Source organism: Pedobacter jejuensis, from assembly GCF_003725795.1.
Lineage (GTDB): Bacteria > Bacteroidota > Bacteroidia > Sphingobacteriales > Sphingobacteriaceae > Pedobacter > Pedobacter jejuensis.
Genome location: NZ_RBEE01000045.1, coordinates 115,343 through 173,013 on the forward strand (window position 1 = coordinate 115,343; position 57,671 = coordinate 173,013).

At 35.2% G+C, this 57,671-nt stretch carries 58 protein-coding genes (2 of these 58 running past the window's edge); 31 read left to right on the forward strand and 27 right to left on the reverse strand.

Annotated features, from left to right (window positions below; genetic code table 11):
- Window positions 1–829 carry the 3' portion of a voltage-gated chloride channel family protein gene (locus D7004_RS19720; protein ID WP_123207544.1) on the forward strand. The gene continues 461 nt to the left of window position 1, outside the view, so the window shows 829 of its 1,290 coding nt (coding positions 462–1,290); the start codon falls outside the window, past its left edge; its stop codon occupies window positions 827–829.
- Between the two features lie 299 nt (window positions 830–1,128).
- On the opposite strand, the gene D7004_RS19725 is transcribed toward D7004_RS19720, so the two are convergent.
- From D7004_RS19725 to D7004_RS19735, 3 genes are all read right to left on the reverse strand, one after another.
- Complete coding sequence (locus D7004_RS19725) at window positions 1,129–1,743, reverse strand: hypothetical protein (RefSeq protein WP_123207545.1); 615 nt, start codon at window positions 1,741–1,743, stop codon at window positions 1,129–1,131.
- A gap of 101 nt (window positions 1,744–1,844) precedes the next feature.
- Window positions 1,845–3,146 carry an HAD-IB family phosphatase gene (locus D7004_RS19730; protein ID WP_123207546.1) on the reverse strand — a complete coding sequence of 434 codons (1,302 nt, stop codon included), beginning with the start codon at window positions 3,144–3,146 and terminating at the stop codon, window positions 1,845–1,847.
- The gene (locus D7004_RS19735) at window positions 3,146–4,108 is read right to left on the reverse strand and encodes an NAD-dependent epimerase/dehydratase family protein (protein ID WP_123207547.1); all 963 of its coding nucleotides are present in this window, start codon (window positions 4,106–4,108) and stop codon (window positions 3,146–3,148) included. The genes D7004_RS19730 and D7004_RS19735 overlap by 1 nt, the downstream gene beginning before the upstream one ends.
- 70 nt (window positions 4,109–4,178) lie before the next feature.
- Between D7004_RS19735 and D7004_RS19740 the strand changes: the two genes are divergently transcribed.
- Both D7004_RS19740 and D7004_RS19745 read left to right on the forward strand, forming a co-directional pair.
- Complete coding sequence (locus D7004_RS19740; protein WP_123207548.1) at window positions 4,179–5,360, forward strand: formimidoylglutamase; 1,182 nt, start codon at window positions 4,179–4,181, stop codon at window positions 5,358–5,360.
- A gap of 66 nt (window positions 5,361–5,426) precedes the next feature.
- The gene (locus tag D7004_RS19745) at window positions 5,427–6,569 is read left to right on the forward strand and encodes a TlpA disulfide reductase family protein (RefSeq protein ID WP_123207549.1); all 1,143 of its coding nucleotides are present in this window, start codon (window positions 5,427–5,429) and stop codon (window positions 6,567–6,569) included.
- A gap of 411 nt (window positions 6,570–6,980) precedes the next feature.
- On the opposite strand, the gene D7004_RS19750 is transcribed toward D7004_RS19745, so the two are convergent.
- The 6 genes from D7004_RS19750 to dcd form a co-directional block, all read right to left on the reverse strand.
- Window positions 6,981–7,490: an SMI1/KNR4 family protein gene (locus tag D7004_RS19750; protein ID WP_123207550.1), complete on the reverse strand. Its 510-nt coding sequence runs from the start codon at window positions 7,488–7,490 to the stop codon at window positions 6,981–6,983.
- A 17-nt stretch (window positions 7,491–7,507) separates the two neighbouring features.
- Window positions 7,508–8,779, reverse strand: coding sequence for a phosphoribosylamine--glycine ligase (purD, locus tag D7004_RS19755; protein WP_123207551.1), 1,272 nt, complete (start codon window positions 8,777–8,779; stop codon window positions 7,508–7,510).
- A 127-nt stretch (window positions 8,780–8,906) separates the two neighbouring features.
- On the reverse strand, window positions 8,907–9,782 hold the full coding sequence (locus D7004_RS19760; protein ID WP_123207552.1) for an SDR family oxidoreductase: 876 nt from the start codon (window positions 9,780–9,782) through the stop codon (window positions 8,907–8,909).
- 96 nt (window positions 9,783–9,878) lie between these two features.
- Window positions 9,879–10,640, reverse strand: a complete 762-nt coding sequence (locus tag D7004_RS19765; protein ID WP_123207553.1) for an enoyl-CoA hydratase/isomerase family protein — start codon at window positions 10,638–10,640, stop codon at window positions 9,879–9,881.
- A gap of 91 nt (window positions 10,641–10,731) precedes the next feature.
- Entirely contained in the window at window positions 10,732–13,422 is a 2,691-nt protein-coding gene (locus tag D7004_RS19770) for a carboxypeptidase-like regulatory domain-containing protein (protein WP_244214391.1), read from the reverse strand.
- An 81-nt stretch (window positions 13,423–13,503) separates the two neighbouring features.
- Window positions 13,504–14,040 (reverse strand): dCTP deaminase, encoded by a 537-nt coding sequence (dcd, locus tag D7004_RS19775; RefSeq protein ID WP_123207554.1) that lies wholly within the window; start codon window positions 14,038–14,040, stop codon window positions 13,504–13,506.
- Window positions 14,041–14,112: 72 nt separating this feature from the next.
- Between dcd and D7004_RS19780 the strand changes: the two genes are divergently transcribed.
- Genes D7004_RS19780 through D7004_RS19795 form a run of 4 tightly spaced genes read left to right on the forward strand, consistent with a single transcriptional unit; the run spans window position 14,113 to window position 17,381 of the window.
- Window positions 14,113–14,775 carry a 4'-phosphopantetheinyl transferase family protein gene (locus D7004_RS19780; RefSeq protein ID WP_123207555.1) on the forward strand — a complete coding sequence of 221 codons (663 nt, stop codon included), beginning with the start codon at window positions 14,113–14,115 and terminating at the stop codon, window positions 14,773–14,775.
- A 42-nt stretch (window positions 14,776–14,817) separates the two neighbouring features.
- Window positions 14,818–15,567, forward strand: coding sequence for a lipoyl(octanoyl) transferase LipB (lipB, locus tag D7004_RS19785; RefSeq protein WP_244214392.1), 750 nt, complete (start codon window positions 14,818–14,820; stop codon window positions 15,565–15,567).
- Complete coding sequence (locus tag D7004_RS19790; RefSeq protein WP_123207556.1) at window positions 15,564–16,622, forward strand: serine hydrolase; 1,059 nt, start codon at window positions 15,564–15,566, stop codon at window positions 16,620–16,622. Before lipB ends, D7004_RS19790 begins: the two co-directional genes overlap by 4 nt.
- 33 nt (window positions 16,623–16,655) lie before the next feature.
- Window positions 16,656–17,381 carry an SGNH/GDSL hydrolase family protein gene (locus D7004_RS19795; RefSeq protein ID WP_123207557.1) on the forward strand — a complete coding sequence of 242 codons (726 nt, stop codon included), beginning with the start codon at window positions 16,656–16,658 and terminating at the stop codon, window positions 17,379–17,381.
- A gap of 89 nt (window positions 17,382–17,470) precedes the next feature.
- On the opposite strand, the gene D7004_RS21180 is transcribed toward D7004_RS19795, so the two are convergent.
- Window positions 17,471–17,602 carry a hypothetical protein gene (locus D7004_RS21180; protein WP_279634793.1) on the reverse strand — a complete coding sequence of 44 codons (132 nt, stop codon included), beginning with the start codon at window positions 17,600–17,602 and terminating at the stop codon, window positions 17,471–17,473.
- A gap of 41 nt (window positions 17,603–17,643) precedes the next feature.
- On the opposite strand from D7004_RS21180, the gene D7004_RS21340 reads away from it, so the two are divergent.
- Together D7004_RS21340 and D7004_RS19805 are read left to right on the forward strand one after the other, a co-directional pair.
- A complete protein-coding gene (locus tag D7004_RS21340; protein WP_407946552.1) occupies window positions 17,644–17,841 on the forward strand; it encodes a DUF2752 domain-containing protein in 198 nt (65 codons plus the stop codon).
- Window positions 17,838–18,092 (forward strand): hypothetical protein, encoded by a 255-nt coding sequence (locus D7004_RS19805; RefSeq protein ID WP_123207559.1) that lies wholly within the window; start codon window positions 17,838–17,840, stop codon window positions 18,090–18,092. Before D7004_RS21340 ends, D7004_RS19805 begins: the two co-directional genes overlap by 4 nt.
- 91 nt (window positions 18,093–18,183) lie before the next feature.
- Here the strand turns inward: D7004_RS19805 and D7004_RS19810 are convergent, their stop codons facing one another.
- Window positions 18,184–18,921 carry an RDD family protein gene (locus D7004_RS19810; protein ID WP_123207560.1) on the reverse strand — a complete coding sequence of 246 codons (738 nt, stop codon included), beginning with the start codon at window positions 18,919–18,921 and terminating at the stop codon, window positions 18,184–18,186.
- A gap of 141 nt (window positions 18,922–19,062) precedes the next feature.
- Between D7004_RS19810 and D7004_RS19815 the strand changes: the two genes are divergently transcribed.
- The 6 genes from D7004_RS19815 to D7004_RS19840 are packed head-to-tail and all read left to right on the forward strand — an operon-like array spanning window position 19,063 to window position 25,170.
- Entirely contained in the window at window positions 19,063–20,010 is a 948-nt protein-coding gene (locus D7004_RS19815) for a stage II sporulation protein M (protein ID WP_123207561.1), read from the forward strand.
- A gap of 6 nt (window positions 20,011–20,016) precedes the next feature.
- The gene (locus D7004_RS19820; RefSeq protein WP_123207562.1) at window positions 20,017–20,901 is read left to right on the forward strand and encodes a hypothetical protein; all 885 of its coding nucleotides are present in this window, start codon (window positions 20,017–20,019) and stop codon (window positions 20,899–20,901) included.
- A gap of 1 nt (window position 20,902) precedes the next feature.
- Window positions 20,903–21,628, forward strand: a complete 726-nt coding sequence (locus D7004_RS19825) for a DUF4129 domain-containing protein (RefSeq protein ID WP_123207563.1) — start codon at window positions 20,903–20,905, stop codon at window positions 21,626–21,628.
- Window positions 21,625–22,824, forward strand: coding sequence for a DUF4350 domain-containing protein (locus tag D7004_RS19830; RefSeq protein WP_123207564.1), 1,200 nt, complete (start codon window positions 21,625–21,627; stop codon window positions 22,822–22,824). The genes D7004_RS19825 and D7004_RS19830 overlap by 4 nt, the downstream gene beginning before the upstream one ends.
- Window positions 22,799–23,782, forward strand: a complete 984-nt coding sequence (locus D7004_RS19835) for an AAA family ATPase (protein WP_123207565.1) — start codon at window positions 22,799–22,801, stop codon at window positions 23,780–23,782. The genes D7004_RS19830 and D7004_RS19835 overlap by 26 nt, the downstream gene beginning before the upstream one ends.
- 41 nt (window positions 23,783–23,823) lie before the next feature.
- Window positions 23,824–25,170 (forward strand): DUF58 domain-containing protein, encoded by a 1,347-nt coding sequence (locus D7004_RS19840; protein ID WP_123207566.1) that lies wholly within the window; start codon window positions 23,824–23,826, stop codon window positions 25,168–25,170.
- A gap of 20 nt (window positions 25,171–25,190) precedes the next feature.
- On the opposite strand, the gene D7004_RS19845 is transcribed toward D7004_RS19840, so the two are convergent.
- Both D7004_RS19845 and D7004_RS19850 read right to left on the reverse strand, forming a co-directional pair.
- Window positions 25,191–26,249, reverse strand: coding sequence for a nucleoid-associated protein (locus D7004_RS19845; protein ID WP_123207567.1), 1,059 nt, complete (start codon window positions 26,247–26,249; stop codon window positions 25,191–25,193).
- A 65-nt stretch (window positions 26,250–26,314) separates the two neighbouring features.
- Window positions 26,315–26,887, reverse strand: coding sequence for a TlpA family protein disulfide reductase (locus D7004_RS19850; RefSeq protein WP_123207568.1), 573 nt, complete (start codon window positions 26,885–26,887; stop codon window positions 26,315–26,317).
- Between the two features lie 96 nt (window positions 26,888–26,983).
- Here D7004_RS19850 and D7004_RS19855 point away from each other — a divergent pair, with 96 nt between their 5' ends.
- Window positions 26,984–27,316, forward strand: a complete 333-nt coding sequence (locus D7004_RS19855; protein WP_123207569.1) for a hypothetical protein — start codon at window positions 26,984–26,986, stop codon at window positions 27,314–27,316.
- Window positions 27,317–27,435: 119 nt separating this feature from the next.
- Window positions 27,436–29,751: a TonB-dependent receptor gene (locus D7004_RS19860; protein WP_123207570.1), complete on the forward strand. Its 2,316-nt coding sequence runs from the start codon at window positions 27,436–27,438 to the stop codon at window positions 29,749–29,751.
- Window positions 29,752–29,856: 105 nt separating this feature from the next.
- Here D7004_RS19860 and namA read toward each other — a convergent pair whose 3' ends face one another.
- The 3 genes from namA to D7004_RS19875 form a co-directional block, all read right to left on the reverse strand.
- Window positions 29,857–30,936 (reverse strand): NADPH dehydrogenase NamA, encoded by a 1,080-nt coding sequence (namA, locus tag D7004_RS19865; protein ID WP_123207571.1) that lies wholly within the window; start codon window positions 30,934–30,936, stop codon window positions 29,857–29,859.
- Window positions 30,937–31,043: 107 nt separating this feature from the next.
- Entirely contained in the window at window positions 31,044–32,033 is a 990-nt protein-coding gene (locus D7004_RS19870) for an aldo/keto reductase (RefSeq protein ID WP_123207572.1), read from the reverse strand.
- Between the two features lie 2 nt (window positions 32,034–32,035).
- A complete protein-coding gene (locus tag D7004_RS19875; protein ID WP_123207573.1) occupies window positions 32,036–32,431 on the reverse strand; it encodes a DoxX family protein in 396 nt (131 codons plus the stop codon).
- A gap of 183 nt (window positions 32,432–32,614) precedes the next feature.
- On the opposite strand from D7004_RS19875, the gene D7004_RS19880 reads away from it, so the two are divergent.
- The 5 genes from D7004_RS19880 (at window position 32,615) to D7004_RS19900 (ending at window position 36,725) form a co-directional block, all read left to right on the forward strand.
- Window positions 32,615–33,442: an ABC transporter ATP-binding protein gene (locus D7004_RS19880; RefSeq protein ID WP_123207690.1), complete on the forward strand. Its 828-nt coding sequence runs from the start codon at window positions 32,615–32,617 to the stop codon at window positions 33,440–33,442.
- Window positions 33,443–33,445: 3 nt separating this feature from the next.
- A complete protein-coding gene (locus tag D7004_RS19885) occupies window positions 33,446–34,258 on the forward strand; it encodes a hypothetical protein (RefSeq protein WP_123207574.1) in 813 nt (270 codons plus the stop codon).
- Between the two features lie 19 nt (window positions 34,259–34,277).
- Entirely contained in the window at window positions 34,278–34,652 is a 375-nt protein-coding gene (locus D7004_RS19890) for a GntR family transcriptional regulator (RefSeq protein ID WP_123207575.1), read from the forward strand.
- Window positions 34,653–34,749: 97 nt separating this feature from the next.
- Window positions 34,750–35,508, forward strand: a complete 759-nt coding sequence (locus tag D7004_RS19895; protein WP_148042842.1) for a hypothetical protein — start codon at window positions 34,750–34,752, stop codon at window positions 35,506–35,508.
- 230 nt (window positions 35,509–35,738) lie between these two features.
- Window positions 35,739–36,725, forward strand: a complete 987-nt coding sequence (locus tag D7004_RS19900) for an alpha/beta fold hydrolase (protein ID WP_123207577.1) — start codon at window positions 35,739–35,741, stop codon at window positions 36,723–36,725.
- Here the strand turns inward: D7004_RS19900 and D7004_RS19905 are convergent, their stop codons facing one another.
- The 3 genes from D7004_RS19905 to D7004_RS19915 are packed head-to-tail and all read right to left on the reverse strand — an operon-like array spanning window position 36,726 to window position 39,476.
- Complete coding sequence (locus D7004_RS19905; RefSeq protein ID WP_123207578.1) at window positions 36,726–37,625, reverse strand: DUF6263 family protein; 900 nt, start codon at window positions 37,623–37,625, stop codon at window positions 36,726–36,728. It lies immediately after the preceding gene.
- A 13-nt stretch (window positions 37,626–37,638) separates the two neighbouring features.
- Window positions 37,639–38,412 (reverse strand): M90 family metallopeptidase, encoded by a 774-nt coding sequence (locus D7004_RS19910; protein ID WP_123207579.1) that lies wholly within the window; start codon window positions 38,410–38,412, stop codon window positions 37,639–37,641.
- Between the two features lie 35 nt (window positions 38,413–38,447).
- Window positions 38,448–39,476, reverse strand: a complete 1,029-nt coding sequence (locus D7004_RS19915) for a Gfo/Idh/MocA family oxidoreductase (RefSeq protein WP_123207580.1) — start codon at window positions 39,474–39,476, stop codon at window positions 38,448–38,450.
- A 105-nt stretch (window positions 39,477–39,581) separates the two neighbouring features.
- Here D7004_RS19915 and D7004_RS19920 point away from each other — a divergent pair, with 105 nt between their 5' ends.
- Window positions 39,582–39,926, forward strand: coding sequence for a hypothetical protein (locus D7004_RS19920; RefSeq protein WP_123207581.1), 345 nt, complete (start codon window positions 39,582–39,584; stop codon window positions 39,924–39,926).
- Window positions 39,927–40,040: 114 nt separating this feature from the next.
- Here D7004_RS19920 and D7004_RS19925 read toward each other — a convergent pair whose 3' ends face one another.
- The 5 genes from D7004_RS19925 to D7004_RS19945 all read right to left on the reverse strand — a co-directional run bounded on the left by D7004_RS19925 (window position 40,041) and on the right by D7004_RS19945 (window position 46,012).
- On the reverse strand, window positions 40,041–40,718 hold the full coding sequence (locus D7004_RS19925; RefSeq protein ID WP_123207582.1) for an OmpA family protein: 678 nt from the start codon (window positions 40,716–40,718) through the stop codon (window positions 40,041–40,043).
- A 175-nt stretch (window positions 40,719–40,893) separates the two neighbouring features.
- Window positions 40,894–41,586 (reverse strand): ABC transporter ATP-binding protein, encoded by a 693-nt coding sequence (locus tag D7004_RS19930; protein ID WP_123207583.1) that lies wholly within the window; start codon window positions 41,584–41,586, stop codon window positions 40,894–40,896.
- A 2-nt stretch (window positions 41,587–41,588) separates the two neighbouring features.
- A complete protein-coding gene (locus tag D7004_RS19935) occupies window positions 41,589–43,061 on the reverse strand; it encodes a DUF5687 family protein (protein ID WP_123207584.1) in 1,473 nt (490 codons plus the stop codon).
- 55 nt (window positions 43,062–43,116) lie between these two features.
- Window positions 43,117–44,397 carry a replication-associated recombination protein A gene (locus tag D7004_RS19940; RefSeq protein ID WP_123207585.1) on the reverse strand — a complete coding sequence of 427 codons (1,281 nt, stop codon included), beginning with the start codon at window positions 44,395–44,397 and terminating at the stop codon, window positions 43,117–43,119.
- 310 nt (window positions 44,398–44,707) lie between these two features.
- Window positions 44,708–46,012, reverse strand: coding sequence for an MFS transporter (locus D7004_RS19945; RefSeq protein ID WP_123207586.1), 1,305 nt, complete (start codon window positions 46,010–46,012; stop codon window positions 44,708–44,710).
- Window positions 46,013–46,146: 134 nt separating this feature from the next.
- Between D7004_RS19945 and D7004_RS19950 the strand changes: the two genes are divergently transcribed.
- A complete protein-coding gene (locus D7004_RS19950) occupies window positions 46,147–46,878 on the forward strand; it encodes a class I SAM-dependent methyltransferase (RefSeq protein ID WP_123207587.1) in 732 nt (243 codons plus the stop codon).
- A gap of 547 nt (window positions 46,879–47,425) precedes the next feature.
- Here D7004_RS19950 and hisS read toward each other — a convergent pair.
- The gene (gene hisS / locus D7004_RS19955) at window positions 47,426–48,904 is read right to left on the reverse strand and encodes a histidine--tRNA ligase (RefSeq protein WP_123207588.1); all 1,479 of its coding nucleotides are present in this window, start codon (window positions 48,902–48,904) and stop codon (window positions 47,426–47,428) included.
- A gap of 501 nt (window positions 48,905–49,405) precedes the next feature.
- Between hisS and fumC the strand changes: the two genes are divergently transcribed.
- From fumC to D7004_RS19985, 6 genes are all read left to right on the forward strand, one after another.
- Window positions 49,406–50,803 carry a class II fumarate hydratase gene (gene fumC, locus D7004_RS19960; RefSeq protein ID WP_123207589.1) on the forward strand — a complete coding sequence of 466 codons (1,398 nt, stop codon included), beginning with the start codon at window positions 49,406–49,408 and terminating at the stop codon, window positions 50,801–50,803.
- A 282-nt stretch (window positions 50,804–51,085) separates the two neighbouring features.
- Window positions 51,086–51,637 carry a fumarate hydratase gene (locus tag D7004_RS19965; RefSeq protein ID WP_123207590.1) on the forward strand — a complete coding sequence of 184 codons (552 nt, stop codon included), beginning with the start codon at window positions 51,086–51,088 and terminating at the stop codon, window positions 51,635–51,637.
- Window position 51,638: 1 nt separating this feature from the next.
- Complete coding sequence (locus D7004_RS19970; RefSeq protein WP_123207591.1) at window positions 51,639–52,445, forward strand: S1/P1 nuclease; 807 nt, start codon at window positions 51,639–51,641, stop codon at window positions 52,443–52,445.
- Window positions 52,446–52,504: 59 nt separating this feature from the next.
- A complete protein-coding gene (locus D7004_RS19975; RefSeq protein WP_123207592.1) occupies window positions 52,505–52,936 on the forward strand; it encodes a hypothetical protein in 432 nt (143 codons plus the stop codon).
- Window positions 52,937–52,938: 2 nt separating this feature from the next.
- Window positions 52,939–53,373: a low molecular weight protein-tyrosine-phosphatase gene (locus tag D7004_RS19980; protein ID WP_123207593.1), complete on the forward strand. Its 435-nt coding sequence runs from the start codon at window positions 52,939–52,941 to the stop codon at window positions 53,371–53,373.
- Window positions 53,374–53,416: 43 nt separating this feature from the next.
- Window positions 53,417–54,145 carry a ThuA domain-containing protein gene (locus D7004_RS19985; RefSeq protein ID WP_123207594.1) on the forward strand — a complete coding sequence of 243 codons (729 nt, stop codon included), beginning with the start codon at window positions 53,417–53,419 and terminating at the stop codon, window positions 54,143–54,145.
- 176 nt (window positions 54,146–54,321) lie between these two features.
- Here the strand turns inward: D7004_RS19985 and D7004_RS19990 are convergent, their stop codons facing one another.
- Entirely contained in the window at window positions 54,322–54,990 is a 669-nt protein-coding gene (locus D7004_RS19990; protein WP_123207595.1) for a hypothetical protein, read from the reverse strand.
- A 276-nt stretch (window positions 54,991–55,266) separates the two neighbouring features.
- On the opposite strand from D7004_RS19990, the gene D7004_RS19995 reads away from it, so the two are divergent.
- Complete coding sequence (locus D7004_RS19995) at window positions 55,267–55,722, forward strand: ferritin-like domain-containing protein (RefSeq protein WP_123207596.1); 456 nt, start codon at window positions 55,267–55,269, stop codon at window positions 55,720–55,722.
- 249 nt (window positions 55,723–55,971) lie between these two features.
- On the opposite strand, the gene cphA is transcribed toward D7004_RS19995, so the two are convergent.
- On the reverse strand, window positions 55,972–57,671 hold the 3' portion of the coding sequence (cphA, locus tag D7004_RS20000) for a cyanophycin synthetase (protein WP_123207597.1). The gene runs 916 nt beyond the window's last position; 1,700 of the gene's 2,616 nt are visible here — the last part of the coding sequence; its start codon lies off the right edge, out of view — the gene reads right to left on this strand; the stop codon is at window positions 55,972–55,974.

Genomic DNA, 57,671 nt, shown 5'->3' on the forward strand with positions numbered 1-57,671 from the left:
CCGCGACCGAAAAATCATTTTAATTTGTGGTATTAGCGCTGGATTTGCATCCGTTTTCGGAACACCATTAGCGGGCGCAGTTTTCGGAATAGAAGTTTTTGTTATTGGAAGCCTATTGTACACAGCTATTTTACCATCATTTGTTACAGCAGTAATTGCCGATTACGTTTGTAAAGCATGGGGAGTTGGGCATACTCATTATTCTATTCCAACCGTGCCACAAATGGATATGATTAATCTGCTATTATCGCTAGGCACTGGTATAATTTTCGGATTAGCCGCAAGAAGTTTTTCTACATTAAATCATGGTTTATCTCAAGTTTTTGCGAAAATTAAATATCCACCTTTACGACCTTTAGTTGGTGGCTTTATTTTGATAGGAATAATTTATTTACTCGGCACAACACGTTATATTGGTTTAGGAATACCTGTTATTTCCGAATCATTTACACAACAAGAACCTTATTATACATTTGCTATAAAGCTATTTTTAACTGCTTTAACTTTAAGTGCTGGTTTTAAAGGTGGCGAGGTAACACCATTGTTTTTTATTGGAGCTACTTTAGGTAGCTTTCTTAGTATTTTTGTTCCTTTACCTGTTGGCCTGCTGGCGGGTATGGGTTTTGTAGCAGTTTTCTCCGGCGCAGCCAATACACCGCTTGCCTGTATTTTTATGGGTGTAGAATTATTTGGAGCAGAATGTGGTGTATATATCGGACTTGCTTGCGTTATGGCCTACTTATTTTCTGGACACACGGGTATTTATCGTTCACAAACTATTGGCAGTCCTAAACATTTGTTGCTAAAAAGACATCAGTTTTTAAGTTAGGAATGTTTGTGGAATGAGGTATTGCGCAGTTTAGGTTTTACTATAATGTGCATTTAGCTTTGACAAATTTAAAAAGTTGTCAAAGCTGCTGTGTAAAGAAATATATTTTGCAAACATTCATTTGACCTAAAAATTATTAGCAAACTAAACATTCATCAGTTTAGCAGCAATACTATGCGAACGAGATATTGTGTTGTTTAGCTTTGACAACTTTTAAAAAGTTGTCAAAGCTGATGTGTATCGACATATATTTTGCAAACAGTCATTTGATTTGGAAATTGCTGCGGCATAAGGTTTATTTAAAAGCTATTCTTCTCCCTTATCTGATTATGAATTTCAGAATGAAATCTCAAAAATTCTATTTCACCACCAAACCACTCTAAAACTTCTTGTCTTTTTAAATTACTAGGTTTCTTTGAAATTATACTATTATAAGAACTCCATTTCCAATTTCTAAAATCGCTTACTAAAGTATGTTTCTGAGGATTTGCATGGATGTAAAATATAATTTGAGTTAAATAGCTTTCATCATTAATCAGCACTCTTTTGAATGGGGTTTGAAATAAAGTTCCACTTCTATTCTGTTGTACGTTATAAGCCATAGCGTAAGATTGAAAAAAGTTTTTAAACAGTTTGCTTACAACATCATGAGTTGAGGTTTCAATATTGATGTTTTTGGACGTCCTAAAACCTGACAAATCATCTTTTATTCTAATTAATAAATGGAAATGATTACCTAATAAGCAGTATGCATATAATCCTAATACATCATTTAAATATTTATTCAATTTGACCAGAAAAAATCTATAATTATCATCAGATTTAAACATTGGTTGTTTATCTACTGATCTATTGTATATGTGATAGAATTTTCCTTCTTCAAATTTTGTATAATAGTGCTCTACTTTTGCCATGACAATTCCTCCTTTAAGTTCTATTTATTGTGTAGGGAGGATTATTCGCTCTGACAAATTTAAAAATTTGCCAAAGCTGTAAAGTGTTAAAAATCGCTTTTCTAATAAAGCACTCTAAATTTTATGGTGTGCTCAATCTTTTTTAGTGCTTTGAATAATTGCTTATCATACTCGGTATTAATGTCTGTAATGGCATAACCAATTTCGGAGTTTGTCATTAAAAACTGCCCTACAATATTAATGTTATGCTTTGCAAAAACAGTATTAATTTGGGCCATAATCCCTGGCACGTTTTTATGGATATGAATTAATCGGTGAGATTTATCGATTTTAGGCAACTGCAAATTCGGATAATTGCTGCTTAAATAAGTTGCTCCGGTATTCATAAAATCTATCATTCGTTTTGGAATAAAATCCATGTTGCGAGGGTTAGATTTTACATCATCAAATATTACAATGCCCATTTTAGTACAAATATCTGTATCTATTTTGTTTTTAGAATTACCTAAATAACCGATAGTTTTGAGCTTAACAGCATTTTGCAATTGTTCTTTTCCAATTTTTTCTCCGTCAGCCAAAAGGATAATGCCAACATCTTTAACATACTTTTCTTCAAAAGAAGTTTTGTGGCGAATAGATAATCCATCATTTTTCAGCAAAGCAATACTTCTTTCATCAACATTGCCAATTACTAAACATAAAATGCGATTTTTTGGATAAGATATCGCTCTTGGCAAATCATTCACGTACAGAAACTCATCAAAACTTGGCGTTACATGGTCGGCTTTTGAAACGATACTTTCGCGGGCAATATTTTCGGTAAAGGCAAAAAACTTATTTATCATGCCGCTTTCACGAAGCTGGAAATCAGAATAACCATCCCCAATTCCAAATAATTCGCCTTCTAGTTTTAAATGCTGAAGCAATTTTACTTTGCCACCTTCTTCGCTTAGAGGATTTGCATGGTCGTAATCAATAATTTTTCCATCACCAGTGGTGACAAAAGTATTGGCATAAATATTTTCCTTTTTTATGTGATATTGACTTACAACCGGTGTGATAAATTCTTTAAAACCACCAGAAACGATAAGCACTTCATCGGCATGTTTTTTAAAAAATTCTGCGTTGCGAGAAAACGATGTTGAGACTTTCTTTTTTAAATGCTTAATAAGTTGCTTTAAATGGTCTTCATTTGCATCGAGTAATTTTACACGTTGAGCTAAACTTTCAGAAAATGATAATTTCCCTTCCATCGCCAAATTTGTGTATTCTTCAATTTTCTGAAATATAGATTCCTTATTTGGATGCTTTTTTAGCGAAATTCGGGCTAGCTCGTCGAGCGCTTCAACCTGGGTAAATGTACTATCAAAATCAATTATGTAATAGGCTTTTTGCTTCGGCATTATTTTAAATATTGTGTAATTTCTTGTATGCTTTGTGCAACCGGCTTAAATTGAATTCCCGTTGCATTAATTATTTTTTCGTTGCTGTAATAGCTTAAAGAAAGACTGCTGTTTGCCGTATCTTTGGTAATAGAAGGTTCTCCGCTTGAGAAAATAGAGAAAAATTTTAATGCTCGCCAAGCGAGTCCCAGCATCCAGGGTTTCGCTTCTTTTATAGGTGGTTTAACACCAAATCCCGCGGCTATTGCTGCAAATAAATCTTTGTAATGGAAATTATCTGATGATATAATGTATCGCTCGCCGCTTACAGGGCTTTCCATTAATAAAAGCATGGCTTTCGCAACATCTTCAACATCTACAAACCCGGAGGCGCCATTGGTATAATAAGGGAAACCTCCTTTAATCAACTTAAATATTGCCCCGCTTCCTTCAAAGCCTGCGTTTTTACCTATAATTATCGATGGATTTACAATTACGGCGTCCAAACCTTCGGTGATACCCCGCCAAACTTCCATTTCACTTTCATATTTAGACAAGCCATAAGCAAAAGCTTTTGAATCATATTCCCAAAAATCTTTTTCGGTTATTTGTTGTCCTTTTTTTGCAAGGCCTAGAGCTGCTACTGAACTTACGTGTAATAGCCTGCAACCATTTTCGATACATAAGTTTACAATATTCGAAGTACCATCAATGTTGACATGAAAAAGCTTTTTCTTATCCTTTGGATTTAAAGAAACAAATGCAGCACAATGAAAAACCTTTGTAATCCCAACAAAAGCATCTTCCAAGGTAGCTGGTTCATTAATATCTGCTTCAATCCAATCTATCAAAAAATTATTTTGAATGAAAGTAGGAATTACTGAAGTTTTTCGTTTCAAAGCCCGAACAGCTAAACCACTATCGGTTAACTGTTTTATCAATTCAGATCCTAAAAATCCAGTTCCTCCGGTTACCAGTATCATTTATTTTTTTCGGGCTATAGGTGAAAATACGCATTCAAAAATAGATATTTGAGGCGATAGTTTTAAATATATGTCATTAACCGATTTTTTTTCGCCCTTAAATGCTGAGCAATTTACGCCAAAAGAAGGTTTTTATACAAGTCAGCTGGGTTTAAAAACACATTTTTACACAGAATCATTTCCTGATTTAGAAGAAAACCAATACGATATAGCCATATTTGGCGTGCTTGATGGAAGAAGCGCTATAAATAATGAAGGCTGTGGTTTGGCTCCCGATTATTTCAGAGAAAAATTTTATAAATTAAACGAAGGTTCTTTTGCCAGTCGTTTGGTTGATTTAGGAAATATTCGTCCGGGTGCAACCTTAGCCGACACCTACATCGCTGTAAAAATGGCTGTTTCAGAATTAATTAAAAACAACATTATACCGGTAATTATTGGCGGTGGCCAAGATTTAACTTATGCCCAATATTTAGGTTACGAAGATTTAGAACAAAAAGTAGATTTAGTAATCGTTGATAATCAATTTGATATAGACGATGATAGCCATGAAGGCTTGGCAACCAGATCTGATTGCTATTTAAATAAAATTTTTCTTCATCAACCAAATTATCTTTTCAATTTTAGCAACATTGGTTACCAAACCTATTTTGTAAACCAGGAAAGTTTAAGTGTAATGGACAAATTGTATTTTGATGTTCATCGCCTTGGCGAATTTGCACAGGATATTTCTTTAACTGAACCGATTATCCGCAATGCGAATATGATAAGCTTTGATATCGGAGCCATTCGCTCTGCAGATGCTAAAGCAAACGCAAACACAACCCCGAATGGTTTTGATGGAGAGGAAGCTTGCAGAATTGCCCGATATGCCGGGATGAATGATAAGTTAACATCAATTGGTTTTTACGAATTTAACCCCGCTTACGATAGCAACGGACAAACGGCATTTTTATTAGCAGAAATGGTTTGGTATTTTGTTGATGGTTTTTACGCTAGAAAGAAGGATTTTCCACTAACACCAAAATCGCAATATATTATTTACCGAACCAGTTTAAAAGATGGTTCTGGAGAAATGACTTTTGTAAAAAGTAAAAAATCAGACCGCTGGTGGATGCAAGTACCTTACCCAATTGGGCAATCTAAAAACGAAAGGTATCACCTGGTGCCATGCCGTTACGATGACTACCAAACAGCGGTTAATGGCGAAATGCCAGATCTTTGGTGGCGCACTTATCAAAAGCTATCATAATTTTACACAACAAGTTGCGTTTAAAACATGCAATATTTATATTTACAGAAACGATAATCAACCCCGATGAAAAAAATATTATTATCTGCAATGGCATTATTGCCTTTGGCAGCATTAGCTCAAAAGCCATTTACCATAAAAGGTGATGCAAAAGCACTTAAAACAGGCGATAAAGTTTATTTTATTTATACAGCAAATAGCGAACGTAAAACTGATTCAGCACTAGTAGCAAACGGAAAATTTGAATTTAAAGGAACTGTAACCGACCCGGTTAATGGTAATTTATTTAAAAATGTTAACCCATACCTAAAAGGCGCAAACACCCGAAATATGGATTTTGCAAATTTGTTTGTAGAGCCAGGAAACATCGTAATAAATTCTGCTGATTCACTTAAATCCATGTTGGTAAGTGGAACGCCGGCAAACGATGATAACCTTAAGTTAAAAGCTAGCTTAAAGCCTGCAACAAGTAAAATTGATGCAATTAATGCTGAATACGAAAAACTTAGTCCGGAGCAGCAAAAAGACAAAACTATAATGGCTGGCATAAGAGATAGATATGGAAAGGCAGCAGATGAGATGACTCCAATTTACCTTGCATTTGCAAAAAGTAACCCAAAATCTTATGTAAGTTTAGTAACATTGGCGCAACTGGCCAGCGACCCAGATGTGGTTACACAAGTTGAAGCTATATACGCTGGTTTAAGTCCGGAATTAAAAGCAACCAAAACCGGTACCACTTTAGCTAAAACTTTTGAAGCAGCTAAAAAAACAGCAATTGGTACAATGGCAATGGATTTTACGCAAAACGATCCTGAAGGAAAACCTGTAAAACTATCTGATTTTAAAGGCAAATATGTTTTGGTAGATTTCTGGGCTTCATGGTGCGGTCCATGCAGAGCAGAAAACCCAAATGTTGTTGTAGCTTACAATAAATTTAAAGATAAGGGATTTACAGTTTTAGGCATTTCTTTAGACCAGCCTGGTAAGAAAGATGATTGGTTAAAAGCTATTGCTGATGATAAATTAACCTGGACACATGTTTCTGATTTAAAATATTGGAACAATGAAGTTGCAGTTATGTACGGTATTCGCTCTATCCCAGCCAACTTATTAATCGACCCAACAGGAAAAATCATCGCAAAAGGTTTGAGAGAAGAGGCATTGCAAACAAAACTTCAAGAACTTTTAGGAAGTAAAACAAAATAATTCTGACATTCTTCGGCATTGCATTATGCTTTCCGATAGTCTTATACAACAAAGCCCAGATTAAAAAATCGGGGCTTTGTTGTATATATTATTTTATTTCTTTTAACTTTCTGGAGCTAGGAAATCGAGCACATTTATAAAATAGTTTTCCAAACCTTATTACTTAACCTCACCCTATGAAAGGGAGTGGTTATTCCTTGTTCATTGCATCCCTCTCCTTGAAGAGAGGGAAACTAAAACCTGTGTTTTGAAATCCATGAACATCACTCACCATCCATTAATCCTTCTGTTCAAGGAGAGGGATAGCACAACATTAGCCAAACCTCAAACTTTAATAGGGTGAGGTAAAATAGGATTCAAATTTAATTTTGTATTAATTTTTTAAACTTTGATTAATGATATAGCTTTATATTAACTTTCTGGAGCTAGGAAATCGAGCACATTTATAAAATAGTTTTCCAGACCTTCGTAATCATCCTCACCTGGTATCCATGTTGCGAATTTCCAGTATTTCCAATCCGTATTTTCAATTATTGGTGGGATAAGCAAAAAATACTGTTCCTCGTTAATACCACCAACTAAAATACTTCTTGATAGTTGAACAACAATATCAAAAGACTCATCATGAACAAGCCAATCTTCAATGATTTTTGGATCGATATCTTTCAAAAAGCCTATTTCATTTACTTTAACAAATGATGGTTCTACATGCTCGTTAGGTGAAGCGAAGCCATTTGCTATTGATAAAAAAGCCTTATAATCTGCTGGTAGTTCTAACCCTAACCTATCTTCAGCTTGCTTTATTTCATCTTTTGTAGCAGGTTCATTCCCTAACCATTTTGATTTTTTTTGATCATCGGTAAAGGTGAAAACCCCTTGGCGAATAGCCGTTTCTGAAATCTTTTTTAGTATCTTTTTCAAATTGAATTTGTTAAAATTTAAATTAAGTCGAAGCCGATATCTTCCCTAAAGTATTTACCATCGAAATAGATTCTACCGGCATCGGCTGTTGCAGATTGTAACGCGGTAAACATATCATCTTGCAAACTGGTAATAGCAATAACTCTGCCGCCATTGGTTTTAACTACATCATTTTCTAATAATGTACCAGCATGAAAAGCATTTGAGTGACGCAGGTTTTCGATTCCTGAGATGGCTTTGCCCTTTAAATATTCGCCTGGATAACCTCCAGCTACAATCATAACAGTTGCAGCAGTTTGCTCGGAAATAACCAAATTAACCTGATTCAATTGTTTGTTGGCTGTTGCCAAAAAAAGTTCAACCAAATCATTTTCAATTCTTGGTACAACACTTTCAGTTTCCGGGTCGCCCATACGAGCATTGTACTCAATTACATAAGGTTCTTCACCAACTTTTATCAAGCCGAAAAAGATGAAACCCGTGTAATCAATATTATCTTTCTTCAAGCCATCAACTGTTGGTTTAATAATTCGCTCTTCAACCTTAGCTAAAAATTCTGGCGTTGCAAAAGGTACCGGAGAAATTGAACCCATACCGCCGGTATTTAAACCAGTATCGCCTAAGCCAATTCTTTTATAATCTTTCGCAGAAGGAAGCGTTACGTAATTTTCGCCATCGGTTAAAATGAATACAGAAAGTTCTATACCGCTTAAAAATTCTTCGATAACTACAGTTGCACCCGCTGCACCAAATTTACCGCCAAGCATGAGTTTTAATTCTTCCTGTGCTTCTATAGTTTCTGTACAAATTAGAACACCTTTTCCGGCTGCTAAACCATCAGCTTTTAAAACAACAGGTAATGGATGCGTTTGAAGATAAGCTAAGCCATCTTCTAAAGTATCGGGTGTAAAAGATTTTGATGAGGCTGTTGGAATGCCATGGCGTTCCATAAATTTTTTAGAGAAATCTTTACTGCCTTCTAATATTGCACCTTCTTTTTTTGGTCCGATTACAGGTACATGCGAAATACTGCTATCAGCAAGAAAAAAATCATGAATACCGTTTACCAAAGGTTCTTCCGAACCAACAATTACCATATCAATATTTTCTGAAAGAACGATTTTTTTTATAGAATCAAAATCATTAACGTTAATATTGATGTTGGTACCATAAGTGCCTGTACCACCATTTCCAGGAGCAATAATTAATTTATCACAATGTGAAGATTGGCTTAATTTCCAGGCAAATGCACTTTCTCTGCCACCTGAACCTAATAGTAAGATATTCATATCGGCAAAGATAATTAAAAATAGAAGATGGAAAATGGAAAAAGATGTACGATGGAAAGGTAATATGGAAGATGGGTTAGCGATCGAAAAATCTTACGCTTTTCAATCATTCATTTTGCATCTTACATCATTTAGCACTTCTTGTCATTTGCTCCAGCATATCCCACATTTCATTTGGTATAGCTTCCAATCCATTCATTTGACCTGCTCCTTGCAACCATTCACCACCATCAATTGTAATTACTTCTCCATTGATGTAGCCGGAAAAATCACTGATTAAAAATGCAGCTAAATTGGCCAATTCTTGGTGTTCGCCAACCCTTTTAAGTGGGACACGGTTCTTAAAATCAAATTTTTTCGCTAAATCTCCGGGCAATAATCTTTCCCAGGCACCTTTTGTAGGAAACGGACCTGGAGCTATTGCGTTTGTGCGAATGCCATACTTACCCCATTCTACCGCTAAAGAGCGGGTTAATGCTAAAACACCACCTTTAGCGCATGCAGAAGGTACAACATATGCCGAACCGGTAAAAGCATAAGTTGTTATAATATTCAGAACTGTTGCGGTTTGCTTTTCTTTAATCCAGTGCTTGCCAAATGTTAGCGTACAATTAACGGTTCCCTTTAATACAATATCAATTATTGATGAAAAAGCATTTGCAGATAAACGTTCGGTTGGAGAGATAAAATTGCCTGCTGCATTGTTCAAAAGCGCATCAACCTGTCCAAATTTTTCAATTGTTTTTGCCAACACATTTTCTACTTGGTCAATTTCTCTAACATCGCAAGCTACAGCCAAAACCTTTCCGCCTGTTTTCTCCTCCATCTCATCGGCGGTTTTTTGCAAAACATCTTGCTTACGACTGGTGATAACCAAGTTTGCACCTAACTTCAAAAAATAAATGCCCATGGCTTTACCCAAGCCAGTTCCACCTCCGGTAATTACAATGGTTTTACCTTCTAAAGAGCCATCTTTAAGCATGGGTTGATTAAATGCGAACATAATATAAATGAATTACACAGTTATTTAATTAACTGATTATTAATAATATTTGGTTAATTGAAAACTTACACTTGCAATAAAAAGTGGCAATTAAAATTATTTTCTTTGAAGACTTTCTAAAATAGTTTTTAAGATATGGCGTGTAGCCGGCGACCACCATTGCTGAAGCATTTTTTGTAGCGTTGCAGATTGATCGGAGGTAACCGCAGCAATTAAATCTTCACGAATATTAAGTTTACTTTGCGACCAGGTGTTACTTTCCAGCTCCATAAATTTCTTGATTTTTCTTTCAGCAGCTGTTAATAAACTTTCGCCTTTTACAAGTTCATCAATTAAACCAACTTTCAAAGCTTCATCTGGTTTGTATAATTTACCGGTAAGTAAACTTCTCGATGCTTCTGCTTTACCAATCCAGAAAGCATACAACTGAAAAATACTGTTGGGCACAATGATACCAACCGGAACTTCGTTTAATCCTATTATGTATGATCCTTCAGCCATAATTCTATAATCGCAAGCTAAAGCCATTACACAGCCACCCGCCGGACTATGACCGCTAATGGCTGCAACCATAGGTTTTTTAAACGAAACCATATTTGCAGTAAAACTGAAAAAAAGGTGGAAAAAGGATTTTACTTCTTCTTCGTTGTAACCATAAAGCTCTACCAAATCTAAACCTGCAGAAAAAAATGGTGCGTTTCCTGTTAAAATAACTCCACCAATATTATCATCTGCAGATATGTTTTTAAGCATATCATCTAATTCGGTAATTAGTTCGCGGTTTAATGCGTTTGATTTTCCTTTATCTAATGTTATGGTAGCTAAACGATCTTTTACACTAACTTTTATGGTATTCATATTAAATGGTAATCTAAATTTTGGTTAACTAGTATGCAGCAAATTAATAAATATTATGCATGCATACTAATTCAAATTTATTTATTTTTTACTATTTAACTTCATAAGTAAAAATCTTTCTTCCTAAATGCCCTTCAGCATCAACACCTTCTAGAACAACTCTATACGTTCCTGCCTCATCTGCATTGTAAAAATCAAATTTTGCTTTACCATCCTTATCAGCTACAACCTGCGGATTCCAATAAATTGTGCTTCGATAATCTGCTTTAGCGCTTGATGTTTGTGCATCATATTTTGGAGAATAAAAATCTCTTGATGTAGAAAATCCTTTTTTGTTAATAACTACAACGCCTGGTGTATAACTGTTGTATGAAATTTCACTTCCGCCACGTTTAGTGGTTATTATTAATACGCCACCGCCACCTTGACTTCCATAAATTGCAGTATTACCCGCAGACCTTAAAACTTCAATGGTTTCTATGTCATTAGGATTTATGTTGTCTAAGAAATCTGATTCTACTTGCATTCCATCTAATACGATAGTCATTGGTGTATTTGGGCTGCGGGTTGAATAAGGTATACCTCCTTTGAAGAGAACGAATGGCAACCGACCACTTAAACACTGAGAAAGCTGTACGCAAGTAAATAAATCCTTTGCATTTAAAACAAAATCGGCATTGCCGGCACCGTTTAGGTTGGCAGAATTTTTAGCCACTATCTTTTTTTCGGTAATAACCACTTCATCTAACTTGATAGTCCGCTCTAGTAGACCAAGACGGGTCATTTCATTAAAATAATTGTCGCTTTCTTTAATATATTTCATTAAAGAATTGTTCACATTTACATCAATATCTGCACTGTTTTTATTTTTGGCAACTATTTGATAGGGAACGGCATCAATCGTAATCTCCACAAACTTCCTATCAGCTTTTGTTCTTGCCTGCACAACAAATTTTGTACTATCGTTAAACACTAAATTATCGAAATTGAATTTACCTTCGGCATTTGTAACCGTATCAATCACAAAAAAACCACCCTTTGTTGACATAAGCATAACCTTTCCATTTGGAACAGGCTTGCCGCCCTTTTTTACAACACCGCTAATAGAAGTTGTTTTTTCTGGCTGGTAAGTAATTGCCGGACCAACGTTATTCAATACATTTCGCCATAAAAATCTTCTCCACCCTTGGGTTAACATCAGGTTATCCAATTCTTGAGCTGTTTTTACATCATCTTTCAAAAAGTAATGATTTGGCTTTTCTACGTAACCGGCCAAGTCTGATGTAAGCCACAGTGTTGCAAAAATATTGCTTTCATTATCCTCATCTGGCATTACCTTACTTGCGTTAGTTACCGAAACAGAAAAACTTCCAATTACGGGTTTTTGCTGATTCAATGCATCAAATGTGAAAGCAGATTTACCCTTTTTTTCTCCCGATATGGCTGAAGTATTTAATTTTAAATCAATCACGTCCAGTTTACTTTTATTAAAAATCAGGCGTTCGGCAACAGGTTGATTGCTTGCAGAGAACAATGTGAATTGCACAATACCAGATGGCAATTTACTTCTCGGGATAATGGCAGATAAAACCTGCTTATCAACTTTAGCTTTAGAAACATAATAAATATTGCCGCCTTGTTGTGCAACAATTTTTAATTCATCGCTATTTGTAAGGCTAGCGCTAGCTAACAATTTTATGGATACTTTGCCAGTATCTAAATTATTTATGGTAAGCGCATAACCACTTTTTTGTGCTATTGGAAGTTTAAAATCTTTTTGAGAACCATCTTTAAATTTAATTTTTGCAGTATAAGTTTTGCCTGGTTGAGCATTTAATGTGAAATTACCCATCCCTAAGTAGGTTGTAGCAATGCTGGTAATTTCCGCTCCTGTTTCGTCAACAATTTTACCGTTTATATCTTCTCCTTTTCCGGTTCCGTTTATCGCCTTTATAGCAATTTTCTGTGGCAGTTCCTCTATCAGGTTTCCACCTTCCGGTAAAAACTGAACATCAACATCATTACTGGTAGATGTTATTGGTATGGCTTTTACAATCTTCTGTTTATTATCAAGTGTAATGGTGGCTAAAATTTTGCCTTTTTTGCCTGTTAAAGACTGGTTGCTCTCGAAATTAATTAAAGCGTTTCCCTGTAAATCTGTTTTTGTTTTGCCCTTTGCAACAGTTTTAAAATCCAGCTGTACTTCGTAGCTTACGTCGTTTTCTTTATACGCTACTCCTGTTTTATCTTCAAAATGTATGTTTGCAGCAACTTTATCGGTATTATTATCTTTGGTAAATTTGTAATCGGTAACGGTAAAAACTTTATTTGCCCAGCTGTTTCCAATTTTTATGGTTTTATCGAAAAAGAAATCTGTCCCATAATTTCGCATGTAATTGGTGTAGGCTCTAATTCGATAATTTCCTTCACCTAACGAATCTGTAAGCTTAAAATCTCCCCAGGTAATACCGCCCATTATAGGCAGTTTAATTTGTCTTTTTAAAGAATCCTTCTCATTAATAAGTTCTACATATAAAATTTTACTAATATCTGTAGATAGTTGGGTTTTGGTATTAAAAACATAAGCCTTAAACCAAATGTCATCACCAATAGCATAATACGGTTTATCTAAATGGAGATAAACTTTTTCCTGTTGATACTTACTGGTGTATTCATCTAGTTTCTTGATAAATTGAGCAAAAGGATCGTCATCAATTTTAAAGGCAGCAAAACCTAAAAGCACAATTAGAAAACTGAGAGCGAGGGTAATTTTGGATTTCATTCGGCTTGGTGTGAAAATAAATATGCCTCAAGGTACGAAACCCGAGGCATATTATTATGAAGATAAAATGAAATATTTCTGTTAGAAAGTGTTTTTCCACATCATACTTTCTACCGGTTTTGTGGTTTTATTGTTGTATTTGGCATTGCCTTTTGTATTGTACATGGTTTCTATATTTCCTTCAACCATAAAATAAATTAATTGCCCAATTGGCATACCAGCGTATATTTTTACAGGTTGCGCAACAGATATTTCTAAAGTCCACGTATTGCAAAAACCTACATCGCCCTTCCCGGCCGTTGCATGTATATCTATACCTAACCGCCCGGTACTACTTTTACCTTCTAAAAAAGGAACATGACTATGAGTTTCGGTATATTCTACCGTTACACCTAAATATAATGTTCCGGGATGGAGGACAAAACCATCTTTAGGAATTTCGAAATGCTCTATTTCGTTGTGCTTTTTGGCATCTAAAACTCTGTTTTTGTATGTTGCAAGGTATTTGCCTAAGTGTACATCGTAAGAGTTTGTGCCCAGGCAACTACTATCAAAAGGTTCTATTATAATTGTTCCTTTCTCTATTTCCTCCAGAATCCTTTTATCTGATAATATCATTTTTATGCGTATTTTTAGCCCTAAATTATCATTTATTTAAGATAATGTTGCATCCAAAACTCGATTTTATAAATGCCTGTAGTTTATAATAAAAATATTGATGAACATTCGGTTTTAGCAATCTGGAAAATTGAAGAAACAGAAGCTGAACTGCTTGCCGGCTTACAACTAAAGCAGCATGAATGGGATATTATCTCTTCTTTTAACAATGGCAAAAGAATGTTGCATTGGCTAAGCACCAGGTTGTTATTACGCACCTTACTTAACACAGCAGAATATATCGATTGCCAATTTGATGAAGATGGGAAACCATACCTTACGAATTCGGATTATAAAATTTCTTTAAGCCATTCTTATGATTATGCTGCCGTGATGATAAGTAAAGATAATGCTGTGGGGGTTGATATTGAATTGATTAAACACAAAATAAAAACCATTAAACACAAATTTTTGAATGACATTGAACTTGCTCAAAGGCAAATTGGCGATAATACCGAAGGATTGTATGTTTGCTGGTGTGCAAAAGAGGCGATATACAAATGGCATGGGAAAAAGGGATTGGAATTTAAGCAGCACATCCACATCAAACCTTTTAAACTAAAAAATGAAGGAAGTTTAAATGCTTTGGTTGAACTACCAACAGGAACCCGAGAACTCACTGTAAATTATTTTAAAACTAAAGATGGTTATATGTTGGGTTATGTGCAGGCACCTGAAGTGATAGGTATAAGGTAGGCTGGAAATATTGCTCAATAATACAATTGAAGAAAGATAATTATGCATAATGTTAACAGTGAAAACTCAGGTTTGCCAGTAGTAGGTTCAGTAATACGAATACCTACTCAATTTATAGATTGGGGTTTAACCGATTACCAGCAAGCTTGGGATAGGCAGGAAGATTTATTGAATAAAACAGTAGCCATCAAAACTGATAACCGAAACAACGGAACAAACTTACCTACACCAAATTACCTTATTTTTAATGAGCATCCTCATGTTTATACGTTAGGAAAAAGCGGGCATCAAGAAAATTTACTTCTTGATGAACAAGGTTTAAAAGATAAGCAGGCAACTTACTATAAAATTAATCGCGGTGGCGATATTACCTACCACGGACCAGGGCAAATTGTTGGCTACCCCATATTAGATTTGGATAATTTTTTTACGGATATTCATCTATATCTAAGAACTTTAGAAGAGGCTGTTATCCTTACTTTGAAAGATTATGGCATAGCATCTGGACGTTATCCAGGTTATACAGGTGTTTGGCTGGATGCAGATAATGATAAAGCCAGAAAAATTTGTGCCATGGGCGTTCGCTGCAGCCGCTGGGTTACCATGCATGGTTTTGCGTTTAATGTAAACGTAGATTTAGATTATTTTAAAAACATCGTTCCTTGTGGTATTGATGATAAAGCGGTAACATCATTAGAAAAAGAATTGGGTTACAAATTGAACATGGAGGAGGTAAAGGAAAAACTGAAAAACCACATTGCTGATTTATTCAAAATGGAGTTGATTCAATGAAAAATGCCCTACTAATCATTTTCTTATTTTGCTTTTGCCATTCTTCCTTTGCACAAAATGTTGATGATATGGTGAATTTCATAAGGAACAATCCTCAAAAATCATCCATCGTGATAAACGAAAATGGCAAGGAAACTTTAAATTGTCACGGCAACCAGCTTATGCCTTTGGCAAGTGCCGCCAAAACAATAATTGCTTTAGAATTTGCCAATCAGGTTGCTTCAAAACAGATAAATAAAAACACCAAAATAGCAGTCAAAGATATCAACCGATATTACATTCCTTTTACTGATGGAGGTGCACATCCGGCTTGGCTAAAATCTTTGAAAAAGACCATTAATGATAGCGTAACGTTATTGGAAATCGCTAAAGGTATGATTAGATTTAGCTCAAATGCAAATACGGAATACCTTCAGGATTTGCTAGGCACGGATAAAATAAATGCCAATTTAAAAGACCTGAAAATTAAAAACCATTCTCCATATTATTACTTCACGGCGAGTGCTTTAATGACTTTTTTAAAACCGGAAAATATTGAAAAAGATGTTTGGTTAAGTAAATTGAAAAGCCTTAGTGATGCTGAATATCGAAAAATTTGTGCACAAAATCATCAAAAACTTAAAGCAGATAGCAACTTTATCAAGCAATTCAATTTCAACAATTTATCGATTGAAATACAAAAAATTTGGTCGGATAGACTAATAGTTTCTACAACAAAAGAATATGCCGAGCTAATGAAAAAAATTAATAGCGAAAGCTATTTTAAACCCGAGGTTCAACTGGTTTTACAACAAATTATGGAATGGCCAATGAACTACCCAAGCAACAAAAGTAACTTTCGGCATTTGGGGCAAAAAGGTGGCTCAACGAGTTTTGTTTTAACAGATGCTTTTTACCTGACGGATTTAAAAGGTAATAAGATAAGTTGTGCATTCTTCTTTAATGACCTATCACCAAGCGAACAGCAATTCATAAATAAAAACTTTGGAGAGTTTGAATCGAGCATCATCACCAATTCAAAATTTCGGGAGCGTTTGGTTAAAGAACTAAATTAAAACCAAATTATAGCTTAATCCGTAAATCTTGTTATGAGATTTTTATCTGGCATTCTAATACTTTCTTTTTTATCTTCGGGCTGCACTAAAGAAAATAATATGCCTGCTGCAATAAATCCTGTAAATCCAGTTCTCACAACAAATCCTACAGGTAACTTTACCTATTTGGCATTAGGCGATTCTTATACCATTGGCGAATCTGTTAAGCAATCAGAATCATTTCCATATCAGTTGCAATCTTCATTAAAAGCCAATAACCGAAACGTAGAAAACCCTAAAATTATTGCAGTTACCGGGTGGACTACCAACGAGCTTCAAGGTGCCATTACGCAAGCAAAAATTACAGAAAAATTTGACATTGTTACCTTGTTGATAGGTGTAAATAATCAATACCGTGGATATCCTTTAGACACCTACAAAAAAGAATTTTCTGAATTATTACAAACGGCAATTGGTTTTTCTGGCGGAAGAAAAGCAAGGGTTTTTGTAGTTTCAATTCCAGATTGGGGCGTTACACCTTTTGCTAAAAACTATTCGAAAAGTGCCCAAACCATTGCCACAGAAATTGATGCTTTTAATGCCGCGGCACAACAAATTACTACAGCGGCAGGCGTTAGTTTTACCAATATCACGCCAGATTCGAGAATGGCGGCAAATGATGTATCACTTATTGCAGATGATGGCTTACACCCGAGTGGAAAAATGTATACTCAATGGGTCAATGCGTTAACACCAAAAATTTTAGATGTAATAAAATAATTTAATTACATTTGATTTTCAATCCACGCCCTAGCAATCGCTAATTTCATACTTCATGTAAAAGTATAGTAGCAAATAATCCATCCCATTTATAATTTATTAATGTTGATGGTTAAACGCGAATTATTTTTTGCATTAGAATGGGTTTGGGGAATTATCTCCATAATATTTCTTTCTTTAATTCTAGCAAGTAAATATGCTGATGAAAATTGTTTCAGCATAATACCACTTTTTCAGCATAATACCACTTTGCACATCCAAAATTAACGGAAGTTCTTGTATCCTTTGCGGCATGACAAGAGCATTCGTCAAAATCAGCAATTTCAATTTCAGGGAAGCTTTAGCGCTTAATAAAGGCAGCATAACACTTTATGCATTTATGCTACTTACCATTACCTTTTTCTTTATCTACCTAATAATCAAACAACTAATTCAAACTAAAAAAATAAATAAATTATGAAAATTGCAGGTTTAATTTTTGGGATATTATCAATTCTAGGCATGTTATTGGGGTTTATACCTTGCTTTGGCGCCTTTAACTGGCTAAATATTCCCTTTGCTATTATTGGCTTAATTTTGAGTATTCTGGGTTACAATCAAGAAAAAAGTTTAAATCTACCGACCGGTATGGCTACCACAGGAATTGTTTTATGCGCTATTGCAATTCTCTTTGGCGGCATAAGATTAATTCTCGGAGCTGGTGTAGTTTAGATTTTAGCAATACCTTTTGTCGGGTTATCGTTTTAACTTGTCGAAATATTATTTAAAATTTTTCGACAAGTTAATTTTACATTTCACTAAACTAACTATTCGCAGTTAGGTGTTTATAATCTTTCATAACCGTTTCCAAAAATTGCAATTCATTCATGCCTTCGGGTAATGTTGCTGCAATATGGTTTTTAGTTTTGGCAAACATGGCGTAAATCAAATCGGGGTTGCCTGTTTGGTAAAAGCCTGTTAAAACTTCATAAATTAATTCTGCATCTCTATCATTTAAATGCACCACTTCTTTAAAAATGGGCTGGTAATCTTCTGGTAAAGAAAAGCTAAAGGCAACGTTATCAATTTTAGTTCTTGGTACTGTTTTAATTAAGGTCGTTTTAGCAAGCATATCTCCAACACGTTGATGATTTTTTGAAATTGCTACACTAATTAATGCCACGACACCCCAACCGAAAATAACGCCAAAATCTACAATTCTAAAAATCCATCGCATTAAATATTGCCCGAAGGTCGGTTGACCACCATCAAGACTTATTACTTTAATTTTCATAATTTTCTTGCCGAAAGTTTGTCCATCCATCGTTAACTCGCAAACCAAATCGTAAAAGATAAAAATTACGAAGAATATCACTAGCAAGGTGATAGCTAAAACCTCAGAACGGCTAATTGAAGCTATAATCATTAAAATAATTGCAACAATGTAAAGCACTAAAAATCCGGCTAAATCAATTAACCTTGCGGCAATTCGTTCGCCTAAACCTGCTACTTCATAATCGATATCAACATTTTGAGCGGTGCTAATTCTGATGCTTTCCATATCCAAACATAATTTTTTTTACGCACAATGAAGTTATCACTGCTTTAAAAAATTATCCATCGCACATTAAATTATTTAAACTCGATTTTTTTGTATCAATTGAAAAATTAAACTATTTTAACCCAACATTTTAGTTGATTAATGAGAGAAGCTTTATTTGTAAAACAGAACACAGAAAAGTGGAAACGCTATGATGAAATGCAATTGGCAAATCCAGATGAACTTGCCAATCGTTTTACAGAAATTACAAACGATTTAGCTTATTCAAAAACATTTTACCCAAATTCTAAAACCACGGCTTACCTTAATGGCTTAGCCTCAAAATTGCATCGCTCTGTTTACAAAAATAAAAAAGAGAAATCGAACAGATTTATTGATTTTTGGAAAGCCGAATTGCCACTGCTATTTTTTACACATAAAAAGCAGATTATTTATGCCTTGGTATTCTTTTTAGCTTCTTGCTCAATTGGCGCAATTTCTGCAAAATATGACGACACCTTTATCCGATTAATTTTAGGTGATGGTTATGTAAACATGACTAATGACAACATTGCGAAAGGCGACCCATTCGGGGTTTATAAACAAGAGAATCCGGTATTAATGTTTATCCAAATTGGTGCGAACAATATTTATGTTTCGCTTTATACATTTGTTCTAGGTATTATGCTCTCTTTCGGTTCTATTGTTTCTTTATTTAGAAATGGAGTTATGCTTGGTTCCTTTCAATATTTTTTCTTCAGTAAAGGTTTAGGCTTGCAGTCTGTTTTAGTTATTTGGATACATGGAACCTTAGAAATTTCTGCCATTGTTTTGGCTGGTGCGGCTGGCTTAGTATTAGGCAACAGCATGCTATTTCCTAAAACTTATACCAGGAAGGCATCCATATTAAAAGGCGCAAAAGACGGATTGAAAATGGTTTTAGGTTTGGTTCCAATTTTTATTGTTGCTGCATTTTTCGAAAGTTTTATAACCCGACATACAGAAATGCCAATGTGGTTAAGTGGCTTTATTTTATTGGCCTCGGCAACGTTTATTATTTGGTATGTATTTATTTATCCCGCTAAAATTAATAAGAAAACAATAATCTAAAAACTTATGCTTTCAAAAATAGAATTTAAAAAAGTAAGAGATTTCGGTCAGATTATAAATGATACATTTACATTCATACGGCAGAATTTAAAACCCATTGTAAAAACCTATTTCATTTTTAGTGGTCTTTTTGTATTGGGCGCAATGCTATCCATGTTATTACAGCAATACAAAACCATCGGCATGATTAATAGCATTGATGGAAATACAGCAAGAAATGCATTTGGTTTTGGCTCACTCTATGGTATAGAATATTATTTGGCCGTTATATTTTCTTTTGCCGGTTATGCAAGCACAACAGTTGCCATACTTTCTTATATAGCGGTGTATGTACAAAAAGGAAATGAAACACCTACTACCGATGAAGTTTGGGGATATTTTAAACATTATTTTTTCAGGGTTTTTGGCAGTTCATTCTTACTTATTTTAATGCTTATTATAGGTTTTATATTCTGCCTGGTTCCGGGGTTTTGGCTATTCCCTTTTGTAGCAATGATTTTCCCGATTATGGTGGTTGAAAATGGAACGTTAGGTTATGCTTTTAATAGAAGCTTTAAAATCATAAAAGATAATTTTTGGCTAACGTTCGGCACTTTATTTATCATCTGGATAATCGTTTACGCCTGCATGTCGATTGTGGTTTTGCCTACAACAATTTTCAGTATGATAGGATTATTTTCGCATAAAAAACCACACATGTCTTTACCTTTTTCTATGATAACAACCGTGCTACAGTACCTTTGCCAAGTATTTACCATCATACCAATCGTTACCATAACGTTATCTTATTTCAGTTTGGTAGAGCAAAAAGAAAGCACCGGTTTAATGGAGCGTATATCTAATTTTGGCAATACTGATAAACCAATAGATACAAGACCAGAAGAATATTAAAATGCCGAAGTTTCTGTTTAAATTTTTGTTACTATTCATCATTTTCTCATCTGCAGGAAATAGCTATGCACAAAAATTAAAGATTCAACCTAAAACAGAAATTAAGCTTGATAGCAGTACAATCAATGTACAAAAATTTAATAAAGATGCTTTAGATGCTTATTCTGAACAAAACGAATTTAAGTATGATGCAGCATTAACCAGAGATTTATCGCTTTGGGATAGATTTTGGATTTGGTTTTGGAGCAAGGTTGGCCAGCTTTTTACCGGAGCAGCATCAAACCCTATTTCTAAATATTTTTTCATTGGCTTAGGTGCAGCTATTCTTTTATACATCATTTACAAAGTAATTGGTAACGAAAATATATTCGCAAAAAAATCAAAAGAAATTACACTCCCTTATGATATTTTGAATGAAAACATCCACGAAATTGATTATGAAAAGGAAATTCAGCAATTTATAGAGCAAGGGAAATTTCGCCTGGCAGTTCGTTTATTGTATTTAAGAACACTAAAAAAACTTAGTGATGCCGAAATTATTAATTGGCAACCCGAAAAAACCAATTACAACTATTTAATGGAAATTTCTAAGCCAGATGTGAAACAAGAATTTAGCTTATTAACCCATCAGTTTGATTACATCTGGTATGGGGATTTTCCGATAGATGCTAATAAATTTGAGCCAATTAAACAATCCTTTAATCATTTTAACGCCCAAATTAAATGAAAGGATACAAGATTTATTTAGCCATTGGCATTATACTAGTTTTGATTTATCTGGTTGCCCAATTTAATAAACCAACACCAACAGATTGGTCGGCATCTTACCTAAAAAAAGATAAAATACCCTACGGAACTTTTATTTTATACAACAGGTTAAATGATATTTTACCGAAAACAATTATAAAATCAACCTCGTTGCCTATTTACAATACCGTACAAAATAATAAGTTAAAGAATAGTGCATACCTTTTTATTTCGCCCCAAATAGAAATTAGCAAAGTAGATTTTGAACAGCTAAGAAAATTTATAATCGCCGGAAATAAGGTATTCATTGCCAGTTACGATTTAGGAAGATATGCCAATAAAGCTTTAAAATTGCAAGTTGCTACAAATTTTACCCAAAATGGAAGTTCCTTAAATTTTACAAACCCAAAATTAAAAACAGTGGTTAATTATGGCTTCGAAAAAGGAATTGGGAGTAATTATTTTAGTAAAATTGACACCAACAAAGCCACCGTTTTAGGAATAGACGCCAACAATAAACCAAACTTTATAAAATATGACTATGGCAAAGGTTCGCTATTTTTAATGGCAGGACCAGGCTTCTACAGTAATTTTAATCTATTGGATAAATATGGAGCAGAATACGCAGCGAAGTCTTTAAGCTATTTATATGGCGCCGAAACTTTAATTTTTGATGAATATTCTACGATCATAAAAACTGGCGAAACAGATATTTTAAGGGTTTTCTTTAAACATCCAGAACTAAAATATGCATACTACCTTTGTATTTTTGGTCTGTTGCTTTTTGTATTTTACGATATTAAAAGACGACAAAGAATTATACCAATAGCCGATCCTTATACCAACACATCAGTAGAATATGCCCATGTTGTGAGCAGTGTATATTACCACGAAAGAAACAATTTAGATATTGCTTTAAAGCAAATTAATTATTTAATGGAGCACCTGCGCAGCAAATATTTTATAAAAACCAATGTGATAGATAGCAATTTCGCTGAAACACTTCGGCTAAAAACGGGTATTAATGAAGCCCTTGCAAAAAATATTACAAGGCATTTAATGCAAACCCAAACATTAAATGAATATAGCGACGGACAACTTATTTTGCTTAACGATATAATAGAACAATTTTACAAAAACACCAAACCCAATGGAGCAGGAACAGGAACAATTTAACCAACGCACAGATTTAAGTGCTTTAAACGAAGCTGTAACTCAAATTCGTAGTGCGCTAGGCAAAGTTATTATTGGCCAGAAACAGGTTATTGATTTTCTAATAGTTGGCTTACTAGCTGATGGCCATATTTTAATAGAAGGAGTACCTGGAGTTGCCAAAACTTTAAGTGCAAAATTATTGGCAAAATCCATTGATGCTCAATTTTCGCGGGTACAGTTTACGCCTGATTTAATGCCATCTGATGTTTTAGGAACGCCAATTTTTAATACCAAAACGGGAGATTTTGAATTTAGAAAAGGTCCGATTTTTGGCAATATTATTTTGGTTGATGAAATTAACAGGGCACCTGCCAAAACACAATCGGCATTATTTGAAGTGATGGAGGAGCGCCAGGTTACTATTGATGGTACTACTTACACAATGGATGAACCTTTTATGGTGTTGGCTACTCAAAATCCAATCGAACAGGAAGGCACTTATCGTTTACCAGAGGCGCAACTCGATAGGTTTTTATTTAAAATCGAAGTGAAATATCCATCATTGGAAGAAGAAACTGAAATTTTGCTTGCACAACATTCATTGGTTAACAAAACCCTGCTGCAAGATATTATACCGGTACTTTCAGTACAGCAAATTCAATCGGCAAGAGGTATAATACGAGGCTTGTTTGTAGAGCCAAAATTGCTCGAATTTATTGCAAAAATAGTAAACGAAACACGCAACAATCCATCGCTATATTTAGGTGCATCGCCGCGAGCATCATTAGCAATTGTACATAGCGCCAAAGCTTTAGCAGCCATTCAAAACCGCGATTTTGTAACACCAGATGATATTATTACAGTAGCTGTTCCTGTTTTGGCACATCGAATTTTGTTATCCCCAGAAAAGGAAATGGAAGGTTTAACTACAACAGATGTGGTAAATCAGATTATTAAACGTATAGAAATACCGAGGTAAACTTTGCATCTCTCACATTATTTAAATTTCAAAAAAGCTTCTTGAAAAAGATATTCGAAAAATATTACAGCAACTTGTTTTTAGCAGATCGCTTATTTGCGGCACTGGCCTGCTGTGTTATGCTTTTTATTTTAAAATTCTTTTTTAAATGGCTTGGCGAAATACCGGAGATTGCAACATTAGTTATATTTCTATTATTGGCTGTAGATGTTGTGGTGCTTTATCGCAATGAAAAAGGCATCGAAGCACATCGATTTACTGCAAAAAGGTTAAGTAATGGAGATGAAAATCCTATTCAAATAGAGTTGCAAAATCGTTACGGTTTTGGCGTTAAATTACGGGTTATTGATGAAATTCCATTTCAGTTTCAACTTAGGGACAAGGACTTTAAATTATATCTAAAATCGGGTGATGTAAAATCTATCCATTATAATTTGCGACCTACCAAACGCGGAGAATACGACTTTGGATTTATTAGAGTTTACACCGGCTCGCCGATTGGTTTGGTTAGTAGAAGGTATAATTTTGATGGGGCGAAAGTATTGCCAGTGTTTCCATCTTTTATAAATTTAGGACAATATGAACTAATGGCAATTTCAAACAATTTAACAGAGTTTGGAATAAAAAAAATCAGGAAAATTGGCCAGAGTTCGGAATTTGACCAGATTAAAAATTACGTTGGCGGTGATGATATCAGAACCATAAATTGGAAAGCTACCGCAAGAAAAGGTGGCCTAATGGTGAATACCTATACCGATGAACGATCACAAAATGTGTATTGTGTTATCGATAAATCGCGGGTAATGCGTATGCCTTTTGAAGGATTGAGCTTATTAGACTATGCCATAAACGCAAGCATTGCCTTATCAAAGGTTGCCATGCTAAAACAAGATAAAGCTGGTTTAATTACCTTATCGGAAACGATAGGTACTGTTATTCCTGCCGAAAGAAAACCTGCACAACTTGGTCAGATTATGCAGGTTTTGTACAAAGAAAAAACCCGTTACCTTGAAAGTAATATGGAAGCTTTGTACAGCACCATCAGGTCGGTTATTAAGCAAAGAAGTTTAGCGGTTTTCTTTACCAATTTCGAAAGTTTATCAGCCTTACAAAGGCAAATGCCTTACCTAAAGAAGATTTCAAAATACCATTTATTGGTAGTGGTCTTTTTTGAAAACACAGAACTTAAAAGTTTGAGCACAACTCCTGCTAAAGATGTAGAAGGCATTTACCATAAAACCATTGCAGAAAAGTTTATCTATGAGAAAAAGCAAATGGCGTTAGAATTAAACAAGTACGGTATTCTCTCTATTCTAACTTCGCCACAAAAATTAACCATTAATGTAATTAATCAATACCTGGCATTAAAGGCACAACAGCGGATTTAGATTTATTTTAAATAACCTAACTATTCTTCCTCTCTAAAATAAACCTTGTAGTAATTCATAGATTTATCATCATCATATCCCTTTTCAATCATATCCTTGTTTCCATGGATGTAAATGTGAAAATTCTTATCCAGCTTTAGTACGCTTTTGTAAGCCCTGGCTTGTTTTTTAACGGCAGATTCCGCAATTTCAAACGAATCAGCAATTGGCGATTGGTATTCCTCTTCGTAATTCTTTTTATAATTTTTGAAAGATTCTATCCCTTCTGTATTTCCGATTACTTCGTTTCCAAATTCTTCAATATCAAAAGTTTCTTTCTCCTTAAAGTACTTCATAGAACGATTAAGCAAATCAATTTTATCTGCCTTGCTTATCTCGTATTCATCATCCATTTTTTGAGTTACGAAGTTTTTATAAACCCCCAAAACGTTACTGGTTTGGTTATAGCTATCATTGCGGATTTTCAGTTTTAAAAATTCATCCTTCCAATAAACTGCGCTATCATTACTACTTTTTGCTTGGTCAAAAACAACAACTTTGTAACCTTCTGCTTTATCAACATTAAAAATCAAACAGCCTTTATCTAACTTATTAATGCTAATTGCATCCTGTTCATAGCTCATTCCAAAACCATCCTGTTCGGGGTAAACCTTTAAGTAAGTGTCTTTCGTTTCCGATTTAAAAATACCAATGACATCGAGTTGCTCGCCTTCAATTTGTACTTTTTGAAAATAAGCAACATACATTTCGCCCGATTTGATTTTTGGGTGATTGGCAACATCGTACAGGTGTTTAGCCAGTTGCTGAGAATCTTCATGAAAAAGCGCATTGTTTTCAAAAATTTCTGTTGCAAAATGAAACACCTCATTAAGCTGAAGATTATCATTTGGATGATAGAAACGATAAACTTCATTAACTTTTTCGAAGGGTTTTAAAAAGAATTGCATTAACAAATTGCCAAGCAATTCATCATCAATTTTTAAGGGAGCATCTGATAGTTTATAATATTCTTCTACTAATTTATTACCAGTATGGTGGATGGAAAGTTGCTTTAGCGAAGCCTCGAAAAATGAAATCATAGCGGCAAAAGTAATGAAATATTAAATTGTAAAGGATGCTATTTTCCTTTGATGCTAACGTATTTTTAATCTGCTGATTTCAACTTATTTAAAAATTCAGTGAACTTTTTATCAGCGTAATTAGCTACTCCTTCATGTTTGAATGAGATTCGTCCTTGCTTATCGAAAATTATAGTTGTTGGTAAAGAATTTTCGAAAATCTCCTTAGGCACGGCAGTTTCTACTTTATAAACAGGCAGTTCGAATTTCTTATCTGCCATGTATTTATTCGATTTAACTAGATCTCCATCTGCATCAACGAAAATAAAAACCACATTTGGGTCGTTTTTAAACTGTGTGTAAAGTTTATTTATAGATGGAAATTCTGCCCTGCAAGGCGGACACCAGGTTGCCCAAAAATTTAAAAAAACAACCTTGCCGTTCAATTCTCCTAAATCAATTACTTCTCCTTTTGAATTGCTAAATTTAATACCCGTAAGATTAACGGTTTCAACTGGGCGCTCTTCTACATTGGGCGAATAAAACCCAATTTCCATCAAGCCCTTTAAAAAGAAAGCTTTAGCATCAGGAACAAATGCGATTACTAAAAATAAAATGATAAATATGGTATTAAAAATATTTTTCCTGATGAATTTCATAATGAAGTATTTTCCAAATCAGTTTGAATCGAACTATAAAAGCAATGTTACCATTCAAAGATATATAATTGGATAGTAATTGCTACTTTTGAACCATTGAAAAAGCATAAGCAACATATTAACCGTTTATTAGCAGCAATAATGCTGATGGTTTTTGCTATTGCCTTAACTCCATGGAATTTATTACACAAACACCAACCTATTCCGGTTGTAAAACAAGAAATAAATTGTAAGCATCTAAGCCACGTACAGGCTCATGCCGATAATTGTTTAATTTGTAATGCTGGTTTTGAAAAAAACTATGTACATACACATCATCTTTATAAAATTTTCCTTTCGGTAAAACTATTCGGACAAGCAGATCCGGTTCTTAAAAGTTCTTACACCGAAATAAAACGTACCAGTTTACGTGGTCCACCTTTAGCATAATTTTTTCAGCTTAAGTGTTTCTACACTTATCTAAATTATTTTTTTTAATGAGATATTAAGGCGCATGGCTATTGAGCGATGTCGTTTCTATTATCTATATCATCCAAAAAACACATATCATGAAAAAATTCAAGCTATTAGGCTTTGTAATTCTATACATATTTTTAAGTGCACCAACCTTTGCCAACGTTTTAAAAGATATAAAAGGTAAAGTTATTGATGCTGACACTAAACAAACTTTGCCAGGTGCCACCATCTTTATACCCGATTTAAAAGTTACTGCCGTTACCAATAATGATGGAGAATTTACAATAAATAACCTGCCATCAAAAGGAACATATATTGTTGAAGTGCATTACATCGGTTACAAAACTGCAACTCAAGTTGTAAATTTCGCTACTGCAGGAAACCTGGAATTTACATTAAAATCTACCGCGATAGAAACAAAGGAAGTTGTTATTACGGGTAGTTTAATTAGTAGTACCAGCAAACGAAATAGTGCTTCATCTGCAGTTTTGGGCAAAGACCAACTGCTACAACCTTCTTCTAATTTAATAGATGCACTAACAAAAATTCCGGGTGTATCTCAAATAACTACCGGTCCATCAATTTCTAAACCTGTTATAAGAGGTTTGGGATATAACCGAATAGTAACCTTAGATGATGGAATTAAGCAACAAGGACAACAATGGGGCGATGAACATGGTATCGAAATCGACCAATTTAAATCAGACAGAGTTGAAGTTTTACGCGGGGCAGCCTCTTTAATTTACGGTTCTGATGCGCTTGGTGGCGTTATTAATTTATTAGAGCCAAGTACAGCGCCGGAGGGCCAGGTAAAAGGAGAATTGATTACAAACTATTCTACAAACAATGGTTTATCTACAAACTCATTAATGCTAAATGGTAACGAAAATGGATTTGTTTGGAGAGCCCGTGGAACCTATAAAAACGCCTATTCTTTTAAAACACCTACCGGATATTTTCCAAACTCTGGTTTTAATGAAACGGATTTAAGTGGAATGGTTGGTTTGAATAAAAGCTGGGGTTATACACACTTAAACGTTTCAAGTTTCCGAAATAACATCGGTTTTTATGAGCCGACTTTAGATGCTGCAGGAAATTTTGTAAGAGAAGATGGTAGCCCTTTTGAAACATCTGATTATAAAAGCAGAGATTTAGACTATCCTCGTCAGGATATTAGACATTTTAAAATTGCATTAAACAATAACTTTATCATTGGTAATGGAAATTTAAAAGCCGATTTCGGATTTCAACAAAACCAACGCCGGGAGTTAGAAGATGGCCCAGACCCATCTTTATTTTTCGACCTTAAAACATACAATGCCGATTTAAAATATTACATACACGAAACCAATGGTTGGCAACCCGTATTTGGTTTTAGTGCCGATGCCGGAAATAGCAAAAATAAAGGCATTGAGTTTTTGGTTCCAGCCTATGATACTTATGGTGTTGGCGTTTTTGCTTATGCAAAGAAAAATTGGGAGAACAGTACATTTAGTTTAGGTGCCCGTTACGATTTTAGAAAAAACACTGGCGAGCAATTATTAATAGATGGCGATGAGCAATTTGCTCCTTTTGTAAATAAATCTTCTAATGTAAGTGGTGCGTTAGGTTTTACACATCAGTTTAATGAAGAATGGAATTTCAAAGCAAATGCTGGTTCTGCATTTCGTGCACCAAACCCAGCAGAATTAGGCTCTAACGGTGTACATGAAGGTACATTCCGTTACGAAATCGGAAACTCCAACTTAAGTCCGGAACGTAGTTACCAAGTTGATGCGGCAATAGAATATGAAGGAAAAATTGTAAGCGCAAGTGCAAGTGTGTACAATAACTATGTTCATAATTTCATTTATGCATCTAACAATGGCGAAACCATTACTGCCGAAGGTAATGAATATCCTGTTTATCGCTACGGGCAGGTAAATGCAAACCTTTATGGGGCAGAAGCGAGTTTAACCATTCATCCGGTTTCATTTATTCACTTCGAAAATACCTTTGGATATGTGCATGCGCAAAATAACACTTTGGGCAGACCATTGGCATTTATTCCCGCCGGAACACTAAGAAATGAGTTGCGTTTTGAGCCTAAACTAAAAGGTACAAATGATGCCTATTTATCGGTAGGAATAAATTCTGCATTCAAGCAAACCCGTGTTGATGATGTATTCGAAACCCCAACGAGTGGTTATACATTATTAAATGCCGGTATTGGCGCTACCTTTAATTTAGGTAAACAACCGATAAAACTATCGGTATCTGCAAACAACTTGCTAAATCAAAGATATTACGATGCTTTGAGCAGATTTAAACCTGGCCGTTTCGATTATGAAAATCCTAATTTAGGTGTTTACAATGCAGGAAGAAATATTACTTTCGGTTTGTATGTGCCATTTACTTTAGTGAAATAATCTTTAATAAAAATAGCCACAGTTTTCAGATTAGTGTTAATCTGAAAACTGTGGCTAAATTAACAAGCATATTGAATTAATTACTTGCGCAATCAATTCAACATCCTATTTCTTGAAGGTCTCTCTTTTTGCCCTCACGTATTGATTTGGCCATTCTACATCATCGCCTAAAATTTGTGCTGCATGTGTAGGAAAATATGCATCGCGTAATGATTCTCTGGCAATGAAAATTAAATCGGCTTTATCATTTTGCAAAATTTCTTCTGCCTGATTGGCATCAACGATTACACCAACGGCGCCTGTGTAAATGCCAACTTCATTTCTAATTTTATCGGCAAAAGGAACTTGATAATTTGGTCCGGCAGGAATTTTAGCATCCGGAACATTTCCTCCCGACGATGCATCGATTAAATCAACACCTTTATCTTTCAATACCGCTGCAAGCTGAACAGAATCCTCTTCATTCCATCCACCTTCCGTCCAATCGGTTGCGGAAATGCGGACAAACAAGGGCAAGTTTTCCGGCCAAACAGACTGAATTGCTTCTACAATATCTATCGTTAAACGAATTCTGTTTTCAAAACTTCCGCCATAAACATCTGTTCGTGTGTTACTTAAAGGACTAAAAAACTCATGTAGCAGGTAACCATGTGCTGCATGAATTTCAACAACTTTATATCCTGCATCTAAAGCTCTTTTTGCCCCAGCCCTAAATGCAAATACGATATCCTGAATTTCTTTAATGCTCAACTCATGAGGCGTAACTTGTCCGGCTTTGAATGGTATTGGAGAAGGACCAACTGGTAACCAACTGTTTTCACCATCAGCAAGTTGTTCTCCGCCTTCCCATGGCAAATCACAGCTTGCCTTTCTACCAGCATGTGCAAGTTGAATTCCGGCTATTGAACCATTATCATGAATAAAAGAAACGATTTGCTTAAGTTTTTCTACCTGCTCATCTTTCCAAATCCCTAAATCAGCATGTGTTATTCTGCCTTCTGGCACAACGGCAGTAGCCTCTTGAATAATTAAACCGGCACCACCAACTGCCCTACTTCCTAAATGTACCAGATGCCAATCGTTAGCAAAGCCATCTATTGCTGAATACTGGCACATTGGTGAAATTACAATTCTATTTTTTAAAGTAACATCCTTCAATTTTAAAGGAGAAAATAATTTTGACATATTCGTTTAGATTTACCACAAAGAACGAAAAGTTTGACGCAACGAAAATAAAAATTTTGCCTTTGTTTTCTTCGCGAAATACTTCTTGTCCTTTGCGGTTAATTAATTTAAAAACCAGCGTTTTCTAATTCTGAGTTAATAAACTGGATTTCCTCATTGCTCAATTTTACATTAATTGCCTCAGCATTTTGAACCGCTTGCTTTTCATTTCTTGCTCCAACTAAAGCGATTGTAATTCCTGGGCGCTCGATTGTCCACCTTAAAACCAATTGAGATAATGTTGCATTTTTTTCATCAGCTAAAGGTTTAATTTTCGCCAAAAATGCATTTGTTTTTTCGATACTTTCTGGGGTGAAGAATTTATTTCCCTGACGATGGTCACCTTCTTCGAACTTATAATCAGCGGTCATTTTACCCGTTAATAAACCTCGTTCCATCGGACTATACGCTAAAACAGATTTATTATTTTCTATACAATAAGGCACGGTTTCATCTTCTACACCACGATTAACCATACTAAACGGAATTTGATTAGATACGATTTCCAAAGTTTCACCAGCTTCCTTCAATTGTGCTACATTATAATTACAAACACCTGCGTAACGCACTTTTCCTTGCTCAATAAGTTTGCTAACCGCTTCAAATGTCTCGCTAATTGGCGTTGTTAAATCAGGCCAATGTATTTGATATAAATCGATATAATCAGTTCCTAAACGTTTTAAAGATTGCTCGCATTCATAAGTAACACTTTCTTTACCCGCGTATTTATAAACATCAATATCTTTACCATCGTTATTTTTTGATTTCATTGCCAGTTCGCCTTTAGCTAAATCCCAGCGCATACCAAATTTAGTTACAATTTGAAGTTTATCCCTGGATATTCCTTTAATAGCATCGCCAACAATTTCCTCGCTATCGCCCTGACCATAAATTGGTGCAGTATCAATAGAGGTTACTCCTAAATCGAAACCAGCTTGAATTGCTTTTATCGCATCATTTCTATCGGTGCTACCCCACATCCAACCTCCGGCTGCCCAAGCACCAAAAGTAATTGCCGAAAGCTCTAAATCTGAATTTCCTATTTTTCTGTATTCCATAATTATTTTTTTAAAAGTTTATCAACCGCGTAACTATTAAGCGGCAAGTTTGCTAACAATAAGGATAAAAATGCAACATGAATAAGTTGTGATGGCAGGGCTTCCCAATTTTCTATCATTGTTGTACCAAAAATTAATGCTAAAGAGATAATGCCCGCAAGCAATAAACCTTGTTTTGTAAACAAACCTACCACAATCAATAACCCCGCTACAAATTCCAAGATTGGTAAAGCGTAACTAAAAGGCAGAACCAAAAAATCTGGCAATAGCGATTTAGAAAATTGTCCCATCATCCAGTTGCTAAAACCTTGCAATTTAGGTAGCCTAACCAAACCATGCCCGAAAAAACTTAAACCAATTGCCAACCGACTTAATAAATATGCCCAATTTTTATCCATAAAAATGTGTTAACACAGTATAATACAAACACAATGTTAATGATGTTTTAGTGCATTAATCATTAAACCGATTTTTTACATAAACCTTATAAAATCAATATTCAAAAAAAATAATTCGCAAATTATTTGGAACATATCAAAATGAATTATACTTTAGTGTATTATTTAACTAATACAGTAGGCATGATAAAAATTAACAACTTAAATTTTGGTTACAGCAAGCAAAAACCATTATTTAAAAACATGAGCATGCAATTGAGCAATGGTCATATTTACGGTTTGCTTGGAAAAAACGGCGCTGGTAAATCTAGCCTATTAAAAAACCTGGCAGGCTTGGTTTACGCTCAAAGCGGAACCTTAGAAGTTATGGGTTTTAATCCTACAAAACGCCAACCCGCTTTGTTAGAGCAGATTTGCTTTATACCCGAAGAATTTTATTTACCATCAGTTAAAATAGACGCTTACGTAAAAGCCAATGCTCCTTTTTATAAAAATTTTAATCACGGCTACTTATTCGAACTTCTAAAAGAGTTTGATATCCCGGCAAACAATAAACTTATTGATATGAGTTATGGGCAAAAGAAGAAATTCATTATTGCCTTTGGTTTAGCTACCGAGGCAAAATTGGTTATTATGGATGAGCCAACAAACGGTTTAGATATTCCATCGAAAGCGCAGTTTAGAAAAATTATGGCTTCAGCCTTAACGGATGATCGTTGCATTATCATTTCTACCCACCAGGTACGAGATTTAGATAATTTAATTGATACCGTAATTATGCTTGATGAAAATGATGTGGCTTTAAAAGCTTCGGTTGAAGAAATTACCAACAAACTAACTTTCAAAAAAGTAAAAGAATTGGATGAAAGCATTATTTATGCCGAAGCATCTTTATCGGGCTACAATGCCGTTATGCCAAACTACCATAACGAAGACAGTAAGCTAGATATGGAACTTTTATTCAATGCAATCCTTGCAGAAAAAATCAAATTTAAACCTTTATTTAACTAAGCGATGAACAACACATTTAACATAAACAGGTTTGGCCTATTGCTTAAAAGACAATGGCTAGATTTCGGAAAAATTTACTTGATAAGTCTATTGGTAGTTGCAGGTGTTTTAATAGGGTTTTATAGCTATTATATTCCAAGTATTGAAAGAAGAACTGACAATTTTGATTATGACGGAAACCTTGATTTACGCTTTCGCTATGGCATATTTTTAATTCTTGGTTTCTTATTTACTAGCACGGTAGCTAGTGGTTACTTTAGTATTCTCAGACAAAAATCAAGAGCTATTTTGGAATTGATGACACCTGCATCCGTTACTGAAAAGTTATTATCAGGAATACTTTATACCGCCCTAGTTAGCTTAACTGGCTACTTGATTATATTCTACATAGTAGATTTAGGCTTCGTAAAGTATTTGAATTCTAATATTGACGCATTTAGAATTGCCAATCCAAAAGTTCCAGAAGCCCAAAGCATTACCTACCAAATGTTTAGTGATAAAAATTATCGTGAATATTTAGAATACTTCTTTGCCATTCCTTTCTTAATTACAAGCATTTTTCTCCTTGGCTCGGTGTATTTTAATAAATTTCATTATATCAAAACAGCCATTTCAGTAATGATATTTTCGGGAATTGCAATCTATGTAATCTATAAAGCCGGAGGAATTTTAACTAAAAATATGGTTAATATTAGTCATAGAAGTGCCCACAACGATAGAGATTTAGCTTTTCTTATGATTCTCCTGGTAACATCTGCTTTAACATTAATTTTTTGGACGATAGCTTACATTCGCCTAAAAGAAAAAGAGGTTTAACTTTTTAATTGGTATAGACATGGAATTTAGAGATAATAAGGCGATATACCTACAAATAGCAGATTATGTTTGCGAACATATTTTGCTAGGAAAATGGAAAGCCGACGAAAAAGTACCTTCTGTTAGAGAACTTGCTGTAGAGATGGAGGTCAATCCAAATACAGTAATGCGAACTTACGAACTGCTACAGAACAAAAATATTATAAATAACAAAAGAGGAATCGGTTTTTTTGTAGATGAAAACGCTACAGAACACGTAAAAACCTACAGAAAAATTCAATTTATAGATGATGAACTGCCTGTAGTATTTAGAAACATCTATTTATTAAACATCGGCTTTGATGAACTTGAAGCCAAATACAAAACATTTGTTAAAGAAAATTTTAACGCTTAAGAATATGAAAACAAGTAATAAACTATTGATATCACTTGCCATTTCGCTGATATTAATTCCAATAATTGTGATTGCGGTGAATGTTAGAATAAATTACATGGATAAAAAAGCTGCATTGAAAGAAAATAAAAAAGAGGAACACTTTAATACACCATCCTATGGTTATATAAGTGAAAAAATAAACAAATCATTTAATGCAGTAGAAATATTAGATGGCAAAGGTTTAGCACTCGATATCGTTTTAATACAAGAAGATAATACCGGCCTTAAAATATCAGAGGAGTTTAAGAATTTAATAAGTTATAATGTTGACGATAATGGCAAACTCCAAATTTCTTTCAAAGGCTCTGTTGAGCAAAAGTTTAGAAGGCCGCAATTGTATATATATGCTCCAAATATTGTTGGGTTTGCCGCATCGAGAGGAAATAGTTTAAGCTTATGGGTTAGCAAACGAGATTCGCTTAACTTAAAAGCTTCAAAAATTGGTTCATTCTGGTTAAATACCGACTCAAAATTTAATAACCTTTCTTTGCTTGCAGATAGTGTGAATAATATTAACCTAGACAAAACTTCAATAAATTCGCTTAACCTTAATCTTATAAATTCAAATTTTAAAACCTCTGCCTCATCTTATAAAACACTATCAATTAAAGCGCTAGGTAATTCAAATATTGAAATAGATGGTGATGAAAATAATAAAGATAAATATTCGATTAATGATTTATCGATAAAAACAGAAGGAAAATCTACAATAACCTTAACTAATATAAAAACAAACAAAACCTCAGGTTCACTTTCTGATTCTACGTATGTGCTTATGCCTGCTACTAGCTTAAAGCAGATGTTTAAAAACTAACTGCAATTCTGCGGTTTGTTAGGGCAAGCCGCAGATTAAAATTAAGGTGATAATCTGCTTAAAAACCAATGATTTAAAATACAGTTGCGTTCAAGGTTCACATATTAACTTATTTAAATAAAACCTGCTTTTCTTGAGCCAAAAATTTTAGGCATGGTTTTTAAACCATTCTCTTCAACCAAATCGAATTAATTATTATTAATTTCGCCAGGTTACCAAAATATTTTAAAATGAAGAGATTTTTGATTCTAGTTACCCTTTCGTTATTATCATTTACGGCTTTAAAGGCGCAAAAAATTGATACGCTATCCATCACTTTAGAGAACATTAAATATCCATATCCCATAAAATTTTTACCCATCAACGTTGAAGGTCAGGATATTAGAATGGCTTATATGGATGTACCTCCAACCATTGCCCCAAATGGCAGAACGGTTATGCTTTTTCATGGCAAAAACTTTGGCGGCTATTATTGGAGCCACGTAATAAGAGCATTAGCAGGGAATGGTTACAGAGTTTTGGTACCAGACCAGATTGGATTCGGGCGTTCATCTAAACCGATTATAAACTATAGTTTCAAGCAATTGGCTCAATGGAATAAAAAGCTGTTAGATACTTTAGGCATTCAAAAGACATCTATTTTGGGCCATAGTATGGGCGGCATGTTGGCAACACGGTTTGCATTAATGTATCCAGAACGAATGGATAAATTGTTATTAGAAAACCCAATCGGCTTAGAAGATTACAAAACTTTTGTGCCGGTTTCTACCGTGGAAGAGCAGTATCAACGAGAACTCAAAAACACCGCAGAAAGCATTCGCCAATATTATAAAAGCTCTTATTTTACAGTATGGAAACCCGATTATGAAAGTTTAGTAAATGTTGCTGCAGGTGTAACCTTTAGTGCCGACTTCCCTCGATATGCTAAAGTTGCAGCACTAACCTATAACATGATTTACGAACAACCAGTTGTAGATGAATTTAAAGATTTAAAAGTTCCAACCATTCTTTTCATCGGCAAAGAAGATAAAACGATTGTTGGCAAAGGCTTACTTTCTGAAGATCAACAAGCCATTCATGGCCTGTACAGGTTTTTAGGAAAAAATACAGCACTCAAAATACCGGGTTCAAAAATTGTAGAATTCGAAGCATGCGGACATATACCACATATAGAAATTATGACTGAATTTTTGGTTGCGCTAACGGGTAGTTTATAGCTAATTTATTTCTTTACCTGTAACCTTATTTATTCCCTCCAAATTAAAATCTACAGATTGCTCGGCAACTTTCATTTTACCATATAACTCTAAACGGGTATGCGTATTTAATACCATGCCTGTTTTTAGGTCAATTTGTGCATCACCAATGTTCATACCCTTTAAATCGGTTTCCATTTTGCTACCCAAACTTTCAAATGCTCCTTTTGAAACGAGCGTACCTTTGATTGTAAGTGTTGCAATACCGTCTTTTACTTCTTTAAGTGTATAAGTCACCGCCGATTCGATTGGCATTGTAATTACAACTTTGGTATTCACTACCCAACTATCTCCAATTTTTACGGCTTTATCAGGGAAAATTTTTAATGAAGATTCCATCGATTGTTTTATAACTTCAGCATTAAACTGTTTACTAAGAGAAGTTTTAATCTGTTTAAGTTGTGCGGTATCTGTTGTCATTTTAGCAGCCATACTATCCACCATTTTATCAATCCCCGATATTGATTTTACCCCACCGTTTGGTGCCATTATCATATTAAATGTTGCATTTCTTAAACCTGCAAATGGATTTGGTTTCCCTATCTCTTCTTTATCAGAATCTAAAATCATTTCGTTGCCGGCTCCAACCGATTTAATATTCAATCGTCTGTAAATCACCTTTATATTTTTATCACCTGCCTTTGCTTCCGAAATATCAAAAGTATAATCTGTACCAACATTTTGAATGTAGTTCAATTCTTTCCCATCTACTTTCTGGCTAATAATTTGGTCGGAATTAAATGTATAGCTGTACTTTTTCCCAATGGGATAATTCTGTTTAAGCAAATAAGTTTGCTGCGCAAAAGTGTTTAAAGAAGTTAAGCAAAAAGCTAACCATGCAATTATTTTGATATTTTTCATTTCAGTATTTTAATTATCCCGCAGGTTGTTGTGCAAATATTTTACTTAACTGATGGTATAAATCGGGGTGTTTATCTTTTAATAATTCTGGCTTTTCGAAAAAGTATTCTGATACCACCGCAAAAAACTCTGCCTCATTTGTAATTGCATAAGGATTAATATCAGATTTGTTATCTTCAATACGCTTCATTTCTTCATGCATCATTTTTATCCATGGCAAGGTATATTCATGGCTCATCAAATTTTCCGGAACGCCATCCGTAGCACCGTCAGATTTATCCAAAAGATGTACAAATTCGTGAATCGCTGTGTTCTCTTTCCCGGCACTTTTAGAAAAACCCTGGCGTAATGCAGACCGAGATAGAATCATTTGTCCGTTCATATAACCGCTTCCAACCATACCCATAATATTTCTTTCGCCTCCTTCAAATTGAAAATCGCTGTTAAAAGTATCAGGATAAAGCAAAACGCTGGTCAGATTTTTATATTGCCAATCTTTAAATCCAAAAATTGGTATAACAGCACTCGAAGCAATTAACAACTCATCCAATGTTGTCATTTCTAATTCAATGCCTTCGATTTTCACCGTACTAAAAAACATTGCAACCTTTTGTTCAAACCTCAATTTATCGGTCGAATCTAAATGCTGATAAAACCCCACATAATCGTTTAAAATTTGTTTATCCGTTTCTGTTAAAGGCTCAATAGCTGGCTTCTTTTTTCTTAGGATAAAATAAAGCGCTAGTAAAAATATTGGGATTAAGTAAGCAAAAGGTAGTGAACTCATGAATGGATATACTCGGATTATTTATATAGTTTTAGTTACTTACTTTCTAAAATTTCTAACTGAATTAATACATCCGCTCTTGTTACGGGATAAGCGATATTTTCGGTTAGTGCAAGATAAATAGCATCAAAAAGTAGCAAATAGCTTCCTTTTTCTGATGGTATAATTTCTTCTGTTTTCAAACCTTCGCTATCTATTGTGGTTAACAAGCCATCTTTGCCTTTAGCTTCAATTCCATAACCTTCGTCAGTTAATTTCATTCCTGCAAGCAGTTGTTCTTCCTGACTATCTGCTCTCTGTTTTATAAAACTGCCATTAACGCCATGCAGCACAAAAGCTGCTTGTGGATTTACCACCAACATACTCGATGTTACGAACACATTAACGCTATCTTCATAATTTAGTTGAATCGAAAAATAATCATCAACCGCGGTGTCTTTTCTATTCTTCCCTAAAATTTTATGATAGCTTAAGGGCTTACCAAAAATGCTAATTACCTGATCCAATAAATGTGGACCTAAATCGTATAGTAATCCGCTTGCTTGAATTGCTTTTTCTTTAAAAGCTTTCGGACCAATTACATTTCTGTACCTATCGTAACGCAAATGCATTTCATTTAGTTTCCCTAATTTTCCACTTGCCAAAACTTTCTTTACCGATGCAAAATCACTATCCCAACGGCGATTTTGATAGAAGAAAATTTGCTTTCGAACTTTATCAGCCAAATCGAACAATTCCTTTGCCTGGTCAGATGTTGCGGTGAAGGGCTTTTCTACCAAGATATGTTTTCCCTTTTCTAAGGCAGCTTTAGCATGTTCGTAATGAAGATTATTTGGGGTATTAACAACAACCAATTCTATTGCAGCATCGTTTAAAAGTTCATCAACACTGTTGTAACTTATTATTTCCGGATAATCATTTTCTGCATTTTTTTTACTGCGCTCTACAACTGCTTTTAAATTGAAACCATCGTGGGTATTTAAAAAAGGAGCGTGGAAAACTTTCCCCGACATGCCGTAAGCCAATAAACCTGCAGTTACTATATTATTTGAAGTTGAATCCATAGATTATAAATTTAACCAAAAATACAATATTGATGTTAGCATATTACAGAAACACTCTACCTTTTTAACTCATGCCATAAACCTTTTTACACTATCTTTGCAAACATGAAACCGTCGGAGATCAATAGCAAATGGAAAACGCTGCAAGCAAAAATTTCACAAGAATTTGATTCGGATTTTCCTGATTTAAAAGTGATGTTATTTCTGATTGGTGTACAAGAACTAGGCAAAGGACCAAAGAAATACAGCAAACGCCAAAAAGAGGAATTGATGCATATCGCCACTTGCAGATTATTAAGCGAAATGGGTTTTTACGAATTGGAAGGATTAGACCAGGATGGTTGGCCACATTGGAAACTGGTTAAAGCAATACCTCCTTATACCATGCTAGAGCAGGAATTGCTAATGAAATCGTTAGTGGTAAGCTATTTTGAGGATATTTATTCTTAAATACAGTTTAAAATAGTGATTATGAAGTATCTCTAAAAACCTTGAACAAAAAAACCCCGATGTTTGGCATCGGGGTTGAATATATATAGACCTCTAAGAGGGAATGTGCTAAAATTATCCTTGTTTTTGTGCAGTGCTTTTTAAAGCATCATTAGCTACAATTACAATCTCAACACGACGGTTTGCAGCACGACCAGCTTCAGTTTCGTTATCAGCAATTGGCTCAGCAAAACCTTTACCAATAGTTACTAATCTTGAAGATGGAACACCTTGAGAAACCGCATATGCTTTAACAGCTGCTGCTCTTCTTTCAGATAAGCCCATGTTATATTGTTCAGTACCACGGCTATCTGTGTGACCGATAATTTTAATATCTGTATCTGGATACTGATTTAATGAAGCAGCTAAGCTTTGTACATTTGTTTTTGCCGCGTCTTTTAATGCAGTTTTATCAAAGTCGAATAAAATACCACTATCAAATTTTACAATAATACCTTCACCTTCACGGATAACTTCTGCATTTGGAATTGCTTTTTGAATTTCTGCTGCTTGTCTATCCATTCTACGACCGATAAATGCACCAGCTGTACCACCAACAGCACCACCAATTAAAGCTCCAACTGCTGTATTACCTGCTTTTTTACCAATTAATGCACCAATTACACCACCTGCAGCAGCACCAATACCTGCACCTTTTTGTGTTTTTGTCAAACTATCACAGCTTTGAAATGCAATAGACCCTACCGCTAATCCTATACTTAATGTTGCTACTCTTACTTTTGAAATACTCATAATAATTAAGGTTTAATTTCCTGCGTGTCTGTATTCAAACACAATGCCAAAAATTTTTACGCTAACATTTTAATTTTTACAGCCACTTACAGAGCTTAAAGGAATATTAGGAAAACAAAAAAAAAGCGTCTGATGAATCAAGACGCTTTTAATGTATTATTATTAGTACAAAGCACTAGGCCGAGAAATAGCTCTCTAATTCTTTAAGCGTGTTTTCATCGGTTTTAAAATCTTTAATTACCTGGCCTTTCTCAACCAAAATGATTCTATTGCAAACATCCGTAACATGGTTTAAATCATGACTCGAAATAAATGTTGTCATATTACCAGGATGCTCTTTTAAAAGTTTCTTTAACCTAATTTGAGTAGTTGGATCGAGGTTGGCAAAAGGTTCATCCAAAATTAAGATTTCGGGTTTCTGCATTAACGCCGCAGCAATACCAACCTTATTCTGGTTTCCTTTACTAAAATCGCGAATGTATTTGCCGCTGTTTAATATTTCGCCATTAAAAAATTCTGCATACTGTGCTAAATAAGCAGAAACATCAGCCACGCTTAAATCGTGCAAACTTCCGATAAAAATAAAATATTCTTCAGGTGTTAAATAATCTATAAGGAAACCCTCATCTAAAAATGATGCGGTATAATTTTTCCAATCGTCTTTCAACATTACATTTTCACCTTTCGATAATACTTCCCCTTCTGTAGGGCGAATTAAATCTAAAAGCATACGGAAAAAAGTAGTTTTACCCGCTCCATTATTACCAACTAAACCTATGGTTTCACCCTGTTTAATTTGTACATGTTCTATGTTTACAACGGTTTTATCGCCATAAACCTTTTTCAAATTTTTAATTTCTAAAATCATAATTATTCTCTAAAGCCTTCGGCTATTTTATAACGTTGTTTTTCAAATTTTGCAGTAATCACATTTACCCAAAAACCTCTCATCAAAAGCATAATTAAGCCAAATACGGCCACTACGATTAAACCCCAGTATGGCATATCCATCATCCCAAAAGGAACATACAATAGTATTGGTGTTAGTGCGTATGGGAACATCAGTAAAAACTGAGTTGCACTTGTACCTTGGTAATTAAAGCTTGCAGCCTTAGTAATGTCTAACCGCTTTTTATTAAGTGTTGCCAGATAAAGAACGATAACAGTGCCGAAACCAATGTTGTATAAATATGCTGCCAGTTGAAGTAAAAGCAACTTCGGACTTAGAAAACCATAAAAACTTGCCAACAATGTGATAATGCTTGATGCGATTGTGAACAGTAAAAATTTCGCTTTAATAAAATCTTTAAAATTGATTTTGGCACTTAACAAACCATCGAAATGTGCGCTTTGCCAGGCAAACATAAACTGCCCGTAAATGATGATGGAAACGCCCGTCATAAAAATAGCACCGAACATCATTTGTCCGAATTTATCACCATCAATAGCTGGCGTTTTGTAAAAAAGGAATCCATAAAGCAAAAAGAAGAAACCCAATATTACTGATGAACGCGAACGTTTATGGCGTAAAATTAATTTAAGTTCCAATGCTGCAAGTTCGCCAACTTTACCGAAACGATTTAAGAAAGCGTAATCGGTACTTACTTTTTTCTCTTGCTTACTGCTTAATTCTTCCGTGTAAAGATTTTTTCGAAGGAAATCTGAATTGATTTTAAAGATTAAAAAAGCTGCAATTGGAAAAGCAAATCCAATGTAAGGATGTGATGCTACTGCCTTAAATACAAAATCGGAAGCAGCCATTATAGAGATAACTTTGTAATATTCTAAAGCCGCAAAACCTGCAATAATTATCAAGCCAACAGCGGTATAAAGTACATTACTAATGGTTTTTCTTTTGATGTATAGTACCAAGTAGTTATTAAAAATGGCAATAGAAAATATTGCAATTATGTACATAACGGTTGCAAATGCGCCATAAGCTGGTGCAATTCTCATAAAAATAAAAGGCAGAAATAAAAAGAAGGGCCAAACGTTAAATGCAGAAAATAATGATTTTACATTCAGAAAAGATATTATCTGACTACGTTTAATTTTTAAATGCAGATAAGGAATTATACTTAAGGTTGGTAACTCTTGCAATTGCAAACGCATAATAAAATCGAAAGCAAAATAATAAAGAATTAATCCGTTAAAACTGGTAATTACATTTTGGTTAGCAAAAATTTTAGGCAATAAATAAGGCATACTAAAACCTGCTCCAACCGCCAATACCAGGAAATAGAGCATAAAAAAACCTAGAATAATTTGGGTGGCAATGCTACTGCCTTTGTTTCGCGATCGCCAAAAGGATTTCGATTGATGGCTTAAAAAAGTTTTCAGCATAAATAGTTTTGATTTAGTTCTTTTAGTTAGTGTTCGTTTTTATTGAAATGTTACATCAATACTTGTATTTTTCTTTCCAGTTTTGCCTAAGTTTTTCTCTCAGCTTTTCTTCTGCCGGATTTTTCCCAGGGTCGTAAAGCTTTGTGCCGATCAATTCGTCAGGAAAATATTCTTGCGCCTCGAAATTGCCTTCATAACCATGCGAATATTTGTAATCTTTTCCATAACCTATATTCTTCATTAGCTTAGTTGGTGCATTCCGAATGTGTAATGGAACAGGTAAATTACCCGTTTGCTTAACCAAGGCTTGTGCTTGGTTAATGGCCTCGTAAGATGCATTACTTTTTGGCGAACTGGCTAAATAAGTTACGCATTGCGATAAAATTATCCTAGCCTCGGGATAGCCAATAACGTTAACCGCAGTAAAACAATTATTGGCCAAAAGCAAAGCGTTCGGATTGGCATTTCCGATATCTTCAGATGAAAGAATCAATAATCTGCGGGCAATGAACAAAGGGTCTTCACCGCCTTCAATCATTCTGGCCAACCAATACACCGCAGCATTTGGGTCGCTACCACGAATGGATTTTATAAAAGCAGAAATAATATCGTAATGTTGTTCTCCTGCCTTATCGTAAAGCGCTAAGTTTTGTTGGGCATGTGCTAAAACATTTTCGTTGGTTAGTACGATGCTATCTCCGCCTATCCCATTGATAGCAATTTCCAGCACGTTTAAAAGTTTACGGGCGTCGCCACCACTCAATCGAATTAAAGCCTCATGTTCTTTTATGGTAATTTTCTTTTGAGATAAGAGAACATCTTTTTTTACAGCTGTTTGCAGCAAACCAGCCAACTCCTCTTCGGTTAAAGATTTTAAAATGTAAACCTGACACCTTGAAAGTAAAGCGGAAATGACCTCGAAAGATGGATTTTCGGTGGTTGCACCAATCAGCGTAACCAAACCACGTTCTACAGCACCAAGCAAGCTATCTTGCTGCGATTTGCTGAAACGATGAATTTCATCAATAAACAAAATCGGAAGACCTAAAAAGCTATCTTTTAGTGCCGCGGCTTTATCAATCACTTCGCGGATATCTTTAACGCCGCTGTTGATTGCGCTAAGGTTAAAAAACGGTCTGTCTAGAGTTTGAGAAATGATATAAGCCAAAGTAGTTTTCCCTACGCCAGGAGGACCCCAAAAAATCATCGAGGGCAGCTGACTGCTCTCTATCGCTTTGCGTAATACAGCACCAATGCCCACCAAATGTTTTTGTCCTACATATTCATCAAGATTTTGAGGACGCATTCTTTCGGCTAACGGGGCTTGATTGAGCATAATGGTAAATATAGAAAAATATCTTTGCCACGTAAACCAAAGAAATAGGATTTTAATGAGTTTTTTAACCACAGATTAACACGGATAGACACGGATTTTTTTGCTACAGAAACACAGAAATCACAGAATAGACTTCTATGAATTGATTAACCACAGATTAACACGGATAGACACGGATTTTTTTGCCACAGAAAAACAGAAATCACAGATTATATTTCTTGAGACACAGTTATGCTAGACTCATCTTCAACGCAATAATCTTAAAATCCAGCAATCCTTAAATCCTAGCTTAATCCTAGCTTAATCCTGGTCAGTCTTCTATTTTCGAGTGATGCTTGGTATCCTTCATTGTGGTATATAAAATCAATGAAATTAAAATACATCCGGTTACGTACCAGTAAAAGTAATTCTCATGATCGATATTTTTAAACCACAGAGCAAGATATTCTGCCGTTCCACCGAAAATGGCTACAGTTAAAGCGTAAGGCAAACCGACACCCAAGGCCCTAATTTCTGCAGGAAACAATTCTGCTTTAACAACTGCATTTATACTGGTATAGCCACTTACAATAATTAAAGAAGCAATCATCAGTAAGAAAATTATCGTTGTATTGGTTTCATTCGCTAAACCAGTTAAAATGGGCACGGTACACAAAGTTCCTAAAATACCAAAGCCAATTAACAGCGGCTTGCGACCGATTTTATCTGACAACAACCCAAACAAGGGTTGCATAATAGCGAAAACCAGTAACGAAATAAATGATAATGTAGTAGAGGTTTCCTTACTTAAATGAACAGTGTTCACCAGAAATTTTTGCATATACGTGCTGAAGGTGTAAAAGGCAATTGTACCACCTAAGGTTAAACCAACTACAGTAAAAACCTCTTTCGGATATTTCATTAACACGGCAATTCCACCTTTCTTATCTTCTTTGTTCTTCTTAAATGCCGAAGTTTCATCGATATGCCGTCTTAAATATAAAGCGATGAACGATAGAATAGCGCCAATAAAGAAAGGAATTCTCCATCCCCAGGCATGTAATTCGGCTGGTGTTAGCAACCAGTTTTGTAGAATTAATTGTATGCCCAAAGCCAGTAGTTGCCCGCCGATTAAGGTTACATATTGAAAACTTGAATAAAAGCCCCGATGTTTTTTAGTGGCCATTTCACTTAAATAGGTTGCCGAAGTTCCATACTCGCCACCCGTACTTAATCCTTGAATTAGCCGGGCGAAAACCAACAGTAATGGCGCAAAAATTCCGATTTGTTTGTAGCCTGGCGTTAAACCAATAATTAAAGAACCAATTGCCATGATGAATACCGAAAGCGCCATAGATTTTTTCCTTCCTTTTTTATCGGCGATGCTGCCAAATAGCCAGCCACCGATTGGGCGCATTAAAAAACCCACAGCAAATATTCCGGCAGTATTTAACAGCTGTGCAGTTGGATTGCTATTCGGAAAAAATACTGGTGAAAAATATAAAGCAAAAGCCGAGTAGGTGTACCAATCATACCACTCAACCAAGTTACCAACCGAACCACCGAATATAGATTTTAATCGATACTTAACGTCGTCTATTTCCTTTGGCGTAAAATCATTTTCAGTTGGATGCATAGTTTGGTATTAATTTCCAGTATGAATTTAAACACAATTGTGTAGTCATTGTTTATTTATCTAAATTAGTTAATATCAGAATAGATTACTGAAAAATATCATTGCTTAAGTATCAAAGTTTAATTGCCAAAAATATGAAAGATAACTTTTCCACCCAGTCTGCTGAGTACGCCATTTACCGACCAACTTACCCGCAAGAATTGTATGATTATCTATTGAATCTAATCGATAATAAAGATGCGGCCTGGGATTGTGCCACCGGCAATGGGCAAGTTGCAAGAGTTTTGGCACAACATTTCCAGTCGGTTTATGCTACGGATATTAGCGAGAAACAACTTAGTCAGGCTTTAAAATTGCCAAATATCTTGTACGATGTAGCACCTGCAGAAAAGATAAATGTTCCGGATGGAAGCTTTGATTTAATAACTGTTGCACAAGCCATTCATTGGTTTAATTTTGATGATTTTTATAGTGAAGTAAAACGAACTCTAAAGCCTGATGGCGTTTTAGCGGTAATCGGTTATGGCTTGATGTTTATTGATAAGAAAGTAGATAAAGCTGTTCACAAACTTTACGAAGATATTCTTGGTAAATATTGGGATAGCGAACGCAGATACATTGAAGAAGGCTATAAAACGATTCCATTTCCCTTTGATGAAATTGTTGCACCACATTTTCAAATTAAAACAACGTGGAATTTTAACCAGATGATTGGTTACCTAAATACCTGGTCATCCTTGCAACACTACAAAAAAGCCAACGACAGAAACCCATTAGAATATATGTTTACCGAGTTGAAAGAGGCATGGGGAAGTGATGCAGAAAAGGATGTTCATTTCCCGATTTTGTTGCGGGTTGGGCGATAGGATTTAACAGCAAAGAAAATGAAGAAAAGCTTAAGGTTAAGTGTTTAATTCTACCACAGAGTACACAAAGTAAAGGCACAGAGCACACATAGTAAAGGCACAGAGCGCAAAAGTTTAAGGCTAGCGTTTGTTCGAGGGAAGAAGAAAAACATTTAACTCTCTGTTAAGTGTTTAATTCTACCACAGAGTACACAAAGTAAAGGCACAGAGCACACGAAGTAAAGGCACAAGAGCACACAAAGTTTAAGGCTAGCGTTTGTTCGAGGATGAAAAAAAACATTTAATTCTCGGTTAAGTGTTTAATTCTACCACAGAGCACACGAAGTAAAGGCACAAGAGCACACAAAGTTTAAGGCTAGCGTTTGTTCGAGGGAAGAAAAATATTTAATTCTCTATCTTCCTCTGTGAAAGCCTCAGTGCACTCTGTGGTTAAAAATTATGAAGGCTCTAATCATAGCGCAGATTGAAGAAAAATATTTCAAATCTTCGCTTTCCTAAATTTACTCTGTGAAAGCCTCAGTGCACTCTGTGGTTAAAAATGGAAGCCTTACTTCAGCAAATCCATAATGCCCAATACGGCTAGCTTTTTCTGTTCACCGCTTTTCATATCCTTTAGCGTTAATTCTCCACTTGCAATTTCATCACCACCTATTAAAACTACATAAGGAATATTCTTCGCATCGGCATACGCCATTTGTTTTTTCAACTTAGCTGATGATGGATACAGCTCGGCTGCGATGCCTGCACTTCTAAATTGCTGCAAAATCGGCAATGCATATTTTTCAGCTTCGGTATCGAAATTACTGATTAAAACTTTCGTACCCACTTCTGCCGATGCTGGGAAAAGATTCAATTCTTCTAGCACATCATAAATTCTATCAGCTCCGAAAGAAACACCTACTCCGGTTAAATCCTTCAAGCCGAACATGCCTGTTAAATCATCATAACGACCACCGCCGCCTATGCTACCCATAGCTACTTCGTTGGTTTTAACTTCGAAAATGCAACCTGTATAATAATTTAAGCCACGGGCTAAGGTTATATCTAGTTCTAGCTTTGCCGTTAAAGGCAAGCTGTAAGAAATTAAACTTTCTACATAATCGAAAACCTGTTCGATTTCAGCAACGCCTTTCAAACCAGTTTCTGAATTTGCTAAAACCTGTTTTAAACTTGCTATTTTTTCTTCGTTAGTTCCTTCTAACAAAATAACCGGACGAAGTTTCTCCAAATCATCCTCTGTAAAACCACGTTCTAACAATTCTTTACTAACGCCATCCAAACCAATTTTATCGAGTTTATCTATGGCAACCGTCATGTCAATTATCAAATCAGGTTTACCTATAATCTCAGCGATGCCTGATAGAATTTTTCTATTATTAATTTTGATGCTGAAATCTTTTAGTCCTAATTTGGTTAAAGCTTCGTTGTAAATGAGGATAAATTCTGCCTCGTTCAGCAAACTTTCAGAACCTACCACATCCACATCACATTGGTAAAATTCGCGGTATCTACCTTTTTGCGGCCTATCGGCTCGCCAAACAGGTTGAACCTGAAAACGTTTAAAAGGTAGAGTGATTTCATGCTGGTGCATGACTACGTAACGAGCAAAAGGAACAGTTAGGTCGTAGCGAAGTGCCTTTTCGGTTAAAGAATCTTTAATTGATTCATTTACATGTTTGGCCAAAATATCAAAAACTTCATCCTCAGTAATTTTATCATCCGTAGATATTGTATAATCCTCACTATTATCAATTTTCCTAAAGTTATAGTCTTCTTGTAAAATCCTTCTAGTATCTTGATGTTTTAATGGACCACTATTTAGAATTTTAAAAATCAATTTATCACCTTCATCACCATATTTACCAGTTAGAGTTTTTAAATTTTCCATACTTGGTGTTTGAATTTCTGCGTAACCATATTTTTTAAAAACCGTTTTAATGGTATCGTAAATAAAGTTGCGTTTTACCATTTCAACAGGCGTAAAATCGCGTGTACCTTTTGCTAATGAGGGTTTAATAACTGACATAGCCGCAAAAGTACAAAAAGGTTTATTAACCACGGAGGGTACAGAGATTTTCACAGAGAATTGTTGAGGTTTCATTCTCTTAGAGAATAGCCGATTAAGAGGGCAGCATCAATTCCTTGCCGTTGGTTTCAACCAACGGAATTTAAAATAAGCTCCAATGGGCTTTAGCCAAAATCTGCTCCATGCACCTTCATTTATAGTAGTTTCCAGGCCACCCAAACCCGATGGCAGCGGAAATACTTTTGCAAACCTTATAGGTTTAATAGTGCAATGTAAAATAAAACCTATAAGGTTTAAGGAAAAGATTGCAGCGAATCAGCGGGACCGAACCTAAGCTAAAAACCACTTCAGTACCTTTCCAAAATCATCTGTGAAATCACTGAATCAGTAAAATCAGACTGAAGGAAAAATAGATAAAATCCACCTGATGTAAATATCGAAGATAATACCTTGCTTTATAGGCAAAAAACTTAAATTTGCGACAACAAAAATCAAAATATAATGAGTTTCAGAATAGAACACGATACCATGGGCGAGGTTCAAGTGCCTGCCGATAAATACTGGGGTGCACAAACCGAACGCTCACGCAATAATTTTAAAATCGGACCAGAAGGTTCTATGCCTAAAGAAATTATTCATGCTTTTGGCTATTTGAAAAAAGCGGCTGCATTGGCTAATACTGAACTTGGCGTACTTTCTGCAGATAAGGCAGAACTGATTGCAAAAGCTTGCGATGAAATCATTGCAGGTCAGTTAGACGACCAGTTTCCTTTGGTAATTTGGCAAACCGGTTCGGGTACGCAAAGTAACATGAACGGAAACGAAGTAATTGCAAATCGTGCCCACGTAATAAATGGCGGCGCTTTGGCTGATGATAAAAAAGTTCTTCACCCGAATGATGATGTGAATAAATCGCAATCATCTAACGATACATACCCAACTGCAATGCATATTGCAGCATACAAATTAACAGTAGAAAATACGATTCCCGGTTTGGAGAAATTGCGCAATGCTTTGGCTTCAAAAGTTGAAGAGTTTAGTTCGATTGTTAAAACTGGTCGTACGCATTTTATGGATGCAACGCCCTTAACCCTAGGACAAGAATTTTCGGGTTACGTACAACAAATTGATAATAGCATTAGAGCGATTAAAAATGCTTTAAGTATGGTTGCTGAGTTGGCTTTAGGCGGAACGGCAGTTGGAACGGGCTTAAATACACCGAAAGGTTATGATGTTTTAGTGGCACAAAAAATTGCCGATTTAACAGGTTTACCTTTTGTAACGGCGCCAAATAAATTCGAAGCTTTGGCTGCTCATGATGCAATGGTTGAACTTTCTGGCGCTTTAAAACGTACTGCAGTTGCCTTGATGAAAGTAGCAAATGATGTACGTATGTTAAGTTCTGGTCCGCGTTGTGGTATTGGCGAAATCGTAATTCCTGATAACGAACCAGGTTCTTCAATTATGCCGGGAAAAGTTAACCCAACTCAGCCAGAGGCTTTAACCATGGTTTGTGCACAAGTTATTGGTAACGACGTTGCAGTTTCAATTGGCGGCATGTCTGGCCATTTTGAATTGAATGTTTTCAAGCCATTAATTGCTGCAAACGTACTGCAATCAGCTCGTTTAATTGGCGATGCATGCGTTTCTTTCACGGTTAAATGTGCTGAAGGAATTACAGCGAACTTACCAGAAATTGAGAAACATTTACAAAACTCATTGATGCTGGTTACCGCTTTAAACCCGCATGTGGGTTATGAGAATGCTGCTAAAATCGCTAAGAAAGCACATAAAGAGAATAAAACTTTAAAAGCTGCTGCAGTAGAATTGGGCTTACTCACAAATGAGCAGTTTGATGAGTGGGTTCGTCCGGAAGATATGGTTGGAAGTTTAAAATAATAGCGATATCCGATAGAGGAATACCTTTCTAAGCCGATAAAAAAGTCGTTTTAAAGATTTTAGAAAGCAGGGCTATTCGTTCTTCGGTTCCGATAGCCCCGCTTTTTGCTTCAAGTTTTTTCAACTTCTGTTATGCTGAGGCACAAGGCATCTGTTTCATCGGTTGCAGATGCTTCGTGCCTCAGTATGAACTATTTAAAGTTAGTGCAATAAAAAGCTTTACGCTGCAATCGGGTTTATTTAACTCAAAACTTGCTTAAAAATTAATCGCTTTGCGAAAAAATGACAATATCAATAAATAAACTTCTTGATTTAAGAATAACTAAGCGTTACTCAAGGTTAAGGTTTTTGTATATCATCCTTTTTACCTTTTCCATCTTTCAGCTGGCTTGTTCCCCTCGTCCTAATATTCAAGGTAAAGGCGAAGCATTTATGCAAGGTGTTTGGAATGAAGATTCGGTCGCTTTTAGCAATAAGCTTAATAATTACACACAGCATCATTTCAAAATTACTTGCGATTCTATTTATATCGACTTAGAAACCCATAGCAAAGTGAATTTCTACGAAGATTCTTGCTACAACAATGGCGTTTGGAAAGAATATGCAAAAGGTGTTTACGCAGTTAAGGGTGATACGTTATTTGTAGGCGCTACATTTACACACGCCAATTACAAACAAAAAATTTCGGGTTGTTATCGAATTGGCAGATACGATAAAAATTTCCTGATAAAAAGTAAAACATCCGATACCTTGCTACTGGAAAGTTTAAGCGATAGGCGAGAAATAAAATTATCACTAAAAGAAAAAGTTACCTGTGTTCAAAAAGAATTATAATATGATATTTAAATCACTTAAAAAGAAATTGTTCACAATTGCCGCAATTGGTGTATTCGCATACTTACCAATACAGGCAAATGCATGGGGAATGATTGGTCACCGAGTTGTTGGCGAAATTGCCGATAGTTATTTAAAATCAAAAACACGCAAAGCCATTCAAGGCATATTAGGATATGAAAGCTTGGCCATGTCAGCCAATTGGGGCGATTTTATTAAGTCAGATTCTACACATAACTATATGTACAACTGGCACTTTGTAAATCTTCCGGGTGGATTAAACAAAGATGGCATTTACAGTATTTTAGAAACAGAAAAAGGAACCAATCTTTACAATAAAATCCCCGAATTAATTGCCATATTAAAAAATGGAAGCAGCACAGCTGATGAAAAAAAATTAGCATTGCGCATGTTGGTACATTTAGAAGGCGATTTATCTCAGCCGATGCATGTTGCCCACAAAGATGATTCAGGTGGAAACCGGATTTCGGTATCATGGTTTAACGAAAAATCTAATCTTCACCGTGTGTGGGATGAACAATTAATTGAATATCAACAATTAAGCTACACAGAATTTGCTAAAGCAATAAACCATCCATCAGCAGTGCAATTGTACAATTGGCAAAACACAAGCTTAAAAGATTGTATATATGAATCCTATTTAATTTGCAGCAAAATTTACGACAAAACCAAACCCGATTCTAAATTAAGTTACCGCTACAATTTTGATTGGGTTGATACTTTAAATGAACAATTGCTTAAAGGTGGTATCAGGTTGGCTAAAGTGTTAAATGACATTTACGGATAGGTTTTAGGTAGGCTGTAGCACTATTAGTGATCAACTCGTTTAGTAAGAAAACAAAGGCTATGAAAAATTTATTGCTATTATTCCTTATAGGTGCAACATTAACAGCTTGCAAAAAAGATGCTGATAAAACTTTAGCCACCAAAAACTGGAAGATTGAATCTGTAACCGTTTCGCCCGCTATTACTATTGGAGGCAAAACAAGCACAAATTATATTGAATTAATGGGGCAAGCAAGTTGTGCAGCCAATATGATGATTTCATTTAATAGTGATGGAACATTTACGTCAGGTTCAAATGGTGCATTGTGTGATATGGCTCAAACCACAGCTATTCAAACCTGGAAAAGAAATGATGACCAAATCATCTTATCATCAAGCAGTAAGTTTCCGATGGTATTAGCCGGTAACAAGCTTACTCAAGTTATAACATCCGAACCACAGGGCGGAATTGTTTATACTTACGTTTACGTTTATAAAGCTGAATCTAAATAATTGTGAAAATTTTAATGGTTTGCCTGGGCAATATTTGCCGTTCGCCTTTGGCAGAAGGAATAATGCGCCATCTGGTTCAGCAGCAAAAGTTAGGTTGGGAAATTGCCTCAGCGGGAACAGGAAACTGGCACATCGGTAATGCTCCAGATCATAGAAGTATATCCGCAGCAAAAAAAAGCGGATACGATATTAGCACGCAGAGAGCTCAGCAATTTAACGATGCGATGTTTGCTAAATATGATCTGATTTTAGTTATGGACAAAAATAATTTAAGGGATGTTCAAAGCCTGGCAAAAACCGAAGAGCAGCGTAAAAAAGTTAAATTATTTTTAGATAACGACGAAGTTACAGACCCATATTGGGATAATGCTTTGTTTGAGCCGGTTTGCAAGCAAGTGGAAGAACGATGCAAAGAAATTATCAAACAACTTTCTTAGATTAGTGCATCATTCCATAACATAATCACGCTAACCACTTATCATGAAAAATCTATTCTCCATTTGCCTGTTAATTATAGTAGCTTCTTTCTTTCAGAGTTATACGGTTATTAAGAAAAGTCCAAAAGTTTTAGTTTTTTCTAAAACCAAAGGTTATCGCCATGCATCTATCGAAAAAGGTAAAATAGCACTCTTAAAATTAGGTGTTGAACATAACTTTTCAGTAGATACGACAGAGAACTCAACTCTATTTACCGAGGAAAATTTAAAAAAATATGCTGCTGTTATTTTTTTAAGCACAACTGGTGATGTTTTGGATGATAAACAACAAGCTGCGTTTGAAAAATACATTCAGTCGGGAGGCGGTTATGTTGGTGTGCATGCAGCAACGGATACCGAATACGGTTGGCCTTGGTACGGCAAACTTGCTGGTGCTTATTTCTTAAGCCATCCAGAACAGCAAAATGCCAGGTTTGTAATTAAAGATAAGAAACATCCTTCTACAAAATTTTTTACTGATTCTGTTTGGATGCACCGAGATGAACTGTACAATTTTAAAGATATTAATCCTGACATTAAGGTTTTAATAACCATCGATGAATCATCTTATAAAGGTGGTAAAAATGGAAATTTCCATCCATTTAGCTGGTATCATAACTTCGACGGAGGTAGATCGTTTTACACCTCAATGGGCCATACAGATGAATGTTGGGTTGACAATCTGTTTTTAAAACATTTATACGGCGGCATTAAATACGCTATCGGCAAATAAGATATACTTATCATTACCCCATGAAAGGTGATGATAATTGTTGTCAAAGCTAAACTTTTGTTGACTTTAAAATATCGATTATTTATACAGCTTTGACAACTTTTAAAAAGTTGTCAAAGCTAACCTATCGCTTCCTCGTAGCAAAAGCTACTTTAAGATGAACAGAGCATAACAATTTAAACTCGCTTTGCATTGACCAAATAAATATAATTAAGCATACAGAAGGAAGCTACGGCGCCGAATGTGTGCCATAAAAAATGTGTACCAAAGCTTAGTATTTCCCATTTATCGGCAATGCGAAAAGTTAGTGCGAAAATGAAAGCAATTAAAGCAAAGCCTACCCACTTTCCATTACGCCATTCTGTTTTTAATAAATAGCCAAAAACCGGAAATAGAACCAACGCGGCCATAAAAGCATAATTTATGTTTATAAAGATCTGGAAATCACCTCCGGTAAACTGCTCCCGCAAAAAGATTTGGAATAAAGCATAAAGTACAACGATTAATGCTGCAAAATACCACTTCGTAATTTTAGCCAAAAAATATGTTCCGGCAGATAAACACAACAACATTATCGGTACCCAATCCATCATTATAAATATCGGCCATCTTCTCAAACCATGATAGGTAGTTCCGCCAATACCACCAATGTATAACAACACTAATGCAAAACTTAAAAAAGGATGTAATTTAAAGTTTCCCCACAATTTGATGGTCCAATAAATGGCTATTGCCAAAAAGAAACAGCTGGTAATGGTATTTAATGGTTCAGGAAACAACTGATTTAAATTGGTTTCAGTATATAATGTTCCTCCATCGGGTGGATTCTGGATAATCAGGTTCATAATTTACAATCAAAAAACGACTAGTGCATTAAATGTAAAGTCAATATTTTAATCTTAGATTAAGCGAAATCTGAGTAAAAAATTTGCGACTCTTTCGTAACAATAAGATAATAGATCAATAATTAATGAGCCTAACTAATTGATATTTTATTAGTTATTAGGATGTTTTTATTTTTTGTAATTACCCTCCATAGCATTTAAGAATAATAATTTTCTGCATTATGAAAAACCTTTCTTGCTGCCTCATGTTCAATAGGTACATCAATTTATAAAAACATGAAAACTACAACAGCAACGGCAGAGGTTTTGAATGACCTTGTACAAATTAACAACGACCGTATAGAAGGATATGAAAAAGCTCGCAAAGAATTAAAAGATGGTGATAACGATCTTAAATCTTTGTTCTTAAATATGATTGAAGAAAGTCAAAAATATAAAATGGCTTTAGCTACAGAGGTTGCAGCTTCAGGACAAGATATTGAAACAGGAACAACCACTTCTGGTAAAATTTACAGAGGCTGGATGGATGTAAAAGCAATATTTACTGGTCACGATCGTCAAACAGTTTTAAACAATTGTGAGTTTGGTGAAGATGCTGCACAAGCTGCATACAAATTAGCCCTTGAAGATGAAGAATTACCTTCAAACATTAGAGAATTAATTTCTGAACAAAAGACATCACTTAGAAGATCTCATGATGAAATTAAAAGACTTCGTGATTCTCAAGCATAATTAAAATATTTTTCGTTAACAACGCGAAAACCCCTTCCGATTTTAAATTGGAAGGGGTTTTTTTTATTACGTTCGTTCTTCATTTCGTTTGGAGCAAAGTCCCGAAGTTTCGCGAGAGGGATTTATCTAGAAAGATTTCAATAGAAAGGTCCGTCATTGCGAGGAACGAAGCAATCCTAATGCGAAGGCTAGTAGCGATCGTTGTAAGATTGCTTCCTCGGCTGAAAAAGCCTCCTCGCAATGACGACCTTACGCTTCCAATTCTTTATCTAAATGCTCGGTAACCCTTTGGATGGTATTATCAATTGTATTACTTAGAATTGTTAAATAAGAACCTTTTTGAGCATTATCAATCGCTTCCTGCAAACACTCGGTGCTTTTATTATTAATGATAATTTCTTTGTTTGGATCTACTTCCTTTATACCCTTTATCAATAAATCAATCAGTTCCTGTTGCTTTCTTCCACGCAAATACTTTTCCTGACAGATGTAAATCTTATCAAACATTTGTGCAGAAATTCGAGCAGTTTCAATAATATCTTCATCACGTCTATCACCAGTACCAGAAATAATGCCGACATGTTGGGTAGCTTCAACGCTTTGTAAATATGATTTCACACCATTAAACCCGTCAGGATTATGTGCAAAATCTACTAAAACTTTAAAGTCTTTAAACCTAAAAACATTCATCCTTCCTGGTGTATGTGCTGCAGACGGTATAAAAGTTTCGAGCGATAAACGAATATCATCTGTTTTATAACCCCATAAATATGCCGCTAGCGTTGCCGCCAAAACATTCTGAATCATGAAATTTACCGAACCACCAAAAGTCAATGGTACATGGGTTGCTTTATCAACACGTAGTTTCCAATCGCCTGTTTTAATTGTTATATAGCCATTTTCATAAATTGCTGCAATACCACCCTTTTTGCAATGCTCTTTAATAACCGGATTGTTCTCATCCATACTAAAATAAGCAACATTACAACGGGCATCTCTGGCTATTTTAACACAATAACCATTATCAGCATTTAAAACAGCCCAGCCTTTACGCCTAACCGCACCAACTACAACAGCTTTTACTCGTGCTAAATCATCAAGGTTATGAATATCTGATATACCCAAATGGTCTTCCTGAATGTTAGTGATAACACCAATATCACATTGGTTGAAACCTAAACCCGCTCTTAAAATTCCTCCACGAGCGGTTTCTAATACAGCAAATTCAACCGTTGGATCTTTTAAAATAAACTCTGCACTTACCGGTCCGGTTGTGTCGCCTTTCATCAACATGGTGTTGTGAACGTAAACACCATCAGATGTTGTATAACCCACACGCTTACCATTGCTGCGGATAATGTGGGCAATTAAACGTGTTGTAGTAGTTTTTCCGTTGGTACCAGTAACTGCAATAATTGGAATTTGCGATAATTTTCCTGGCGGATAAAGCATATCGATAACCGAAGCCGCAACGTTTCTCGGCAAGCCTTCGCTTGGGGCAAGATGCATTCTAAAACCTGGTGCTGCATTTACTTCCAAAACAACGCCGCCATTTTCTGTTAAAGGTTGTGTTAGGTTTTGTGCCATAATATCAATACCACAAATATCTAAACCGATTACCCTCGAAATTCTTTCACAAATAAAAATATTTTGAGGATGAACAATATCGGTCACATCGATTGAGGTACCACCTGTACTTAAATTTGCAGTTGACTTTAAATAAACAATTTCTCCCTTTTCAGGAATTGTTTCTAGCGTATAATCTTTCTTTGCAAGTAAATCCAAAGTATCTCTATCAACCGAAATTTCTGTTAGCACGTTTTCATGCCCGTAACCGCGACGCGGATCTTCGTTTTCTTTATCGATTAATTCTTGGATGGTATGAATGCCATTGCCTAATACATGTGCCGGATCTCGCTGAGCTGCCGCAACTACTTTATGGTCAATCA

What these genes read in the sequence shown, in the direction of transcription:
- D7004_RS19725 (WP_123207545.1), bottom strand. Translation starts at nt 1,743, where the DNA reads ATGGCAAAAGTAGAGCACTATTATACAAAATTTGAAGAAGGAAAATTC.
- D7004_RS19730 (WP_123207546.1), bottom strand. Translation starts at nt 3,146, where the DNA reads ATGCCGAAGCAAAAAGCCTATTACATAATTGATTTTGATAGTACATTT.
- D7004_RS19735 (WP_123207547.1), bottom strand. Translation starts at nt 4,108, where the DNA reads ATGATACTGGTAACCGGAGGAACTGGATTTTTAGGATCTGAATTGATA.
- D7004_RS19740 (WP_123207548.1), top strand. Translation starts at nt 4,179, where the DNA reads ATGTCATTAACCGATTTTTTTTCGCCCTTAAATGCTGAGCAATTTACG.
- D7004_RS19745 (WP_123207549.1), top strand. Translation starts at nt 5,427, where the DNA reads ATGAAAAAAATATTATTATCTGCAATGGCATTATTGCCTTTGGCAGCA.
- purD (WP_123207551.1), bottom strand. Translation starts at nt 8,779, where the DNA reads ATGAATATCTTACTATTAGGTTCAGGTGGCAGAGAAAGTGCATTTGCC.
- D7004_RS19760 (WP_123207552.1), bottom strand. Translation starts at nt 9,782, where the DNA reads ATGTTCGCATTTAATCAACCCATGCTTAAAGATGGCTCTTTAGAAGGT.
- D7004_RS19765 (WP_123207553.1), bottom strand. Translation starts at nt 10,640, where the DNA reads ATGAATACCATAAAAGTTAGTGTAAAAGATCGTTTAGCTACCATAACA.
- D7004_RS19770 (WP_244214391.1), bottom strand. Translation starts at nt 13,422, where the DNA reads ATGAAATCCAAAATTACCCTCGCTCTCAGTTTTCTAATTGTGCTTTTA.
- dcd (WP_123207554.1), bottom strand. Translation starts at nt 14,040, where the DNA reads ATGATATTATCAGATAAAAGGATTCTGGAGGAAATAGAGAAAGGAACA.
- D7004_RS19780 (WP_123207555.1), top strand. Translation starts at nt 14,113, where the DNA reads ATGCCTGTAGTTTATAATAAAAATATTGATGAACATTCGGTTTTAGCA.
- lipB (WP_244214392.1), top strand. Translation starts at nt 14,818, where the DNA reads ATGCATAATGTTAACAGTGAAAACTCAGGTTTGCCAGTAGTAGGTTCA.
- D7004_RS19790 (WP_123207556.1), top strand. Translation starts at nt 15,564, where the DNA reads ATGAAAAATGCCCTACTAATCATTTTCTTATTTTGCTTTTGCCATTCT.
- D7004_RS19795 (WP_123207557.1), top strand. Translation starts at nt 16,656, where the DNA reads ATGAGATTTTTATCTGGCATTCTAATACTTTCTTTTTTATCTTCGGGC.
- D7004_RS21180 (WP_279634793.1), bottom strand. Translation starts at nt 17,602, where the DNA reads ATGCTGAAACAATTTTCATCAGCATATTTACTTGCTAGAATTAAAGAA.
- D7004_RS19805 (WP_123207559.1), top strand. Translation starts at nt 17,838, where the DNA reads ATGAAAATTGCAGGTTTAATTTTTGGGATATTATCAATTCTAGGCATG.
- D7004_RS19810 (WP_123207560.1), bottom strand. Translation starts at nt 18,921, where the DNA reads ATGGAAAGCATCAGAATTAGCACCGCTCAAAATGTTGATATCGATTAT.
- D7004_RS19815 (WP_123207561.1), top strand. Translation starts at nt 19,063, where the DNA reads ATGAGAGAAGCTTTATTTGTAAAACAGAACACAGAAAAGTGGAAACGC.
- D7004_RS19820 (WP_123207562.1), top strand. Translation starts at nt 20,017, where the DNA reads ATGCTTTCAAAAATAGAATTTAAAAAAGTAAGAGATTTCGGTCAGATT.
- D7004_RS19825 (WP_123207563.1), top strand. Translation starts at nt 20,903, where the DNA reads ATGCCGAAGTTTCTGTTTAAATTTTTGTTACTATTCATCATTTTCTCA.
- D7004_RS19830 (WP_123207564.1), top strand. Translation starts at nt 21,625, where the DNA reads ATGAAAGGATACAAGATTTATTTAGCCATTGGCATTATACTAGTTTTG.
- D7004_RS19835 (WP_123207565.1), top strand. Translation starts at nt 22,799, where the DNA reads ATGGAGCAGGAACAGGAACAATTTAACCAACGCACAGATTTAAGTGCT.
- D7004_RS19845 (WP_123207567.1), bottom strand. Translation starts at nt 26,249, where the DNA reads ATGATTTCATTTTTCGAGGCTTCGCTAAAGCAACTTTCCATCCACCAT.
- D7004_RS19850 (WP_123207568.1), bottom strand. Translation starts at nt 26,887, where the DNA reads ATGAAATTCATCAGGAAAAATATTTTTAATACCATATTTATCATTTTA.
- D7004_RS19860 (WP_123207570.1), top strand. Translation starts at nt 27,436, where the DNA reads ATGAAAAAATTCAAGCTATTAGGCTTTGTAATTCTATACATATTTTTA.
- namA (WP_123207571.1), bottom strand. Translation starts at nt 30,936, where the DNA reads ATGTCAAAATTATTTTCTCCTTTAAAATTGAAGGATGTTACTTTAAAA.
- D7004_RS19870 (WP_123207572.1), bottom strand. Translation starts at nt 32,033, where the DNA reads ATGGAATACAGAAAAATAGGAAATTCAGATTTAGAGCTTTCGGCAATT.
- D7004_RS19875 (WP_123207573.1), bottom strand. Translation starts at nt 32,431, where the DNA reads ATGGATAAAAATTGGGCATATTTATTAAGTCGGTTGGCAATTGGTTTA.
- D7004_RS19880 (WP_123207690.1), top strand. Translation starts at nt 32,615, where the DNA reads ATGATAAAAATTAACAACTTAAATTTTGGTTACAGCAAGCAAAAACCA.
- D7004_RS19885 (WP_123207574.1), top strand. Translation starts at nt 33,446, where the DNA reads ATGAACAACACATTTAACATAAACAGGTTTGGCCTATTGCTTAAAAGA.
- D7004_RS19890 (WP_123207575.1), top strand. Translation starts at nt 34,278, where the DNA reads ATGGAATTTAGAGATAATAAGGCGATATACCTACAAATAGCAGATTAT.
- D7004_RS19895 (WP_148042842.1), top strand. Translation starts at nt 34,750, where the DNA reads ATGGATAAAAAAGCTGCATTGAAAGAAAATAAAAAAGAGGAACACTTT.
- D7004_RS19900 (WP_123207577.1), top strand. Translation starts at nt 35,739, where the DNA reads ATGAAGAGATTTTTGATTCTAGTTACCCTTTCGTTATTATCATTTACG.
- D7004_RS19905 (WP_123207578.1), bottom strand. Translation starts at nt 37,625, where the DNA reads ATGAAAAATATCAAAATAATTGCATGGTTAGCTTTTTGCTTAACTTCT.
- D7004_RS19910 (WP_123207579.1), bottom strand. Translation starts at nt 38,412, where the DNA reads ATGAGTTCACTACCTTTTGCTTACTTAATCCCAATATTTTTACTAGCG.
- D7004_RS19915 (WP_123207580.1), bottom strand. Translation starts at nt 39,476, where the DNA reads ATGGATTCAACTTCAAATAATATAGTAACTGCAGGTTTATTGGCTTAC.
- D7004_RS19920 (WP_123207581.1), top strand. Translation starts at nt 39,582, where the DNA reads ATGAAACCGTCGGAGATCAATAGCAAATGGAAAACGCTGCAAGCAAAA.
- D7004_RS19925 (WP_123207582.1), bottom strand. Translation starts at nt 40,718, where the DNA reads ATGAGTATTTCAAAAGTAAGAGTAGCAACATTAAGTATAGGATTAGCG.
- D7004_RS19930 (WP_123207583.1), bottom strand. Translation starts at nt 41,586, where the DNA reads ATGATTTTAGAAATTAAAAATTTGAAAAAGGTTTATGGCGATAAAACC.
- D7004_RS19935 (WP_123207584.1), bottom strand. Translation starts at nt 43,061, where the DNA reads ATGCTGAAAACTTTTTTAAGCCATCAATCGAAATCCTTTTGGCGATCG.
- D7004_RS19940 (WP_123207585.1), bottom strand. Translation starts at nt 44,397, where the DNA reads ATGCTCAATCAAGCCCCGTTAGCCGAAAGAATGCGTCCTCAAAATCTT.
- D7004_RS19945 (WP_123207586.1), bottom strand. Translation starts at nt 46,012, where the DNA reads ATGCATCCAACTGAAAATGATTTTACGCCAAAGGAAATAGACGACGTT.
- D7004_RS19950 (WP_123207587.1), top strand. Translation starts at nt 46,147, where the DNA reads ATGAAAGATAACTTTTCCACCCAGTCTGCTGAGTACGCCATTTACCGA.
- hisS (WP_123207588.1), bottom strand. Translation starts at nt 48,904, where the DNA reads ATGTCAGTTATTAAACCCTCATTAGCAAAAGGTACACGCGATTTTACG.
- fumC (WP_123207589.1), top strand. Translation starts at nt 49,406, where the DNA reads ATGAGTTTCAGAATAGAACACGATACCATGGGCGAGGTTCAAGTGCCT.
- D7004_RS19965 (WP_123207590.1), top strand. Translation starts at nt 51,086, where the DNA reads ATGACAATATCAATAAATAAACTTCTTGATTTAAGAATAACTAAGCGT.
- D7004_RS19970 (WP_123207591.1), top strand. Translation starts at nt 51,639, where the DNA reads ATGATATTTAAATCACTTAAAAAGAAATTGTTCACAATTGCCGCAATT.
- D7004_RS19975 (WP_123207592.1), top strand. Translation starts at nt 52,505, where the DNA reads ATGAAAAATTTATTGCTATTATTCCTTATAGGTGCAACATTAACAGCT.
- D7004_RS19985 (WP_123207594.1), top strand. Translation starts at nt 53,417, where the DNA reads ATGAAAAATCTATTCTCCATTTGCCTGTTAATTATAGTAGCTTCTTTC.
- D7004_RS19990 (WP_123207595.1), bottom strand. Translation starts at nt 54,990, where the DNA reads ATGAACCTGATTATCCAGAATCCACCCGATGGAGGAACATTATATACT.
- D7004_RS19995 (WP_123207596.1), top strand. Translation starts at nt 55,267, where the DNA reads ATGAAAACTACAACAGCAACGGCAGAGGTTTTGAATGACCTTGTACAA.